This window comes from Anaerostipes sp. PC18 (assembly GCF_039789045.1).
Classification (GTDB): domain Bacteria; phylum Bacillota; class Clostridia; order Lachnospirales; family Lachnospiraceae; genus Anaerostipes; species Anaerostipes hominis.
The window spans coordinates 3373267-3422599 of the sequence record NZ_CP121164.1 but is presented as its reverse complement, the minus strand read 5'-3'; the positions used below and the strand labels follow the sequence as shown (position 1 = coordinate 3422599).

The 49333-nt window shown below is 43.2% G+C and carries 50 protein-coding genes (1 of these 50 cut by a window edge); 40 read left to right on the top strand and 10 right to left on the bottom strand.

The window, feature by feature from the left end; genetic code table 11:
• Window positions 1–429 precede the first annotated feature (429 nt).
• Genes rpmH through rsmG form a run of 8 tightly spaced genes read left to right on the top strand, consistent with a single transcriptional unit; the run spans window position 430 to window position 7013 of the window.
• Window positions 430–564: a 50S ribosomal protein L34 gene (gene rpmH / locus P8F77_RS18290; RefSeq protein ID WP_006568113.1), complete on the top strand. Its 135-nt coding sequence runs from the start codon at window positions 430–432 to the stop codon at window positions 562–564.
• A 52-nt stretch (window positions 565–616) separates the two neighbouring features.
• Window positions 617–964, top strand: coding sequence for a ribonuclease P protein component (rnpA, locus tag P8F77_RS18285; RefSeq protein WP_024729055.1), 348 nt, complete (start codon window positions 617–619; stop codon window positions 962–964).
• Window positions 961–1203, top strand: a complete 243-nt coding sequence (gene yidD / locus P8F77_RS18280; RefSeq protein ID WP_024729056.1) for a membrane protein insertion efficiency factor YidD — start codon at window positions 961–963, stop codon at window positions 1201–1203. The genes rnpA and yidD overlap by 4 nt, the downstream gene beginning before the upstream one ends.
• Window positions 1203–2195, top strand: coding sequence for a YidC/Oxa1 family membrane protein insertase (locus tag P8F77_RS18275; RefSeq protein WP_347256447.1), 993 nt, complete (start codon window positions 1203–1205; stop codon window positions 2193–2195). The genes yidD and P8F77_RS18275 overlap by 1 nt, the downstream gene beginning before the upstream one ends.
• A 1-nt stretch (window position 2196) precedes the next feature.
• Window positions 2197–2979, top strand: coding sequence for an RNA-binding cell elongation regulator Jag/EloR (gene jag / locus P8F77_RS18270; protein WP_024729058.1), 783 nt, complete (start codon window positions 2197–2199; stop codon window positions 2977–2979).
• A 55-nt stretch (window positions 2980–3034) separates the two neighbouring features.
• Window positions 3035–4408: a tRNA uridine-5-carboxymethylaminomethyl(34) synthesis GTPase MnmE gene (gene mnmE, locus P8F77_RS18265; protein WP_148459818.1), complete on the top strand. Its 1374-nt coding sequence runs from the start codon at window positions 3035–3037 to the stop codon at window positions 4406–4408.
• A 2-nt stretch (window positions 4409–4410) separates the two neighbouring features.
• Window positions 4411–6294, top strand: a complete 1884-nt coding sequence (mnmG, locus tag P8F77_RS18260; protein WP_287519379.1) for a tRNA uridine-5-carboxymethylaminomethyl(34) synthesis enzyme MnmG — start codon at window positions 4411–4413, stop codon at window positions 6292–6294.
• Between the two features lie 8 nt (window positions 6295–6302).
• Entirely contained in the window at window positions 6303–7013 is a 711-nt protein-coding gene (gene rsmG, locus P8F77_RS18255; RefSeq protein WP_024729061.1) for a 16S rRNA (guanine(527)-N(7))-methyltransferase RsmG, read from the top strand.
• Here rsmG and P8F77_RS18250 read toward each other — a convergent pair.
• Complete coding sequence (locus P8F77_RS18250) at window positions 7010–7960, bottom strand: alpha/beta fold hydrolase (protein ID WP_287519381.1); 951 nt, start codon at window positions 7958–7960, stop codon at window positions 7010–7012. The genes rsmG and P8F77_RS18250 overlap by 4 nt on opposite strands.
• A 108-nt stretch (window positions 7961–8068) precedes the next feature.
• Between P8F77_RS18250 and P8F77_RS18245 the strand changes: the two genes are divergently transcribed.
• From P8F77_RS18245 to P8F77_RS18210, 8 genes are all read left to right on the top strand, one after another.
• On the top strand, window positions 8069–8839 hold the full coding sequence (locus P8F77_RS18245; protein ID WP_287519383.1) for a hypothetical protein: 771 nt from the start codon (window positions 8069–8071) through the stop codon (window positions 8837–8839).
• A 12-nt stretch (window positions 8840–8851) separates the two neighbouring features.
• The gene (gene argS / locus P8F77_RS18240) at window positions 8852–10543 is read left to right on the top strand and encodes an arginine--tRNA ligase (protein ID WP_287331600.1); all 1692 of its coding nucleotides are present in this window, start codon (window positions 8852–8854) and stop codon (window positions 10541–10543) included.
• Window positions 10544–10700: 157 nt separating this feature from the next.
• Window positions 10701–11474, top strand: a complete 774-nt coding sequence (locus P8F77_RS18235; RefSeq protein ID WP_024729065.1) for an AAA family ATPase — start codon at window positions 10701–10703, stop codon at window positions 11472–11474.
• Window positions 11471–12364 carry a ParB/RepB/Spo0J family partition protein gene (locus P8F77_RS18230; RefSeq protein WP_024729066.1) on the top strand — a complete coding sequence of 298 codons (894 nt, stop codon included), beginning with the start codon at window positions 11471–11473 and terminating at the stop codon, window positions 12362–12364. Before P8F77_RS18235 ends, P8F77_RS18230 begins: the two co-directional genes overlap by 4 nt.
• A gap of 10 nt (window positions 12365–12374) precedes the next feature.
• Window positions 12375–12872 (top strand): DUF4446 family protein, encoded by a 498-nt coding sequence (locus P8F77_RS18225; protein ID WP_024729067.1) that lies wholly within the window; start codon window positions 12375–12377, stop codon window positions 12870–12872.
• A gap of 18 nt (window positions 12873–12890) precedes the next feature.
• Window positions 12891–14168 (top strand): serine--tRNA ligase, encoded by a 1278-nt coding sequence (gene serS / locus P8F77_RS18220; protein WP_024729068.1) that lies wholly within the window; start codon window positions 12891–12893, stop codon window positions 14166–14168.
• A 10-nt stretch (window positions 14169–14178) separates the two neighbouring features.
• On the top strand, window positions 14179–14850 hold the full coding sequence (locus P8F77_RS18215) for a response regulator transcription factor (RefSeq protein WP_024729069.1): 672 nt from the start codon (window positions 14179–14181) through the stop codon (window positions 14848–14850).
• The gene (locus P8F77_RS18210) at window positions 14847–15854 is read left to right on the top strand and encodes a sensor histidine kinase (protein ID WP_024729070.1); all 1008 of its coding nucleotides are present in this window, start codon (window positions 14847–14849) and stop codon (window positions 15852–15854) included. The genes P8F77_RS18215 and P8F77_RS18210 overlap by 4 nt, the downstream gene beginning before the upstream one ends.
• Window positions 15855–15927: 73 nt before the next feature.
• Here the strand turns inward: P8F77_RS18210 and P8F77_RS18205 are convergent, their stop codons facing one another.
• Together P8F77_RS18205 and P8F77_RS18200 are read right to left on the bottom strand one after the other, a co-directional pair.
• Window positions 15928–16140: a hypothetical protein gene (locus tag P8F77_RS18205; protein ID WP_024729071.1), complete on the bottom strand. Its 213-nt coding sequence runs from the start codon at window positions 16138–16140 to the stop codon at window positions 15928–15930.
• Window positions 16141–16222: 82 nt separating this feature from the next.
• Window positions 16223–16573 carry a cupin domain-containing protein gene (locus P8F77_RS18200; RefSeq protein ID WP_024729072.1) on the bottom strand — a complete coding sequence of 117 codons (351 nt, stop codon included), beginning with the start codon at window positions 16571–16573 and terminating at the stop codon, window positions 16223–16225.
• A gap of 175 nt (window positions 16574–16748) precedes the next feature.
• Here P8F77_RS18200 and P8F77_RS18195 point away from each other — a divergent pair, with 175 nt between their 5' ends.
• From P8F77_RS18195 to P8F77_RS18140, 12 genes are all read left to right on the top strand, one after another.
• On the top strand, window positions 16749–17516 hold the full coding sequence (locus tag P8F77_RS18195; protein WP_148459823.1) for an ABC transporter ATP-binding protein: 768 nt from the start codon (window positions 16749–16751) through the stop codon (window positions 17514–17516).
• Window positions 17506–19554: an ABC transporter permease gene (locus tag P8F77_RS18190; protein WP_270431307.1), complete on the top strand. Its 2049-nt coding sequence runs from the start codon at window positions 17506–17508 to the stop codon at window positions 19552–19554. Before P8F77_RS18195 ends, P8F77_RS18190 begins: the two co-directional genes overlap by 11 nt.
• A gap of 168 nt (window positions 19555–19722) precedes the next feature.
• Window positions 19723–20469: a DeoR/GlpR family DNA-binding transcription regulator gene (locus P8F77_RS18185; protein WP_024729075.1), complete on the top strand. Its 747-nt coding sequence runs from the start codon at window positions 19723–19725 to the stop codon at window positions 20467–20469.
• Complete coding sequence (gene pfkB, locus P8F77_RS18180) at window positions 20466–21368, top strand: 1-phosphofructokinase (RefSeq protein WP_024729076.1); 903 nt, start codon at window positions 20466–20468, stop codon at window positions 21366–21368. The genes P8F77_RS18185 and pfkB overlap by 4 nt, the downstream gene beginning before the upstream one ends.
• A gap of 65 nt (window positions 21369–21433) precedes the next feature.
• The gene (locus P8F77_RS18175; RefSeq protein ID WP_024729077.1) at window positions 21434–23392 is read left to right on the top strand and encodes a fructose-specific PTS transporter subunit EIIC; all 1959 of its coding nucleotides are present in this window, start codon (window positions 21434–21436) and stop codon (window positions 23390–23392) included.
• 219 nt (window positions 23393–23611) lie between these two features.
• Window positions 23612–25693 (top strand): BglG family transcription antiterminator, encoded by a 2082-nt coding sequence (locus P8F77_RS18170; RefSeq protein ID WP_024729078.1) that lies wholly within the window; start codon window positions 23612–23614, stop codon window positions 25691–25693.
• 6 nt (window positions 25694–25699) lie between these two features.
• Complete coding sequence (locus P8F77_RS18165) at window positions 25700–26170, top strand: PTS sugar transporter subunit IIA (RefSeq protein ID WP_287519392.1); 471 nt, start codon at window positions 25700–25702, stop codon at window positions 26168–26170.
• Window positions 26171–26197: 27 nt separating this feature from the next.
• Window positions 26198–26500, top strand: a complete 303-nt coding sequence (locus tag P8F77_RS18160) for a PTS sugar transporter subunit IIB (protein WP_024729080.1) — start codon at window positions 26198–26200, stop codon at window positions 26498–26500.
• Between the two features lie 27 nt (window positions 26501–26527).
• Window positions 26528–27955 (top strand): PTS transporter subunit IIC, encoded by a 1428-nt coding sequence (locus P8F77_RS18155; RefSeq protein ID WP_287519394.1) that lies wholly within the window; start codon window positions 26528–26530, stop codon window positions 27953–27955.
• A gap of 3 nt (window positions 27956–27958) precedes the next feature.
• Window positions 27959–29251 carry a sn-glycerol-1-phosphate dehydrogenase gene (locus tag P8F77_RS18150; RefSeq protein ID WP_287519396.1) on the top strand — a complete coding sequence of 431 codons (1293 nt, stop codon included), beginning with the start codon at window positions 27959–27961 and terminating at the stop codon, window positions 29249–29251.
• Between the two features lie 15 nt (window positions 29252–29266).
• Window positions 29267–29962 carry an L-ribulose-5-phosphate 4-epimerase gene (locus P8F77_RS18145; RefSeq protein ID WP_287519398.1) on the top strand — a complete coding sequence of 232 codons (696 nt, stop codon included), beginning with the start codon at window positions 29267–29269 and terminating at the stop codon, window positions 29960–29962.
• A 6-nt stretch (window positions 29963–29968) separates the two neighbouring features.
• Window positions 29969–30745 carry an HAD-IIA family hydrolase gene (locus P8F77_RS18140; RefSeq protein ID WP_287519400.1) on the top strand — a complete coding sequence of 259 codons (777 nt, stop codon included), beginning with the start codon at window positions 29969–29971 and terminating at the stop codon, window positions 30743–30745.
• A gap of 59 nt (window positions 30746–30804) precedes the next feature.
• Here the strand turns inward: P8F77_RS18140 and P8F77_RS18135 are convergent, their stop codons facing one another.
• The 3 genes from P8F77_RS18135 to P8F77_RS18125 all read right to left on the bottom strand — a co-directional run bounded on the left by P8F77_RS18135 (window position 30805) and on the right by P8F77_RS18125 (window position 35081).
• Window positions 30805–31347, bottom strand: coding sequence for a Uma2 family endonuclease (locus P8F77_RS18135; RefSeq protein ID WP_287519402.1), 543 nt, complete (start codon window positions 31345–31347; stop codon window positions 30805–30807).
• A 101-nt stretch (window positions 31348–31448) separates the two neighbouring features.
• A complete protein-coding gene (locus tag P8F77_RS18130; RefSeq protein WP_287519404.1) occupies window positions 31449–33344 on the bottom strand; it encodes an ABC transporter ATP-binding protein in 1896 nt (631 codons plus the stop codon).
• Between the two features lie 3 nt (window positions 33345–33347).
• The gene (locus P8F77_RS18125; RefSeq protein WP_287519406.1) at window positions 33348–35081 is read right to left on the bottom strand and encodes an ABC transporter ATP-binding protein; all 1734 of its coding nucleotides are present in this window, start codon (window positions 35079–35081) and stop codon (window positions 33348–33350) included.
• A 172-nt stretch (window positions 35082–35253) separates the two neighbouring features.
• On the opposite strand from P8F77_RS18125, the gene P8F77_RS18120 reads away from it, so the two are divergent.
• The 5 genes from P8F77_RS18120 (at window position 35254) to P8F77_RS18100 (ending at window position 39038) form a co-directional block, all read left to right on the top strand.
• The gene (locus P8F77_RS18120; RefSeq protein WP_024729088.1) at window positions 35254–35787 is read left to right on the top strand and encodes a TetR/AcrR family transcriptional regulator; all 534 of its coding nucleotides are present in this window, start codon (window positions 35254–35256) and stop codon (window positions 35785–35787) included.
• A 102-nt stretch (window positions 35788–35889) separates the two neighbouring features.
• On the top strand, window positions 35890–36435 hold the full coding sequence (locus tag P8F77_RS18115) for a 5-formyltetrahydrofolate cyclo-ligase (RefSeq protein WP_034550594.1): 546 nt from the start codon (window positions 35890–35892) through the stop codon (window positions 36433–36435).
• 4 nt (window positions 36436–36439) lie between these two features.
• Window positions 36440–37318 carry an AraC family transcriptional regulator gene (locus P8F77_RS18110; protein ID WP_095142943.1) on the top strand — a complete coding sequence of 293 codons (879 nt, stop codon included), beginning with the start codon at window positions 36440–36442 and terminating at the stop codon, window positions 37316–37318.
• Window positions 37315–37674: a hypothetical protein gene (locus P8F77_RS18105; protein ID WP_287519408.1), complete on the top strand. Its 360-nt coding sequence runs from the start codon at window positions 37315–37317 to the stop codon at window positions 37672–37674. Before P8F77_RS18110 ends, P8F77_RS18105 begins: the two co-directional genes overlap by 4 nt.
• A 122-nt stretch (window positions 37675–37796) precedes the next feature.
• Window positions 37797–39038, top strand: a complete 1242-nt coding sequence (locus tag P8F77_RS18100) for an IS256 family transposase (protein ID WP_302582943.1) — start codon at window positions 37797–37799, stop codon at window positions 39036–39038.
• A gap of 117 nt (window positions 39039–39155) precedes the next feature.
• Here P8F77_RS18100 and P8F77_RS18095 read toward each other — a convergent pair whose 3' ends face one another.
• Window positions 39156–40055, bottom strand: a complete 900-nt coding sequence (locus P8F77_RS18095; RefSeq protein ID WP_287520059.1) for a MerR family transcriptional regulator — start codon at window positions 40053–40055, stop codon at window positions 39156–39158.
• A 296-nt stretch (window positions 40056–40351) separates the two neighbouring features.
• On the opposite strand from P8F77_RS18095, the gene P8F77_RS18090 reads away from it, so the two are divergent.
• Genes P8F77_RS18090 through P8F77_RS18075 form a run of 4 tightly spaced genes read left to right on the top strand, consistent with a single transcriptional unit; the run spans window position 40352 to window position 44791 of the window.
• The gene (locus tag P8F77_RS18090; protein ID WP_024729092.1) at window positions 40352–41278 is read left to right on the top strand and encodes a TIM barrel protein; all 927 of its coding nucleotides are present in this window, start codon (window positions 40352–40354) and stop codon (window positions 41276–41278) included.
• A 20-nt stretch (window positions 41279–41298) separates the two neighbouring features.
• Complete coding sequence (locus P8F77_RS18085; protein ID WP_287520062.1) at window positions 41299–42462, top strand: Gfo/Idh/MocA family oxidoreductase; 1164 nt, start codon at window positions 41299–41301, stop codon at window positions 42460–42462.
• Window positions 42463–42474: 12 nt separating this feature from the next.
• Entirely contained in the window at window positions 42475–43395 is a 921-nt protein-coding gene (locus P8F77_RS18080) for a sugar phosphate isomerase/epimerase (protein WP_024729094.1), read from the top strand.
• 7 nt (window positions 43396–43402) lie between these two features.
• The gene (locus P8F77_RS18075) at window positions 43403–44791 is read left to right on the top strand and encodes an MFS transporter (protein WP_137330115.1); all 1389 of its coding nucleotides are present in this window, start codon (window positions 43403–43405) and stop codon (window positions 44789–44791) included.
• 47 nt (window positions 44792–44838) lie between these two features.
• On the opposite strand, the gene P8F77_RS18070 is transcribed toward P8F77_RS18075, so the two are convergent.
• A complete protein-coding gene (locus P8F77_RS18070; RefSeq protein WP_287520065.1) occupies window positions 44839–45771 on the bottom strand; it encodes an AraC family transcriptional regulator in 933 nt (310 codons plus the stop codon).
• A 127-nt stretch (window positions 45772–45898) separates the two neighbouring features.
• On the opposite strand from P8F77_RS18070, the gene P8F77_RS18065 reads away from it, so the two are divergent.
• On the top strand, window positions 45899–46789 hold the full coding sequence (locus P8F77_RS18065) for a PHP domain-containing protein (RefSeq protein ID WP_287520066.1): 891 nt from the start codon (window positions 45899–45901) through the stop codon (window positions 46787–46789).
• A 103-nt stretch (window positions 46790–46892) separates the two neighbouring features.
• Here the strand turns inward: P8F77_RS18065 and P8F77_RS18060 are convergent, their stop codons facing one another.
• Window positions 46893–47960: an undecaprenyldiphospho-muramoylpentapeptide beta-N-acetylglucosaminyltransferase gene (locus P8F77_RS18060; RefSeq protein ID WP_287520068.1), complete on the bottom strand. Its 1068-nt coding sequence runs from the start codon at window positions 47958–47960 to the stop codon at window positions 46893–46895.
• A 25-nt stretch (window positions 47961–47985) separates the two neighbouring features.
• Complete coding sequence (locus P8F77_RS18055; RefSeq protein WP_137330111.1) at window positions 47986–48231, bottom strand: TIGR03905 family TSCPD domain-containing protein; 246 nt, start codon at window positions 48229–48231, stop codon at window positions 47986–47988.
• A 142-nt stretch (window positions 48232–48373) separates the two neighbouring features.
• Between P8F77_RS18055 and P8F77_RS18050 the strand changes: the two genes are divergently transcribed.
• Together P8F77_RS18050 and P8F77_RS18045 are read left to right on the top strand one after the other, a co-directional pair.
• A complete protein-coding gene (locus P8F77_RS18050) occupies window positions 48374–49090 on the top strand; it encodes a 5'-methylthioadenosine/adenosylhomocysteine nucleosidase (RefSeq protein ID WP_024729099.1) in 717 nt (238 codons plus the stop codon).
• Window positions 49091–49154: 64 nt separating this feature from the next.
• On the top strand, window positions 49155–49333 hold the beginning of the coding sequence (locus tag P8F77_RS18045; protein ID WP_024729100.1) for a hypothetical protein. Its footprint extends 523 nt past the window's final position; only the first 179 of its 702 coding nucleotides appear in the window; it begins with the start codon at window positions 49155–49157; the stop codon falls past the right edge of the window.

The following is a 49333-nucleotide window of genomic DNA, read 5'->3' as shown; positions in this document are numbered from 1 at the left end:
TGATTTTTACGGACCTCTTTCTAAATAAGTTTAAAAAAATATACTATTACTAGTGTATAACAAAAGAATTTTTTTTTCAATGTTTCTTTCATATAATAAGTACAATCATAATACAATATATGTTGCCTGTGAAAAACTGTGGATAAATTTATTCACAAAATAAACACTAGGAAATATCAGGGGTTTCGACACATATAAACATATGATAAACAAATATTTCACATAGTTTTCCACAAGTTATCCACAAATTGTGTATAACTTTTTAGAGTCCTACAATATCTATGGATGGAATAACTTTATCGCAAAAAAACATAGAATTCTCTTGACTTATGCAGGTGACTTTGACTATAATAGGAGTGATGTTTTTTAGACAATATATGGTTTCATATATAAAATTACTATTTTTTGATTAAGGAGGTGTTTCTAGACATGAAAATGACATTTCAGCCAAAGAAAAGACAGAGATCTAAAGTTCATGGTTTCAGAAAGAGAATGAGCACTGCTAACGGAAGAAAAGTTATTAAGAGCAGAAGAGCAAAAGGAAGAAATAGATTGTCAGCATAGGTCGCAGTGATGTGACCTTTTCTTTTCTCTAAATAATAGGGAAGGAAAAGATATGAAGCATTATCATTCGTTAAGAACAACTAAGGAATTTCAGCAGGTATATAAAACCGGTAAATCAAAAGCAAACAAATATTTAGTTTTATACTGCAGGGAAAATCAGCTTAATTATAATCGTTTTGGAATCTCTGTCAGCAAGAAGGTTGGAAACAGTGTAGTGAGACACCGGGTGACCAGGCTCCTGAGAGAGAGTTACCGGCTTCGTCAGTCAGAGTTTAAGCAGGGATTTGATCTTGTGGTCATTGCCAGAAATACGGTTAAGGATGAAGGATTTCACACGGTGGAAAGTGCTTTGCTCCATCTGATGAGTCTTCATCGTTTAAAAAGAGATGAAAAACATTGAAAAAGATTTTGATTTATTTGATACAGTTTTATAGAGCACATTTGTCTAAATTAAAAGGAAAAGGAACTTGCATTTATACTCCGACCTGTTCAGAGTATGCAGTTCAAGCACTGGAAAAACACGGCGCACTGAAGGGAAGCCTTCTGGCTGTGTTTAGAATCTTGAGATGTAACCCTTTTGCAAAGGGAGGATATGATCCTGTTCCGGAAGTGAGAAAGGTGAAAGGTAAAAAGAAATGATGTATTTGGCTCAAGCAGCCCAGGCAGGCAGCGGAGGATTATTGTCTCCGATCGTCTGGGTTTTCGGCGAGATCATGAAGTGGATTTACAATGGATTATCAGCTGTTGGTATTGAGAATCTTGGATTGTGTATTATTTTGTTTACATTGATTTCGAAATTGATTATTTTTCCGCTGACAATTAAGCAGCAGAGAAGTATGAAGATCAACCAGGTGGCACAGCCCGAAATGATGAAGATCCAGAAGAAATACCGGGGTAAGAGAGATCAGGCATCTATGATGAAACAGCAGGAAGAGATGCAGAAAGTCTATGATAAATATGGGACAAGCCCTACTGGCGGATGTGCGACTACGCTGATACAGTTTCCGATCATCATGGCTCTGTATTATGTAGTACGAAATCTGGAAAGTTATATTCCTGATATTCCTAAGAGTGCATATGAATTTATTCTTGGAATCAATATCCAGAATACACCGGGATTTAAATTGAGCATTTATCTTATTATCCCGATTTTGTCCGCTTTATTCCAATATTTAAGTGCGCGTACATCTATGGCAGACATGGATTCAGATAATCCGGCGGCAGGTATGTCAAAGAATATGATGCTGATGATGCCTATTATGTCTTTATTCATGTGTATCACTCTTCCGGTGGGAATCGGTATTTACTGGACTGCCAGTGCAGTGTTCCAGTGGGTACAGCAGATTCTGATCAACAATTACTATAATCATACAAATATGCAGAAGATCATTGAGAAGAGCAGAGAGAAAGCAGCCAAGAAGAAAGCCAAGAAAAAAGGTCCTTCTATGTATGAAAAAATGATGGGAGCTGCAAGCGGCAGCACTCCGTCAGAATCATCCCAGGATAATACGATCAGCAGTATTGCCAAAAAGAAAGTCACAAAAAACGTAGAGTATAACACAGAATCCCAGGGAGGAATTGCATCTAAGGCAAACATCGTGAAGAACCGGATGGATAAAGGGGGAAAATAAAATGGCAGTAAAGCGTTTTACTGGCAAAACGGAATCTGATGCGGTTATGAATGCGGCCATGGAGCTGGGAATTCCGAGCACAGAAATTCAGTATGCAGTGATTGATAAAGGAAGCAACGGATTTTTAGGACTCTTTAAAAAACCGGTGATCATTGAATTGACGGAAAAAGAAAAACCGGCTGAGCCTGTAAAGGAAGATAAATCTGAGAAAACAGCGGAAGCGCCGGCTGCTCCAGAAAAGAAACAGAAACAGGAAAAAACCCAGGAACAGAAGAAGACTGCCTGTGAAAACCCTAAAGAAAAGGTATATAAACGTCCGGATAATATTGATCAGATCATAAACGACACAGAAGCATATCTGGATGAAGTGTTAAAGGCGATGGGACTTGTTCCTAAACTGAATCTTTATTATAATACCACCGGAAATGTGCTGAAGATTAATGTTACCGGAGAAAAGATGGGTGCTCTGATCGGAAAGCACGGACAGACTCTGGATGCACTCCAATATCTCACAAGCCTGTTTGTGAATAAAGAAAGCGAGGCTTTTATTAAAGTAAAGCTTGATACGGAGAATTACAGGGAGCGCAGACAGGAAACTTTAGAAAAGCTTGCACTCAGCATTGCAAATAAAGTTAAGAAGACAAAAAAACCGGTTCATCTGGAGCCTATGAATCCGAATGAACGCCGTATTATCCATTCTGCACTTCAGAGAGATCCTAAGATCGTGACAAAAAGTCAGGGTAAAGATCCTTACCGCAGAGTGGTTGTCATGCTGAAAAAATAATGAATTTGGGTTGCCTTTTGCGGCAGCCCTTTTTTGCCTTGCGGAGGACATTGAAATGGGAACAGATACAATTGCAGCGATCGCTACACCGCTGTCCAACAGCGGAATCGGGATTATAAGGATCAGCGGGCCGGAAGCCATAGATATTGCTTCTAAAGTATTCCGCCCAAAAAGAGAAAAAGATATAAAACAGGCAGCCACTTATACGGCTCATTACGGACATGCAGTGAAGGACGAAAAGGATATCGATGAATGTATTCTTTTGATTATGAAAGGCCCTCATTCCTATACTGCCGAAGATGTGGCGGAGATTAACTGTCACGGTGGAGTTGTTATAATGAAAAAAATACTGTCCTGTATTATTGAGGCCGGGGCGAGGCCGGCAGAACCGGGTGAATTTACGAAACGGGCATTTTTAAACGGACGAATCGATCTTTCCAGAGCAGAGGCTGTGATGGATCTGATTCACTCTAAAAATGAGTTTGCCATGGAAACATCTTTAAAGCAGTTAAAGGGAAGCCTTTCTGATAAAATCCGTTCTCTGAGAAAAGAGATTGTTCACAGTGTGGCGTTCATTGAATCCGCTTTAGATGACCCTGAGCATTACTCTGTGGATGGATTCTCTGAACAGCTGAAAATACAGGTAGAACATGCGAGAGATGATATTCAGAAGTATATTGATTCTTCCGACAACGGACGTATATTGAAAGAAGGCATTCACACGGCAATTGTCGGAAAACCCAATGCCGGGAAGTCTTCAATATTAAATGTTTTGCTGGGTGAAGAAAGAGCCATTGTTACAGATATCGCAGGGACTACAAGGGATACTCTGGAAGAGTCTATCCAGATTAACGGAATTCCGCTGAATGTCATCGATACGGCGGGAATACGGTATACAGAAGACGTTGTTGAGAAGATCGGTGTGGATAAAGCGAGAGATTCGGTGATAAAAGCGGATCTCGTCCTCTATGTTGTGGATACTTCGGTTCCCCTGACAAAAGAAGACGAAGACATTATGAAGCTTCTTACGGGAAAGCAGGTCATTGTGCTGTTAAATAAATCAGATCTGGAAACAAAAGTTTCTGAAAGTGAATTTCTTCAGAGAGGATTTCAAAATATCGTTCCGGTATCGGCAAAAAGTCTTTATGGTCTTGAAGATCTTTATGAGAGGATCAATGATCTTTTCTTTGACGGAAGGGTATCGTTTAATGACGAAGTATATATTACAAATATGAGACATAAGAAAGCGTTGTCAAATGCAAAGGACAGCCTTGACCTGGTTCTTAAAAGCATAGAGGACCGGATGCCGGAGGATTTCTTTTCGATTGATCTTATGAATGCTTATGAGGAGCTTGGATATATTATTGGGGAGTCTGTAGGTGAGGATCTGGTAAATGAAATATTTGCAGAATTTTGTATGGGTAAATAGAGATGAAAAATTTAGAAGAATTTTATGATATTGTAGTAGTGGGTGCAGGTCATGCAGGCTGTGAGGCGGCATTGGCCTCTGCGCGCCTCGGATTTAAAACAATCTGTTTTACGGTGAGCATGGACAGCATAGCTATGATGCCGTGTAATCCAAACATAGGAGGAAGTTCTAAGGGACATTTGGTAAAAGAAATAGATGCTCTTGGCGGCGAAATGGGCATTAATATAGATAAGACTTACATTCAGTCCAAAATGCTGAACCGCTCTAAGGGTCCTGCCGTTCATTCCCTCAGGGCACAGGCGGACAAAAAGATGTATTCGATGGCTATGGCACAGACTATGGGAAATACAAAAAATCTGACTGTCAGACAGGGAGAAGTGACACAAGTTCTCACACAGGACGGTAAAGTTACGGGCGTGAAGACTTACTCGGGTGCTGTTTATCATGCGAAAGCAGTGATCCTCACAACAGGTACTTATCTAAAAGCAAGGTGTATTTATGGAGATGTGAGCAATGAGACGGGACCTAACGGTCTTCAGGCCGCCAATTATCTGACGAAGTCTCTGAAGAAACTTGGAATCGAAATGCGCCGGTTTAAGACTGGAACTCCGGCCAGAATCGATAAAAACAGTATTAATTTTGATAAGATGGAAGAACAGTTCGGAGATGAAAAAATTATTCCGTTCAGTTTTACAAATACAAGAGAAGATATAGAGAGAGATCAGATCTCCTGCTGGCTTACTTATACAAACGAGGAGACACATGAGATCATCCGTGAAAATATCGGACGTTCCCCATTATTTTCAGGCGCCATTGAGGGTACGGGTCCCCGGTATTGTCCTTCTATTGAAGATAAGATTGTAAAATTCCCGGATAAGAACAGGCATCAGGTATTTATCGAACCTGAGGGTGAATATACGAATGAGATGTATGTGGGAGGAATGTCCAGTTCTCTGCCTGAAGACGTCCAGTATGCCATGTATCGCAGTGTAACGGGGCTTGAGAATGTTAAAATCATCAGAAATGCATATGCTATCGAGTATGACTGTATTAATGCCACGCAGCTGAAGCCGTCGCTGGAATTTAAGGAAATCGGGGGGCTGTTTTCGGCAGGACAGTTCAACGGAAGCTCTGGATATGAAGAGGCAGCAGCCCAGGGACTGATCGCAGGGATTAATGCTGTAAGAATGCTAAAGGAAAAGGAACCGCTGGTCCTTGACCGTTCTCAGGCTTATATCGGCGTTCTGATTGATGACCTTGTGACAAAAGAGACGAGCGAACCGTACCGGATGATGACTTCCAGGGCAGAATACAGGCTTTTACTGAGACAGGATAATGCGGATCTCCGCCTTTTAAAGATAGGATATGAAGTGGGACTTATCGGTGAGGAGAGATATCAAAAGCTGATGGAGAAAGAAGCGCTGATAGAAAAAGAAATCAAACGGCTTAACCGTGTAAATGTTGGGGCTTCAAGAGAAGTTCAGAATCTGCTTACGGGATGTCAGAGTACGGAATTAAAGTCTTCTGCCACTATGGCGGAACTGATCAGGAGACCGGAGCTCACTTATGACATGCTGGCACCCATTGATCCGAACAGGCCGGAATATCCTGAGGATGTGAGAGAACAGGTCAATATTAATATTAAATATGAAGGTTATATTAAACGCCAGCTTTCTCAGGTGAAACAGTTTAAGCGTTTAGAGAAAAAGAAAATTCCCGAGGGAATCAGGTATGAAGAAATAGGAAACTTAAGGATTGAAGCGGTACAGAAGCTGTCTAAGATTCGTCCTGCATCTATTGGACAGGCATCCAGGATTTCCGGGGTATCCCCTGCAGATATTTCGGTACTTCTTATCTTTTTGGAACAGCTCGGTCAAAGGGCTTAGGAGTGTATATGATTAGTTTAAGAGAAAAAGCAGAAGAGTTAGGCATTACATTGACAGACAGGCAGCTGGCTCAATTTGAAACATATTATGAACTGCTGACAGAGAAAAATAAGGTTATGAATCTCACCGCGATTACAGACAGAGAGGATGTTATACTGAAGCATTTTGTGGACAGTGTGGCATTGGTGAAGGCAGAGTGTGGATTCTCTTCACAAAAAGTCCTGGATGTGGGGACGGGAGCAGGGTTTCCAGGAATCCCTTTAAAGATTGCATTTCCCGAATTAAAGATTGTACTTTTGGATTCCTTGAATAAGAGAGTTAAATTTCTGGAGGGAGTGATCGATGCGCTGGAACTTCGTGATATTAGGGCAATTCATGGAAGAGCAGAGGATTTCGCCAGGAAAAAGGAATACCGTGAGCAGTTTGACCTGGTTGTATCCAGGGCAGTTGCTAATTTGAGCACGCTTTCGGAGTATTGTCTTCCATATGTGAAGGTATCCGGAATGTTCCTTCCTTATAAATCCGGCAGGATCGAAGAAGAGATGAGAGAAGGAAAGAATGCAGTACATCTCTTGGGAGGAAAAATCGAGGATGTTGTGTCATTTGTACTTCCGGGTACAGATATGGAGAGGACTATTCTTAAAATAAAAAAACAAAAGGCAGCTCCAAAGCGCTATCCGCGCAAAGCAGGGCTGCCGTCAAAAGAGCCTATCCGTTAAAAAAAGATCTTGCAGGCTTTCAGGACTTCATCCGTATTTTCCAGATGGGGCAAGAGTTTTGAGCCTTTTATAAAATGATATTCTATAGAAGGGTTCAACACCTGGTACTGTTCAATGGTGTTCTCGGCTTCCGGGGCATGGTCTCCCATGAGAAAGTAGATACTGTGGTTTAAGTTTTTTATGGATGGGATCAGATTACAGTTCAGGTAGTCCGAAATGAGGCTTGCATATAAATATTTTGTATCTGATCCACATTTGTGAGCGGATTCATGACAGATATCCACATATTTCTGCTTAATGTCCTTGGGTCTGTGGAAATATTCCCGGGCAAATTTTTTCTGGATCATGGGCCTGCTGTGCAGGATATTGTAAGTGAGTGTGCCGATGATCGGCAGTTCAATAAAATACTTGAGTACTTTCTTGCGATTCCCGGGATAACGCCCCGCCTTCGTCATATTTTCAGGATTGATCATCATGAGGCGGCTGAAGTTCCTCGGTTCTGTGTAGCATGCCAGGAAACTCAGGGATGATGAATTGCCGCTGGCGATAATATCGGTCTTCGTGCCAATTATATTTTTGATAAAATCGTTGATGAGCTGAACATAAAGGTAGCTTGTATAAGTGATCCGGGGCTTGTCGGAACGGCCGCATCCAAGGAGGTCCAAGGTATAGACGGTATGTGATTTGGAGAGTTCTTCCTTTATTTTATGAAATTCCAGTTCAGAACTGCAGTTGTTCAGGTCATGAATGAGGAGAATCGGAGAACCGGTTCCATGTTTTGTATAGTATATATTGCCAAATCTCCAGGAGTAAGTATTGCCGTATTTGGAGAACAAAGCGTCTCTCATGGAGGATAATGAGAAGACAAGTTTATTTATCAGATATACACATATTGTTGATACAGTTGTAATGGTGGCCAGATTTCGCAGTTTTTTGTAGAAACGCATACAGAGTCTCCTTTCTAATTTATTACTATTATTATATGACAAACAATGATTTGATACAATAATACTTTGCATTCCTTAAAAATTCGTTTATCATAGAGAGAAGAGGTGGTGAGATATTTGGATGAGAAGAAGATTGATAAGGATCAGCTGATGTCAGATCTGGCTGCCTATTTATCCGAAGAATATATGGAGTGTGTGGCTGAGAAAGAAAAATTTATAGAAGAAAAATATAAGCTGGAAGAAGAAAAAGAGCGGCTGATCCGGTGTGTGATGCTGGAAAAAGAAAAGAGACAGATCCGGTCTGTATTTTCTCCTTTGTCCTTAGATGAAAACCGCATGGAAGAAGTGAAGGAGCCGGATACAAGAGAAGTGGAACATGCATTAGATACACTATCCAGAAATATACGAAAAATCCAGAAAAAGTGTGACAGGCTGAAATCTTATTTAAAAGGACTGGAAGAAACTTATTTTGTGGTTTCCGGCCTGGAGGAGTTGGATAAGAGTCAGGAGGAAATTCTGTTTCTTCCTGCATTTTATGAACTTATGAACCATTTCAGAGAGGTTCATCCCGAGATTATAGTCAGCTGTGAAAGAATAGAAAAAGATTCACCGGTTATTTTTACATTTTCATTTTTGACAGGATTTCATCAGATGATGAAATTTTCTGTTCAAAAAATAGGAATCCGGTCTTTAAACATAGATACCTTTATCGAACAGGACAGAATTATGCTGCAGTTTGTCATGAAACCCAAGAAACAGGTGTCTATACAAAAATTTAAAAAAAACAGAAATATATTGGAAGACATGTTGACAAGAGAATTTGCAATTACCAGATGGCAGGAGAATTCAGTGGTATTGCAGGCAATTATAGAAGCATAAGTGAGGAGAAAAATGAAAGATAAGATAATTGATTTAATCACAGATTCTATTGAAGAATTGGACAGAGAGACAGTAAGCAGAATTTTAGAAATACCTCCCCAGGAGGATATGGGCGATTTTGCATTCCCATGCTTTCAGCTGGCTAAGATTTTCCGCAAAGCTCCGAATATGATAGCAGAAGAGGTAGCAGAAAGAATAAAGAAAACAGATTTTGTCTCTAAAGTTATGGCTATGGGTCCTTATGTAAATTTCTTTATTGACAGAACGATGTTTGTAAGTGAGATGTTGAATCAGGTTTCTGTGGATAATTACGGCAGTTCTGAGATGGGATGCGGAAAAACTATCTGTATTGACTATTCTTCTCCGAATGTGGCAAAGAATTTTCATGTCGGTCATTTGAGGACCACTTTGATAGGCAATTCTATTTACCGTATTTATAAAAAGCTTGGTTATCGGGTCGAGAGAATCAATCATTTGGGTGACTGGGGAACCCAGTTTGGAAAACTGATTGTGGCTTATAAAAAGTGGGGAAGCAAAGAGGCTGTAGAACAGAACGGTATCTCTGAACTGATGAAGATTTATGTAAAATTTCATGAAGAAGCAGAAAAAGACGATACTTTAAATGATGAGGCCCGGGCATGGTTTGTCAAAATGGAACAAGGTGATCAAGAAGCTCTTTCCATTTGGGAGTGGTTTAAAGATATTAGTTTAATCGAATACAAAAGGATCTATGAACTTTTGGATGTGGATTTTGACTCTTATGCTGGTGAAAGTTTTTATAGGGACAAGACTTCTGCCGTGGTAGATGAGTTAAAGGAAAAAGGAATGCTGAAAGAAAGCGAAGGCGCTTTTATTGTTGATTTGGAAGAGTATGATATGACTCCTTGTCTGATAATGAAAAAAGACGGAAGTTCTATTTATGCTACGAGGGATCTGGCTGCAATTTTTTACCGTAAAAAAACCTATGATTTTGAAAAATGTATTTATGTCACAGGTATGGAACAAAAACTTCACTTCGCACAGGTATTTAAAGTGGTGGAACTCATGGGATATGAGTGGGCCAAAACAGATCTAATTCATGTTCCTTATGGGTTGGTAAGTCTGGAAGGCGGAAAGCTTTCTACAAGAAGCGGAAATATTATTTACGCAGAAGATATTCTCCGTGAATCTGTATCAAAGATCAAAGAAGTCATTGATGATAAAAATCCGGATCTTCAGGACAAAGACGAAGTTGCAAAGATGGTTGGTATTGGTGCTATCATTTTTAATGATCTTTATAACCAGAGAATAAAGGATGTCACATTCAGCTGGGATAAGATTCATAGTTTTGACGGTGAGACAGGCCCTTATGTTCAATACACTTATGCACGTGCTGCCAGTGTTTTGAGAAAGACAGGGATAACGGATGTGCCTGAAGATATAGATCCTTCTTTATTGACAGACGTAGCATCAGTTTCTTTATTAAAAGAATTGATTCGTTTTCCAGAAGTCGTGAAGACAGCAGCTGAACGTCTGGAACCATCGGTTGTCGCAAGGTTCGTTATGTCGGTTGCCCAGGCATTCAATCATTTTTATCATGAAAATCAGTGCAATGTGGAAGATGAGAAACTCAAACGAGCAAGAGTTAAGTTAGTGATAATTGCAAAGAAAGCAATCAAAGATGGCCTTGATCTTCTTGGAATGAAATGTCCGGAACAGATGTAGTAAGAGTATAAAGTTGTTTGAAGCAGATATGAAATTTCATATCTGCTTTTTTGTTTCACGTGAAACATTATTGTATTTATTTTTATGTTTTACGTGAAACATATGGAAATGAAAAGTTGTAAGTGATATAATATTTTTTAAAAGGAGAATATATAATATGGGAAGAATTATCGCAATTGCTAACCAAAAGGGCGGCGTCGGAAAAACAACGACGGCGGTGAATCTTTCTGCTGCCCTGGCTGCTGCAGGAAAAAAGACACTCATCATAGATATGGACCCTCAGGGAAATACAACAACCGGTCTGGGCTTGGACAAAAACAAATTAGAACATACAGTTTATGAAGTGATTTCAGATGAAATTACATTTGATGAATGTATTTGTCCTGAAGTTTTTGAAAATTTGTCGCTGGCTCCGGCTAACCGTAATCTGGCAGGGGCAGAAATTGAACTGATGACTGTGGATCGGATGCAGTACATACTAAAAGAGAAACTTCAGCCGACTGTGGAAAACTATGAGTTTATTATCATAGACTGTCCGCCTGCCCTGGGAATGCTCACAGTTAATGCTATGACGGCTGCGGATACCGTAATTGTACCGATTCAATGTGAATTTTATGCTCTGGACGGATTGACCCAGTTAATGTATACCATTGAATTGATACAAAAGAGTCTCAATCCTGATTTGGAAATTGAGGGAGCGGTATTTACCATGTATGATGCCAGAACGAATTTATCGCTGCAAGTTGTGGAAAATGTAAAATCATATTTGAACCAAAATATTTATAAGACAATTATTCCGAGAAATGTGCGTTTGGCAGAGGCACCTAGCCATGGACTTCCAATTAATCTGTATGATCCTAAATCAGTCGGTGCAGAGAGCTATCAGATGTTGGCAGAAGAGGTAATTGCAAACGGAGGAAAAGAGGAATGACGACGAAAAAGAAAACAGGATTGGGACGGGGATTGAATACACTGATACCAAGTGCTCCCGCCAAAGATGCCGAATCAGAGAAGATTTTAAAAAAAGAGGAGCAGATAAAATCGGAGATTATGGTACCGATACTGAAAGTAGAACCAAATCCAGATCAGCCCAGGAGACAGTTCGATGAAGACTCTCTTCAGGAGCTGGCAGATTCGATCAAGCAGTATGGAATTCTTCAGCCGCTAATCGTAAAAAAACACGAAAAATTTTATGAGATTATTGCGGGAGAGAGAAGATGGAGAGCGGCCAAACTGGCGGGCTTAAAGGAAGTGCCGGTACTAATCAGAGATTATGCAGAAAATGAAATAGTAGAAATTGCACTGATCGAAAATATTCAAAGAGAAGATTTAAATCCTATCGAAGAAGCGTTGGCCTACAAAAGGCTTATGGAAGAATTCTCGCTGAAGCAGGACCAGGTGGCAGCCAAAGTTTCAAAAAGCCGTGTTGCCATCACGAATTCACTGAGACTTTTAAAGCTGGATCAGAGAGTCCAAAATTTGCTGTCGGAAGAAATGATCACTACGGGGCATGCCCGTGCGCTTCTGGCAATCGATGATCCCGATCAGCAGTATGAGACTGCGATGAAAGTTTTCGATGAAAAACTCAGTGTCAGAGAGATTGAAAAGCTTGTAAAACAAATGTCAAAGAAAAAGAAGGAAACTCCTAAAGAGGAGGATAAAATTCAGGAATATCTGTTTGCCAATATAGAAGAATCCTTGAAACAGGCACTCGGCAGTAAAGTGAATATAAAGAATCGAAATAACAAAGGAAAGATTGAGATAGAGTATTACTCAAAAGAAGAACTGGACCGTTTAGTAGATATGCTGAGAACGTTATAGGAGGAATAAAATGACAACAGGTATTACAATTTTTGGGATTGACTTATTTTATATTTTATGTGGTTTGGCCGGCGTATGTGCCCTGGCATTACTGCTGATTGTTGTTTTGTTGGTGAAGACCAGCAGCTTAAAAAAGAAGTACCGCATGTTTATGAAGGGGGAAAATGGAAAGTCCCTTGAAAAGACTTTTGTAAAACATTTTGATGAATTGGAAAGAATTGAAGAGAATCATAAAATACTTGATGAAGAAATGGGAAGACTGAAAGATAAGCTTCAATTATCATATTCCAAAATGCAGGTTTTAAAATATAATGCATTTAAAGAGATGGGCGGAGAGACGAGTTTCGCGATTGCACTTTTGGATCACAGGAACAATGGAATCGTATTGAATGCCATGAGCAACCGCTACGGAAGTTATATGTATGTAAAAGAAATTAAAGAGGGCCGTTCAGAGGTGGCGCTTTCAAAGGAAGAGCAGATTGTGTTGGAAGATTGTATGAATAAATAAATATATCAGGAGGAAGTCATGTTAGATATTAAATTTGTGAGAGAAAACCCGGAAGCAGTAAAACAGAACATTAAAAATAAGTTCCAGGACCGTAAACTGCCTCTGGTAGATGAAGTTTTAGAATTAGATGAAAAAAACAGGGAGATCAAACAGGAAGTACAGTCTCTGAGAGCCAACAGGAATAAGATTTCCAAACAGATTGGCGGATTGATGGCACAGGGAAAAAAGGAAGAAGCGGAACAGCTGAAACAGGAAGTGTCAAATCAGGCCGGCAGGATTGAGGAACTGACAGAGGAAGAAAAAGAAGTAGAAGAAAAAATCTTAAAAATCATGATGACAATTCCGAATATCATTGATCCTTCAGTGCCGATTGGAAAAGATGACAGTGAAAATGTAGAGATCGAGAAATTCGGAGAGCCGGTTGTTCCTGACTTTGAGATTCCTTATCACACGGAAATTATGGAAAAATTCAGCGGTATTGATCTCGACAGCGCAAGAAAAGTGGCAGGCCAGGGATTTTATTATTTGATGGGAGATATTGCGAGGCTTCATTCCGCAGTCATATCTTATGCCCGTGATTTTATGATCAATAGAGGGTTTACTTATTGTGTGCCGCCGTTTATGATCAGAAGCAATGTAGTGACCGGTGTCATGAGTTTTGACGAGATGGATGCCATGATGTATAAGATCGAAGGAGAAGACCTGTATCTGATTGGAACGAGCGAACACTCCATGATTGGTAAATTTATTGATACAATGATCCGGGAAGAAGAACTTCCAAAGACTCTGACAAGTTATTCTCCATGTTTCCGAAAGGAAAAAGGAGCTCATGGACTGGAAGAGAGGGGAGTTTACAGAATCCATCAGTTTGAAAAACAGGAAATGATCGTTGTATGTAAACCGGAAGAAAGTATGGACTGGTACGAAAAATTGTGGAAAAACACTGTAGATTTGTTCCGATCTCTGGATATCCCGGTCCGGACATTAGAGTGCTGTTCCGGAGATCTGGCTGATCTCAAAGTAAAATCAGTAGATGTAGAGGCATGGTCTCCGCGCCAGAAAAAATACTTTGAGGTGGGAAGCTGTTCTAATCTCGGAGATGCACAGGCACGGAGATTAAAGATCCGTGTTAATGGAGAAGACGGCAAGTACTTCGCGCATACATTGAACAACACGGTCGTTGCGCCGCCTCGGATGCTGATTGCATTTTTGGAGAATAATCTTCAGGCAGACGGCAGTGTGAAGATACCGGAGGCACTTCAGCCTTATATGGGCGGAATGAAAGTCATTCAGTAAAGGATTTTATATGGAAAAAGCAAAGATTATTTTAGTGGAAGATAATCAGAAGATCCAAAAAGAACTCTGTGAGTTTCTGGGAAGATATGATTATGAGACAAAAGCACTCAATAACTTTGAAAATATAGTGGAAGATATCTTGAAGGAAGGGGCTGACCTGGTCCTTCTGGATATCAATCTTCCTGTGTACGACGGATATTATATATGCCGTGCGGTCAGAGAAAAATCGGATGTCCCGATCATCGTCGTCACAAGCAGAGACAGCGAGATGGACGAGCTCATGAGCATGAATCTGGGAGCCGATGATTTTATTTCTAAGCCATATAATACGCAGATTCTTGTGGCCCGGATATCTTCTCTGCTCAAGCGCACAAAGCATGTGAAAGAAGACTGGCAGATCACCCATAAAGGACTTTTGATTAATTTGTCAAACAGTACGGCATGCCACGGAGAAGAGCAGATAGAACTGAGCAAAAATGAATTGAAGATACTGTCTGTACTTATGAAGCATAAAGAGGAGATCGTATCCAGAGATAATCTGATGGAAGAACTGTGGCAGTCCAATGAATTTGTGGATGACAACACACTGACGGTAAATATCAACAGGCTCAGAAAGAAACTGGATTCCATCGGGCTTGCCGATTATATTGTCACAAAGAGAGGGCAGGGGTATCTTGTATGAGCTTCAGGGCATATTTAAGAGATAAGTCATTATTTTTCGGACTTCAAATATTTTATTTGGCTTTTCTTGTATGGATGCTGAATCTGTTCCACGCCACAACCTTTGCTATTATTTACCTGCTTTGCCTGTACTTTATTCTTATGGTTCTTGCACTGGGAAATGAATATTTTAAGAAAAAACGTTTTTATGAGACGGCACTGGAAAGTATGGATTCCTTAGATAAAAAATTCATGCTGCCAGAGCTTCTTGACAGGCCCGATTTTACAGAGGGGAAAATATTTTATGACTGTCTGTCGCAGACCAATAAATCTATGAGCGATGAGGTGGCAGAGTATAAGATCTCTGCCCAGGATTACAGAGAGTATGTAGAAATGTGGATTCATGAAGTGAAGACTCCCATCGCCGCTTCCAGGCTGATGATAGAAAATAATCCGTCTGAGGTAACAAAAAATATCAGCGAAGAACTGGAGGAAGTGGAATACTATCTTGAACAGGCACTGTATTATTCCAGAAGCAACGGAGTAGAGAAGGACTATATTGTAAAACGTATGAATCTTAATTCTATGGTTCAGGAACTGATCCGCAGTAACTCAAAGATTCTGATCCAGTCAAAGGTAAAGGTAAGCCTTGAAAATCTGTATTATGATGTTTATACAGATGAAAAATGGATGTCATTTATTTTAAAGCAGGTGCTGATCAATGCAGTAAAGTACCGCAAAGATCATCCTGAAATTCAGTTTACGGCAGTGGACGAAAAGGAACAGGTACAGCTTTTTATAAAGGATAACGGTATCGGAATATCAGGGAAAGATCTTCCGAGAGTCATGGAAAAGGGTTATACAGGGACCACAGGAAGGAAGTATGCCAAATCCACGGGAATGGGATTGTATCTTTGCAAAAAGCTCTCAGATAAGCTTGGGATTGGATTTGCTGTCCGGTCAAAAGAAGGAGAAGGAACACAGATAAAAATAACATTTCCAAAAAATTCATTTGTTTATATGTAAGATACCAGGGTCAAAATACCCAACCTCTATGTAAAACAAAACCGCTGCACACGTGGATGTCAGCGGTTTTATTTTATTCAGGATCATGTTCGTCTGTATTTGGACAGTCTTCGATATTCATTACCGGCGGACGGAATGGATACAGCTGTTCATAGGATTCCATCTCCGCATCGGATACTGGTTTTGCAGGAATCAGTCCGGTGCAGTCGGTAGTAGAACAGGTAGAACACATGTCAAAAATATTTTCGTCGATCTCTTCATTGGTCAGCTCTTTTTTCTTTTTCATGACATCAACCTCCTTATTGAGATACAATTAGTATGGTTGGTCTATGAAAAAAATATCATTCAAGAAGATTTTTCTAAATTTTTTACTTGTCTAACAATATTAAGGCAATGATTTCTAAGTCTGTGTCACCGATATTTTCAATGCCGTGACCGCATCCGCTCATAGTGTATGTAGTATCCCCTTCATTAACTTCATATTCGGTACCGTTGTCATTGTACATGCCTTTTCCGGCTAAAATATGATAGGCTTCTCCTTCATTCTCGTGGACATGGTATCCGAAGGAACATCCCGGAGGGATGATGATCTTGCCGAACAGACGACTGCTGTCTTTCATCTCTTCATTTGTAAGAAAAGCAGTCTTCCGGATCGTTCCTTTGCCTCCCCGTGCATTTTCTACGCTCTCATACTTTACATCTTCATTTTTTAAATACATAGCTTTACCTCCGTTTTTCTTGGTTATAGTATCAGTATAGAGGATAGCTTTTTAAATTACAATCAAAATAGAAAGTGACAAAAGTGTAAGCTTGCTGTAAGGAAGTTCGATGGATAGAGTGCACAGACAGTGATATAGTAAGGATAACATAAAGAAAGCAAAGGAGAATTGGGATATGAAAACAGTATTGCAAGTTCAAAATATGGAAAAATATTATGGAAACAAAGGAAATGTGACAAAGGCCGTGGACGGTATCAGCTTTGACGTGGAAAAGGGTGAATATATCGGTATTATGGGAGCTTCCGGAAGCGGAAAAACCACACTTCTAAACTGTATTTCCACAATCGACCGTGTAACATCAGGACACATTTATATCGACGGAATGGATGTTACAAAACTTAAAGGAAAACATCTTTCCAAGTTCCGGAGGGAACAGCTGGGATTTATTTTTCAGGATTTCAACTTGCTGGATACACTGACTGCTTATGAAAATATAGCGCTGGCTCTGACAATTATGAAAACTCCGGCCAAAGAAATTGATGACAGGGTAAAATCAATCGCAGAAAAATTAATGATAACAAAAGAACTGTCCAAGTATCCGTATCAGCTTTCCGGAGGACAGAAGCAGAGAGTGGCAAGTGCAAGGGCTATGGTGACCGACCCGACCCTGATCCTGGCCGATGAGCCCACCGGAGCACTGGACAGCAAGTCTGCAAGAATGCTTTTAGACAGTATGGAAACTATGAACGCGGAACTTCATGCCACGATTCTCATGGTAACTCACGATGCGTTTACGGCAAGCTACTGTAAGCGGATTCTGTTTATCAAGGACGGTAAGATTTTTAATGAACTTGTGAGAGGCAGGGATTCCAGAAAAGAGTTTTTTGACCGCATCATTGAAGTGGTGACATTGCTTGGAGGTGACAGTACCAATGTATTCTAAATTAGCATTTGGAAATGTAAAAAAGAGCATGAAAGATTTTACGGTATATTTTTTGACACTGACATTCGGTGTCTGCCTGTTTTATGTATTTAACTCTATTGGCAGTCAGGAAGCGATGCTTAAAATTAATGAGTCACAGAAAAGTATCATTGAAATGCTTCAGATGGCAATCAGTTCTTTATCTGTGTTTATTGCAGTGATTCTTGGATTTCTTGTGATCTATGCCAACAGGTTTTTGATCAAAAGGCGGAAGAAAGAGCTTGGACTTTACCTGTGTCTGGGAATGGATAAACGCCAGGTTTCTAAAGTACTGATCATTGAAACGTTGTTCATTGGAGTGTTTGCACTGGCAGCAGGACTTTTGGCCGGAGTATTTTTATCTCAGGGACTGGCTGCGGTAACTGCAAAAATGTTTATGGTAGAGATGAAGGAATTTACTTTTGTATTTTCCGGAGAAGCATTTATAAAGACGATCATTTATTTTGCAGTTATTTTTCTGATTGTTATGATCTTTAATACGTTCAGTATATCCAAGGTAAAGGTCATTGAACTTTTAACAGCGAACAAAAAAAATGAAGCTTTAAAAGTTAAGAAACTGGGAGTTTCTGTTGTATTGTTTTTGATTTCTGTGGTCTGCATCGGATTTGCATATCACTGTATCCGGGAAAACGGCATGATGCAGACAGACGATCAGTTCTGGATGAGTATTATATTTGGTACGATTGGGACATTTTTGTTTTTCCTGTCTCTTTCCGGATTCTTTTTAAGAATTTTGAAAACAAACAAGAAGTTTTATTACCGGAAGCTTAATATGTTTATTTTAAGACAGATCAATTCAAAGATTACTACAACCTTCGTGTCTATGACACTGCTCTGTCTGATGCTCTTAGTGGCAATCGGTGTATTTTCTACCGGGGCCGGACTGGCAACGACAATGGGCAGAGATATGAAGAAGGCAACACCATATGATGTATCTTATGTTAAATACTTCCCGGAAGATGAAAAGAACTCTGAAGTAAAGACAGACATGAGAAAAGAGTTTGAGTCAAAAGGAATCGATATGAACAAATTTGTTGATAAATCATGTATGATTTCCACAAGGCTCTACGAAAAACTTAAATTTAAGATATTTTTAAACGGCCGTGATAAACTTGTAGATTATCCTAAAGGTGTAAAAGCATCGATGGAAAAGTCATCACCTGAAATTATAGGTTTATCAGACTACAATGAAGCAATGAGAAAGCAGGGGAAACAGACGATCAGTCTGAAGTCGGATGAATACGCAGTAAACTGTAATTTTGAAAATATGAGGAAGCTGTGGGAAGACGTATGTAAAGATAGGGTAGAGATCAAAATGGGCGGCAAAGCTCTAACTGCAAAAAGTTCTATGATCGACAGCACCTATTATTCTGCATCTGCTCTGCCAATGGACATGGGAACTTTGATCGTTCCTGACGATGTTGCAAAAAAGATCCCTGTGCATACAGTTGTGTACAACTGTCAGTTAAAAGGCGATGCAGAAGAAAATACCCATAAACTAAGTAAACTTATGGAAAGTGTGTATCCGAATAAAACAATGGAGGAAAGAAATAAAGCGCCGTATCACACAGCAATCTATAAGGTAGAGATGATCGAACAGAGCGCGGGACTGAGCACCGTGATTACCTACATTGCTATTTATATAGGAGCCGTCTTCCTGATTACATGTGCTGCCGTTCTGGCACTGCAGCAGCTCAGTGAAAATTCAGATAACGTGGAAAGGTATAATCTGCTGAGAAAGATAGGAGCGGATGAACGAATGATCAATCATGCAATGCTGGCACAGATTGTTATTTACTTCATGGTTCCGCTGAGCCTCGCTCTCGTACACTCCTATATCGGTGTGAAGGTTGCCAGCAATGTTATCTCAACATTGGGAAATGTAAATGCTTTCAACGGCATACTGGCTTCGGGAGGCGCTATCCTTGTAATTTACGGAGGATATATGCTGGCAACATATCTTGGAAGCAAGGCTGTCATCAAGGATAAAAACAGATAAATACTTTATAATCATAAAAAACAGCAGATTTTTATATATCTGCTGTTTTTTATTTCTTAAAAGGAGCTTATCATGCTGGCCTTTGAAAAATTTGAATGACTGAAAATGCATGATATTGATTGACTTTGAATGAAATGGTGCTATAATAAAAGAAAAAGAGGTGATTTCATGCTGCCAGATGAACGGTTTCGGAGGATTTTAGAGATAATACGGAAAAACCAGTCAGTCACAGTGCAGGAACTGGTAAAACAGATCGGGATATCTGAGTCAACGGTCCGAAGAGACCTGGCGGCTCTGGATAAAAAAGGTCTGCTTCATAAGGTTCACGGAGGAGCCACTTCTATTGATGCAGGATTTGGCGTAGAAGAAACAGTTGCGAAGAAATCTTTGAAAAATGTGGATGAAAAACGCCGGATCGCACAATACTGTGCAGAGATCATCAGGCCGGACGACTTTATTTATCTGGATGCCGGAACAACCACAGAGATGATGATTGATTTTCTTACAGAGAAAAAAGCCTCTTATGTCACCAATGGAATTATGCATGCAAAAAAACTCATGGACAATGGTTTTAGGGTATATTTGATCGGAGGAGAACTTCGTGCGGTAACTGAAGCGGTAGTCGGAGAAGAAGCTTTGGAAAGTCTTAGAAAGTATAACTTTACGAAAGGATTTTTTGGAATCAACGGGATTTCGAAAAAAACCGGTTTTACAACACCGGATGTAACCGAAGCATTGGTAAAAAAAACAGCTCTTAGTCATTGTCTGGATGCCTATATCTTAGCGGATGAATCTAAATTTGGCAGGATTTCGGCAGTCTGCGTGGCCGAGCTGGATCAGGCAGTCATAGTCACAGGGAAACTTAAGGAACCAAGCTTTTTAAAATATGCAGCTATCAAGGAGGTATTAGAATGATTTACACAGTAACATTTAATCCGGCAATCGATTATGTCATCAAGGTGGATGATCTCACTCTTGGGAAGGTAAATCGGACCAAAAAGGAAGATATGTACTGCGGCGGTAAAGGGATCAATGTATCAAATGTACTTGCCAATTTAGGAATCGACAGTGTGGGATTCGGATTTATTGCAGGTTTTACGGGAGATGCCATTGAGACAGGGGCAAAACAGCTGGGATTTAAGCCGGACTTTATCCGCCTCAGAGAAGGCATGACAAGGATCAACGTCAAGATCAAGTCAAATGAGGAGAGCGAAATCAATGGGCAGGGACCGGATATCCATGAAGATGAGCTGGAAATGATGTATCAGAAGCTGGATACATTAAAAGACGGAGATATTCTGGTCTTGGCCGGAAGTATTCCGAACACTCTTCCTGAAGATGTATATGAAAAGATTATGGAAAGGCTTCAGGGCAGAAAGATCCAAATTGTCGTGGATGCTACAAAAGATCTGTTATTAAACGTTCTGAAATACCATCCGTTCCTGATCAAACCGAATAATCATGAACTGGGAGAAATGTTCGGGGTAGAACTGAAGAATAATGAAGAGATCATTGAGTATGGAAAGAAGCTTCAGGAGAAGGGTGCGAGAAATGTACTGATCTCCATGGCGGGAGACGGAGCGATCCTGATCACGGAAAAGGGTGATGTGCACATCTCACCTTGTCCAAAAGGAGAAGTGAAGAACTCAGTGGGAGCAGGGGATTCCATGGTTGCAGGCTTCCTGACCGGTTATCTGAAAAACGGAGATTATGAAGAGGCCTTAAAGATGGGGATCGCAACAGGAAGCGCCAGCGCATTTTCTGAGGATCTTGCAACAAAAGAAAAGATCATGGAATTATATGAGCAATTATAATTGACTTTCTGCTGACTGATATATGACTTAATGTGTGAGGGATATTGATGAAAAGGAGTGATTACATGCGTATTACAGAATTATTGAAGACAGAAGGGATCGAACTTGGGGTTTCGGTCGACTCAAAAGAGGATGCCATAGACCGTCTGACCGGACTTATGGATAAGACAGGCAATCTATCTGACAGGGAAGAGTATAAAAAAGGGATCCTCGCAAGAGAGGAAATGAGCACCACCGGGATCGGAGGAGGAATCGCCATTCCCCATTCAAAGAACGCAGCAGTAAAAAAAGCAGGTCTTGCGGCTATGACAGTGCCGGACGGAGTTGACTACGACTCTATGGACGGGGAACCTACCAAGGTATTTTTTATGATCGCCGCCCCGGCAGAGGGAAGTGATGTACACTTGGAGGCTCTTGCAAGACTTTCAACGATTTTAATGGATCCGGCATTTCTGGACAAATTGATTAATGCCAGCACAAAGGAAGAGTTTTTAAAGTATATCGACGAGAAGGAGACGGCAAAGTTTCCTGAAGAGGCAAAAGAAGATAAGGCGGAGCCTGATGTCCGGGAAGAGAAAAAGGACGGGTTCAGGGTATTGGCGGTCACTGCCTGCCCGACAGGTATCGCACATACATTTATGGCCGCAGAAGCATTGGAAAACAAGGCCAAGGAAATGGGCATTGCCTTAAAGGCCGAGACAAACGGCTCCGGCGGGGCAAAGAATGTTCTCACAAAGGAAGAGATCGAGCACTGCGACGGTATCATCGTTGCGGCGGATAAAAATGTAGAGATGGCACGTTTTGACGGAAAACAGGTGCTTCAGACAAAGGTCGCTGACGGCATCCATAAGCCGGAAGAACTGATCCAGACCATCCTCGATGAAAAAGCCCCTGTCTACCACCACAGCGGAGCCGCTGAGGGTGATACAGCCAACGAAGAGGGAGAAGGCATCGGAAGAACCATTTATAAGCATCTGATGAACGGTGTGTCCCATATGCTTCCCTTTGTTATCGGCGGAGGTATCCTGATCGCACTGGCATTCCTATTTGATAACCAGGCCATTGATCCAAACAACTTCGGAAAGAACACGGAGCTCGCGGCGGTCTTAAAGACCATCGGTGAGCAGGCATTCGGATTCATGCTGCCTGTACTGGCCGGCTTCATCGCCATGAGCATTGCGGACCGCCCGGGATTAGCGGTAGGTTTTGTGGGCGGCGCACTGGCCAATGCCGGCTATACCTTTGGCAATGTAATGAATTTTGCAGAGGCAAAACCGGTAAGCTCAGGTTTCCTCGGTGCACTGCTGGCAGGTTTCCTGGCCGGATATATTGTTGTCCTGTTAAAGAAGATCTTTAATAAGCTTCCAAACGCTCTGGAAGGGCTTAAGCCGATCCTCCTCTATCCTGTGTGCGGGATTTTAGTGATGGGTGTTGTGATGATCGCTATCAACCCGATCATGGGAGCCATCAATACGGGCCTTAACAACTTCTTATCCTCCATGAGCGGCACAAGTTCTATTTTATTAGGGGCAGTGCTGGGCGGAATGATGTCTGTGGATATGGGCGGACCGTTTAACAAAGCGGCCTATGTGTTCGGAACAGCACAGCTTACGGTTGCAAATGCGGGACCGGAACAGTATGCGATCATGGCAGCAGTCATGGCCGGAGGTATGGTTCCTCCATTGGCCATCGCACTGTGCACCACATTCTTTAAAAACCGCTTTACAGAGAGTGAGCGCAAATCAGGTATTGTCAACTACGTCATGGGGTTGTCCTTCATCACAGAGGGAGCGATTCCATTTGCGGCTGGGGATCCGATCCATATCCTGCCTCCGTGTATCATAGGATCTGCGGCAGCAGGAGCATTGTCTATGGCATTTAAGTGTGGGCTTCCGGCACCTCACGGCGGACTGTTTGTTTTAGGCGTTGTAACAAATCGCTGGATGTATCTGGCCGCAGTAGCCATCGGGGCCGTGATCGGTATGCTGATTATGTCCGTCACAAGAAAACCACTCAACAAATAAAAGGTCCTGTATTGCGGCAATACCGCTAAAGCAGGTTTATAATTTAGAGACTGCGAAAAGAGCAAGGTATGTATAAAACCATATACCCTGCTCTTTTTGTTTCATTTTTTGTGAAAGAAAATGTACGGGTGACATTTCTTTTCACAAAAGATGAAATACCTCAAACTGTTTTTAAAAGGGTTGGAATGATATACTCAAAACATAGATGAGGTGATGAATATGAACAAGAGATCTCGGGTAATCTTATCTACTCTGATTCAGAAAAAAGAATATGGGCAGGCGGCATATATGAAAGAGCTTGCGGAGCAGTTCAAAGTATCCACAAGGACCATCAGGAATGATTTGGAGCAGATTAATGAATTTCTAAATAAGAACAAACTATCCGGCGTAAGTCTCGGAAAACAGGGAGTCATTGAGACAGGAAAAGACATGGAAAGAGCCAGGCAGTACCTTTTCCAAGATGACTTTTACTCCTATAAGCTGGAGAAACATGAAAGAAAGATGTTTATGGCAACTTTATTAATCTGTGAAAGGGACTATCGGACCCTTTCGAATCTGGCGGACTGCATGTATGTGAGCCGGTCCACAGTGGTCCAGGACCTGGACGGACTGAAGGCATTTTTTAAGAAACATAAGCTGTATGTTGTTTCCCATTCCAACAAAGGATTGATACTGGAAGGTGAGGAAAAAAATAAAAGGCTGCTGTTGTTATCCATGATAAAGAGCAACGAATCTGTCTACCGGGAGGCACCGGTCTTTGAGAGGCTCATCCGTTCTCTGAAAGAAGAGTGCCGGGTGGACATGGAAGATCTGAAGACTATGGAAAAGGTGATTAATCTGGCGGAACATTTCTCAGGAAGGTTTCTCACAGATACCTCTTTTACAAACCTGAAATACTTCCTGGTGTTAAGCCTGTACCGCATGAGACTAAAAAAGTATGCGGAGCAGGACAGCAAGAAGAACAGCAAATACGAGATGGCTGGTTACATCTTAAAACAGCTCAGTGATTTTGCAGGGATTGAGGTTATGGAGGAGGAGATTAAGTTTCTCGGCAGAATATTAAATGAGATGCGTTATATCAAAAAAACGACCAGCAACCAGGAAATCGTAAAGATGCAGGTGATCACAAGAACCTTCATTGAACATGTGTCCATTGACATCGACCTGAATTTACAGGGGGATTATATTTTCTATGAAAATCTGATCAACCATCTGGAATCCATGTTTTCATCGGCTATCCAGGATAACACGGTAAATTCAGTTGTGACAGAAGTATTGGAGCGTTATCCGAAGATTCAGGAAGCAGTGCAGAATAACGTATCTGTTTTGGAAGAATATATCGGACGGAAGCTGAATGAGGTGGAAATCTCGTACATTGTAGTGCATATCTGTGCTGCCATGGAACGGAACAAAAACTCTACGGAGCGTTATTCCGTGATCCTTGTGTGCAACGGCGGCATCGGAACATCCCAGCTTCTGCTGGCCAGGCTGAAGAAGTATTTTAATTTCGACGTGGCGGACATCATACCGGCACATGACCTGAAAAACGCAGACATAAACGAGGCGGATGTGATCCTTTCCACAGTAGCGCTGGATACCGATATGGAATACATCCAAGTGGACCCGTTGTTAAATGATGAGGACTGTATCAATGTGGGAAAAAAGCTTTCACGGCTGAAGGGAAGCCATAAAGCCATCAGCAGGCCAAAGGTAAAAGAGAAGCCGGAGGCTGTGCACATGAAGCGGATCAAGGAGATCCTTGCCGCGGATACGCCCCCGGAACAGATGGTATTTCAAATTGAAGAGGTTGTAAATGAGTTTTGCCACAAGGAAGTGAGCATGCCGCTTTTAGCTATGCTTCCCAGCGAGGCAGTCAGGTTAAATGTAAGCTGTGAAAGCTGGCAGGAAGCTGTCAGGCAGTCTGCGCAGTATCTTCTTAGAAACGGCTGCATCGAGGAGCGGTATATAAGCTCTATGATTGAGAACGTGGAAAAGAACGGCCCTTATATTCTGGTGGCGCCGGGCTTCGCCCTTCCCCATGAAGCCTTAAATGCGGGGGCTAAGAAGGTGGGTATGAGCCTGATCAGACTGGCAGAGCCGGTAGTGTTCGGCAAGCCTGAATTTGACCCGGTTGAATGGGTCTGCTGTTTAAGTGCTATCAACAAGGAAACCCACTTAAAGGCTATGTTCCATCTGGTGAACCTGTTCCATAACCAGAAGTTCAGAGATGAGATACGGGATGCAGGGAGCGGGGAAGAAGTCTATAACGCGATCAAACGATATGAATATGAAATGAGGTAATTCAACATGATTTGGGAAGATTTAAAAGAAGAACTGGTGCTCACAGGCCTGGATGCCGAAAGCTCCGGGGAAGTCTTTGAACGTCTGGGTAAGACATTGATAAAAGAAGGCTATTGTAAGGATTCCTATATTGACGCTCTGAAGGCAAGAGAAAAGGATTTTCCTACAGGAGTTAATATGGCAGGAATCGGGATCGCCATACCGCATACGGACAAAAGCCATGTGTATAAGGGCGCCGTGGCTATCGGAGTGTTAAAAAAGCCTGTGAAGTTTTATCAGATGGGCACCACAGATGAAGTTGTCATGGCAAGGCTCATCTTTATGCTCGCCGTGGACGATCCAGAGGAACATCTCGTATTTTTACAAAAAATACTGCAGGTACTGCAGGATCCAGAGACATTGAGAGGGTTGACTGAATGCAAGGCGAAACAGGACGTGATCCAAATAATTAAAGACAAAGAACAGTCACTTTCCTAAACAGGGAAAACCGAAAGGAGATATATTATGTCAGTTGTAAATATTTTATCCGTTTGCGGATCAGGAACCGTAACTTCATCCATGGTAGCAGCAAAGCTGAAAGAAAAATTAGGAGAGAGAGGATACTCTGTATCCACCACGGAGGCAAGACCTACCGAGGCTTTAAATTTAGCACAGTCAGGTAGATTTCATATCCTTGCCCATACCAGTCCGCTTCCGGACGGGGATTACGGCATCCCGACAGTCAATGCTTTCGCATGCATTACCGGTATGGGAGAGGAGGAATTTTTTGATCAGATTGTGGAGGCACTGAAGTCTGTCGGAAAGTAAAAAGAGAGTAAAACGGAGGAAATACATATGGAAGCAATTCTTACAACATTGAAAGCAATCATTGACAACTTCGGGTCGGCTATCATCGTACCATTTATTATTTTTATCATTGCATTAATATTTAAAGTAAAAGTTCAAAAAGCATTTTTATCGGCGCTCTATGCAGGAGTATCCCTGATGGGATTTACGCTGATTCTCGGAGCATTTACACCGATCATCACACCGATGGTTAAAAATATGTCCCAGGTTATGGCAGGTATCACGGGAGTCAACTTAAATACATTCGATGTGGGCTGGCAGGCAACATCAGTAGTTGCCTTTGCCACCAGTGCGGGAATGATTTATTTAGGCCTGGGTATTTTGCTGCAGACGATCCTGTTCCTTGTGAAGTGGACAAATATTTTTCAGCCGTCTGACCTTTGGAATAACTATTCCTATATTGTCTGGGGTGCCATGGTTATTTTCAAGACCCATAATTTTTTCCTCGGAATCGCATGTATGATTCTCTTGAATCTGTACAGCCTGCTCATATCCGAGCTGGTGGCAAAGCGGTGGTCCAAGTATTATAACTATCCGAATTGTACGATCATCGCCATGCACAACGTGGAACCGGCTATTTTTGCCATCTTGTTTGACCCGATCTTAAATAAACTCGGATTCAATAAATTAAAGCTGAACCCGAAATCCATAGAAAAGAAAATTGGTTTCCTCGGTGAGCCGATGACACTTGGATTTTTCCTTGGAATGTTTATCGGAATACTTGGAAGCGTAAATAAGCTCGGAACGATTGCTGGATGGGGTGATATCTTAGAAGCTGCCATTGCAACGAGTGCTGTCATGGCCCTCTTCCCTAAGATCGCCAGTATGTTTGCCCAGGCGTTTGCGCCGATCACAGAGGCCGCACGAAGATTTATGGGAAAAGCGGGAGACAGAGAATGGTACATTGCAGTCAATGACGCGGTAGGATACGGAGAACCTGCGACTCTTACAAGCGGACTTCTCCTGATCCCGATCATGATCGTGGTTTCCACCATTCTTCCGGGCAACCAGGTGCTGCCGGTCGTGGATCTGCTGGCAATTCCATACATGGTACAGGGTCTGGTAGCCGTGTATAAAGGAAATATGTCAAAGATTCTTGTGGCAGGAACCATCTGGTTCAGTTTAGGGCTTTTGATGTGTACCTACACAGCGCCGCTGTTCACACAGGTAGCCATGGCTGCAGGCTTTGCCATTCCGGCAGGAGCAGCTATGATCACCAGCTTTAACATTCTTGGAAAACCGATGCTTGGTTTCGTATTCCTCGCGTTCCTTTCCGGAAATCCGGTATTCATCGCCATCGCGGTGGCAGTTTATGCGGCAATGTTTGCAGTATTTAAATTAAAAAACAAGGAAATCGTAGCTTACTTAGACCGTCAGGCAGATAAAAATGAATCAGCAGAAGAGGCAGGGGTGTAGAGTATGAAAGTGGATGTAAAAGAATTTTTGAAACCGTGCAGCTGCGGCAGAAAACATGAGATCGTCGTGGACGATATAATCATAGAAAGCGGGGCAGTCTCAAAGCTCCCGGAAATCCTTTCAAGGGACGCATATAAGAAGTTCCAGAATATTGTCATGATCTGTGATGAAAATACTTATGAGGCAGCGGGAAAGACGGTGGAACGCCTTGTGCCGGGTCTGAAAAAGGCAGTTCTTGACCCAGCCAACCTTCACGCCAATGAACACGGCGTGGAGGCAGCCAAAAACCAGCTTGACCAGATCGGAGACGTGGATCTGATGATCGCCGTCGGATCAGGAACGATCCACGATATCACAAGATATCATGCCTATGAGAGAAAGATCCCGTTCTTCTCTGTACCTACAGCGGCCAGTGTGGACGGCTATGTGTCCACGGTGGCAGCTATGACATGGCATGGATTTAAAAAAAGCTTTACTGCCGTGTCACCGGTTGTGGTGATCGCGGACACTGATATCTTCAGCAAGGCGCCGATGCGTCTGACAGCTTCCGGGGTTGCAGATCTGCTTGGAAAATATACGGCTCTGGCAGACTGGAAGATCACACATATCCTGACCGGGGAATACATTTGTGAAGAAATATGTGAGATGGAGTACAAGGCGCTGGATGCGCTGACAAACAGTCTTTCCGGGCTGGCCAGGGGAGATGCCGGAGCCTATGAGGAGCTTATGTATGGGCTTCTGCTCTCAGGACTGGCTATGCAGATGACAGGAAACTCCCGGCCGGCCTCAGGGGCGGAGCATCATATGTCCCATCTGTGGGAGATGGAAGTGCTGAATGATTACATTGATTTTTACCACGGAGAAAAAGTGGGCGTGGGTCTGATCCTCGCTTCTAAGATCTATCACAAGGCAGCCCAGAAAATGCGCAGCGGGGCATTTACGGTAAAAGAATCCATGCCGGTGGAAGAAGAACTGATCAGAGTGAATTTTACAAAGCTCGGTATGTACGAGTCCATTATGGAGGAAAATACACCGAATCTTCTGGAAAAGGTTGATTCCCAAAAGCTTTTGGATAAAAAGAATGAGATCGCAGCTGTCATTGACGAGATTCCTTCTGCCGAGGCTCTTACGGAGATGCTCGCAAAGGTGGACGGGGTCAGATCCCTTGAGGATCTTGGTTTTGACGAGAGTTTTCAGGAAAAGACCGCAAGGCTGTCTCCTTATGTGAGAGCCAGGATTACCTTTATGAGGCTTCTCAAGTTCTATAGTTTTTATGAAGAAGTGATCAAGAATTAGGGAGGGTGAAAGGATATGCTGGAAAAATTAAAACATCAGGTTTATGAGGCAAATATGGAGCTTCCCGCAAAGGGACTGGTTACCTATACTTGGGGAAACGTAAGTGGCATCGACCGTGAAAAAGGGCTGTTTGCCATCAAGCCAAGCGGCATTGCCTATGAAGACCTGGAACCATCTGATATGGTTCTTATGAATTTAAACGGAGAGTGTGTGGAGGGAGATTATAAGCCTTCCTCCGACACACCGACCCATCTGGAACTCTATAAAGCATTTCCGCAGGTGGGAGGCATTGTCCACACCCACTCTGCTTGGGCAGCCTCCTGGGCGCAGGCAGGAAGGCCAATCCCATGTTACGGAACCACACATGCAGATTATTTTTATGGGGAGATCCCGTGTGCCAGAAGTCTGAGACCGGAAGAGATTGAAACGGAATATGAGAAAAATACAGGGCTAGTCATTGTCGAGACATTTCAGGGAATGAATCCAGCCTATGTTCCGGGAGTTCTCTGTACAAACCACGGACCGTTTGCCTGGGGAAAGGATGCAGAGGAGGCAGTACACAATGCTGTCGTGATGGAAGAGGTGGCAAAAATGGCTGCCAGGACAGAGCAGCTGAAGACAGAAGTGGGTGAGGCGCCCAAGACCATCCAGGATAAGCATTTTTTCCGGAAACACGGCCCCAATGCCTACTACGGAAACGCCGGAAAGTGAGGGGCTATGTTAGAAAATATCAAAGCTTTTGTCCTGGATATGGACGGAACGATTTATCTTGGAAATGAACTGTTTCCGTTTACGAAGGACTTTCTTTCCAGAGTGGAGGAGACAGGCAGAAAATTTTACTTCTTCACAAATAACTCTTCCAAGAGCCAGCAGGCCTATATTGAAAAGCTTTCCAATATGGGCATTGCTATCTCCAAAGAGCAGATGATGATTTCCAGCCATGTGATGATACGGTTTCTTTTGGAGAAGTATTCTGGAAAAAGTGTTTATGTTGTGGGGACACCGTCTCTGCTGAACGAATTCAGAAGCTTTGGGATACCTCTTGTGGAAGAAGATCCGGATATTGTTGTTCTAGGATTCGACACGACTCTGACCTATGAAAAGCTGTCCAGGGCCTGTCATTTTATCCGGAACGGCTGCATCTATTATGGAATCAATCCCGATTTAAACTGTCCCATGGAGGGAGGCACGTTTATCCCGGACTGCGGTTCCATGGCAAGGCTTGTGGAGGCTTCCACCGGACGATACCCGGAGTTCTTCGGAAAACCTTCAAAACATACATTAAATTATATGATTCAGGAGACTGGATACCGCCCGGATGAAATCGCCATTGTAGGCGACCGGCTGTATACAGACATAGCCGTGGCCGATCAAAGCCAAGTGACATCCATTCTTGTGTTAAGCGGTGAGAGTACCCTGAAAGATGTGGAGAATGGAGATATAAAACCAGATCTCATTGTGAAGGATTTAAGTGAGATAACGAGAGAACTGTAAAAAAGAAAAACACATTGGATGTTTTGTACGGAAATCCAATGTGTTTTTCTATTAGATTTTTATAGATTAAACTGGTGAAAATCTATGAGCAGATCCTCATATATTCCGACAGGCACGGATTCATTTAACGTATATTCATGGATATCTTCATGGAAGAGATCATGGACCGTGATTCTGTTTTTCTCAACATCAATAATCCAGTATTCCCGTACACCGGCAGTGCGGTATTTGAAAAGCTTAATACTGTAATCCATCCGTCTGCTGCTTAAGGAGACAACTTCGATGATCCAATCCGGAGCCCCATGGCAGCCTTTATCATCCAGTTTGTCTTTATCACAGATAACGGATAAATCAGGCTCCACATAATTTATATGATCATTTTCTAAAAAAACGGCAAATGGAGCAGGATATACTTCACAGGAACCATCGTGGCTGTCTATATAATTTGCAATTTTCTGATTGAGTTTACTTACAATTTTCTGATGATTTCTTGAAGGCGGAGACATATAGTAAATATGCCCGTTGATTAGTTCTGCTCTCGTACCGTCAGGAAGACCATAAATATCTTCTATTGTATAAAGTTTTTCTTTTACTAAGGGCATGGAAACACATCCTTTCATAAAGATTATGGGCAAAGCCAAAGCAAATATTCAATTTTATTATAATATGAGGATACCCTTAAAACAAGAGGATAAGGAATGATCTACTCCAGTTCAAAAGCACCGGTATACAACTGATAATATACTCCCTTTTGTGCAATGAGTTCATCATGGTCTCCGCGTTCAATGATACGTCCATGATCCAGGACCATGATAGCATCACTGTTTTTTACGGTGGACAGACGGTGTGCAATGACAAATACGGTCCGGCCCTTCATCAGATTATCCATTCCTTTCTGCACCAAAGCCTCTGTTCTAGTATCAATGGAAGAGGTAGCTTCATCCAAGATCATTGCCGGAGGATCAGCGACAGCGGCTCTTGCGATGGAGATCAGCTGCCGCTGTCCCTGTGAAAGGCTTGAGCCATTTCCCGTGAGGACAGTATCATACCCGTCCGGAAGCCTTGTGATAAAATCATCTGCATTGGCCAGTTTTGAAGCAGCAATACACTCTTCATCTGTGGCGTCCAGCTTTCCATAACGAATATTCTCCATCACCGTTCCGGTGAAAAGGTTCACATCCTGAAGCACTACACCAAGGGACCTTCTCAGATCCGGTTTGCAGATTTTATTAATGTTGATTCCGTCATAACGGATCTTTCCGTCAGGAATATCATAGAAGCGGTTGATGAGGTTTGTGATCGTAGTCTTACCCGCCCCGGTGGCTCCGACAAAAGCAATCTTCTGTCCTGGTTTTGCAAACAATGAGATGTCATGAAGGACCAGCTTCTCAGGTACATAGGAAAAATCTACTCCTTCCATCCGGATATCCCCTGTTAATTCTGTGTAGGTCAGGGTGCCCTGTTCTCTGTGGGGATGTTTCCATGCCCACATTCCTGTAGGGACAGAAGATTCCTTTAGTTCTCCGTTTTCATTTTTTGTCACATGAACAAGAGTGACATATCCGTGATCTTCTTCAATTTCTTCATCTAAAAGCTGAAAGATTCTTCCGGCTCCGGCAACTCCCATAGCGATCATAGAAATCTGCATAGAGGCCTGCCCGATAGTTTGTGACAGCTGCCTTGCCATACTTAAAAATGAAACAATAATACCGACCGTGATCGGACTTATGCCTGTCAGGCAGAAATTAGAGGCATGGAAGTAAACCAGCAGTCCGCCAACTACAGCCAACAGCACATACATGATATTTCCAATATTATTTAGGATCGGCATTAAGATATTGCCGTACTGGTTTGCCTTTTCCCCGTTGATAAATAACTGCTCATTCAGCGCAGTAAAAGTTTCCTTGCTTTCTTCTTCGTGACAAAAGACTTTTACTACCTTTTGCCCGTTCATCATCTCTTCTACAAAGCCTTCCTCTTTGGCCAGGGATTTCTGCTGAAGCATCATGTATCTGGAGCTGGCGCCTCCCAGCTGTTTGGTTACAGCAATCATGATTCCTAGAATGACCAGAACAGTAATCGTCAGCCACAGACTGTAGTAAAGCATCATGACAAACATAACGGCTACGGTCAGCATAGACTGTATCAGGGCCGGAAGGCTTTGTCCGATCAGCTGGCGGATCGCATCCGTATCATTGGTATAGGTACTCATAATATCCCCATGGGCATTGGTATCAAAATACTGGATAGGCAGCTTCTGCATATGCTTAAACATATCATCGCGCAGATTCCGCAGGGTACCCTGTGTCACAACGGCCATGATTCTGGTATACAGAAATGCACAGACAATGCCCGCCACATAAAATGCAGCCATAACACAGAGGATAGAGGTGAAGGTAACCCACACGCTGGACAAACCTCCAGTGATTCCCGGGGTGATACAATCATCAATCAGTCTCTGAAGAAAAAATGTAGATACCACTGAAGCGCAGGAACTGATTACGATACAAATCATTACAACGGTTAACTGAACCGGATAATAATGAAAAATATAGGCTATCAGCCTTCTAAAACTATGAATCTTCTTTTTTTCGTCCATCTATTACTCCTCCTTTCCGCTGTTCTGTGAAACATAGACATCATAGTATTCACCTTTCTGTTTCATGAGCTCCTGATGGCTTCCAGATTCTTTGATCCGGCCGCCCTCCATAATAAGAATTAAGTCAGCGTCTTCTATGGAAGAAACACGCTGTGCGATTATGATCTTTGTGGTATCAGGGATTTCTGTTCTCATGGCCTGCCGGATCAGGGCATCGGTCTTGGTGTCTACCGCTGAAGTAGAGTCATCCATGATCAGGATTTTCGGTTTTTTTAACAGTGCCCTGGCAATACAGAGACGTTGCTTCTGCCCGCCGGAAACGTTGGTTCCGCCCTGTTCTATGTAGGTGTCATACTGGTCCGGGAACTGGCTGATAAATTCATCTGCCTGGGCAAGCCTGCATACGTGTCTGAGTTCCTCGTCACTTGCATTCGAATCACCCCATCGAAGATTCTCCTTAATGGTTCCGGAGAATAAAATGTTCTTCTGCAGTACAACTGCCACTTCATTTCTCAACGCTTCGAGATCATATTCGCGTACATCTTTTCCGCCGACATACACGGTTCCCTCTGTGGCATCGTAAAGTCTTGAAATGAGCTGGATCAGACTTGTTTTGGAAGCGCCTGTTCCGCCCATGATCCCTATAGTAGCGCCAGACGGTATCATAAGGTCAATCTCAGATAGAGCTGCCTTTTTGCCGTGTTTGTTATATTTAAACGACACATGGTCAAACCGGATACTGCCGTCTTTCACTTCTGTAATACCATTTTCAGGAGATACCAGGCTGCTTTCGTGGGTGAGCACCTCACAGATACGATTGGCAGATTCTGCGGCCATGGAACATAAGACAAACACCATAGACAGCATCATGAGGGAGGACAGGATCTGAACGCCATAGTTGATAAGAGAAGAAAGCTGGCCCGTAGTTAATACACTTCCCTGTGTACTAATAATCATCCGGGCGCCGATCAGGCTAACCAGGAAGATGGCAAGGTAAATCCCAAACATCATGATCGGGTTATTCAGGGCGAGCAGTTTCTCCGCCTTTGTAAAATCATTGCAGACATCCTCCGACGCTTTTTGGAATTTTGCTTTCTCATAGTCTTCCCGGACAAAGGATTTTACAACTCTAATACCGGAGACGTTTTCCTGGACTGAATTATTTAATGCATCGTATTTGCGAAAAATTCGTTGAAAAACCGGAAAGGAAAACCAAGCGATTCCGAGAAGGGCCAGACCAATGACTGGGATCATGGCCAGGAAGATGAGAGACATTTTTACATTGATCGCCATGCTCATGATTACTGAAAAAATCATCATCAGCGGAGTCCTCACCGCAATACGGATGATCATCTGGTAAGCGTTTTGTACATTGGTGACATCGGTTGTAAGCCTGGTCACCAGGGAGGACGATGAGAACTTATCGATATCAGCAAAGCTAAAATCCTGTATTTTAAAATAAATATCCCTTCGCAGATTTTTTGCAAATCCGCAGGACGCTGTTGCCGCATATTTTCCGGACAGGATACCAAAAACAAGCGACATCATCGCCATGATAAATAAAGCAACTCCGTATTTTATGACCGGGTTCATGGAAGTTGCAGTCATTTCGTCAATCAGTTCTGCCATAACCAGAGGAAGGATACATTCCATGATAACTTCCAAGGTCACAAAAACCGGTGTTTTAATAGATTCTTTTCTATATTGCCTTATACTTTTTCCTAATGTTTGAATCATATAACATTTCTCCTTTACTTTTTTCTCTATACAAATTAATATAATAATCAACAATCGTCTATTATTCAATCAACGGTTCTTAAATATCGTTGATTAATCTACGGCATCGTACGATGTGTTCATTACCTTTCACAGATAGGAATACAGAACTTTTAGGAGGGATTCTGAAACCATGAAAAAACGGGAAGATTTAAGAGTTGTAAAAACAAAGGCAAATTTAAAAGGGGTCTTAAAGAAGCTTCTGAGAAAAAAGCCCATCCGCAAGATCACAGTGACGGAACTGGCCAGGGAGGCTGTGATCAATAAGGGAACGTTTTATTTGCATTATTCAGATATCTATGACTTATATGAAGAAGTGATCCTGGAGCACATAGAAGGAACTCTTGGAAACCTGGATTATTATATGGAGTTCTTTACAAACCCAAAGATGTTTGTGAAAAAGTTCTTGGAGGATTTTGATTTTGGACGTCTGGAAAAAACTTTTCCATATCTGCATGAAGACGAACATAAACTGCCGCTTCCATTGATCGTAACGAACACCCTGTCTGAAAGGTTAATGTCTACCGGACTTTTAGAGGATACAATGAAGAACAAAGTAAAGCTTACTGTTGCGATTTCCTGTATCACTGAGCCATTTATACAGATGAGAGAGGAAGCGGATTTAATCTGTGAGATCGCAGGTGAGGTGATCTCAAATATGTTTTAGTACCGGTCTGTATGGCTGGATGGAAAGATGATGGGCTTGTCCACTTTGTTTTCATATGCTATCCTTTTTGGTAAAGAAAGGTCAGACAGAGGTGTGGAGGATATGAAAGAAAAACAGTACATCCGTCAACAGATCAAACAAAAAACAGAGAAGTTATCCACAAGATATCTTCGGGATTCGGAAGAAGAGATTCAGAAACAGATCCTTATGCTGCCGGAATTTAAGAGGGCGGAGACTGTTTTCTGCTACATATCCGTGGGAAAGGAAGTATCCACAGAATTGATTTTAACAGAATGCTTCCGACAGGGAAAACGGGTGGGAGTGCCCTTGTGCACAGCTCCCGGAATCATGGAAGTAAGGCAGATCACCTGTATGGACCAGTTAGAACACGGCATCTACGGACTCATGGAGCCAAAAAGAAATACTCCCATTGTGGAGAAACGAGAGATTGACCTGGGGATTATTCCTTGTATCAGCGCAGACTTCTGTGGAAAACGTCTCGGACATGGAGCCGGGTATTATGACCGGTATCTAAGCGATACAGAATTTTTGAAGGTGGTTTTATGCAGAAAAGAGCTTCTGTGGGAGGAGATTCCTACAGACAGCTATGATGTGCCAATGGACCTTGTGGTCACGGAGAAGGGGTGAAACTTTGATTCGATTTGATATTAACCAGAATTTAAAAGAAGTTTTTGAGGACGGAAAGCTGCCAGCCATGGTATACATATCCAGACAGGAGAGCACCCCGGAGAAAATAAGCCGTCCGCTGCACAGCCATGAATCTATCTGTGAACTTTTGCTTGTATATAAGGGGACCGGAACCTATCAGGTAGGCACCAGTATTTATCCCATAGAAGAAGGCTGTATGGCTTATTATAACCAGGGAGACCTTCATGAGATCGCAACGGCTGAGAAGACCAACATCGGCCATTATTGTATCGGTATTACAAACCTTCACTTAAAGGAACTTAAGAAAAACCAGATGGTGCCGGAGGGAGGGCCCTATATCCGCCATGCAGGATCCCTGTTTCCGTTTTTAAAGATGATGTGTGATCAGATCTACATGATGGAAGAGCTGAATCCGGCAGGCCAGCTGGCATCGCAGCTTTTCTGCGCCTCCATGGTGGTCATTGCCAGCCAGCTGGATACATTTCCGCAGGCTATGGCCGCGGAGACGAGGGAGGAAGAGTTTATCTCAAGAATTCTGGATTATTTGAATGAACACTTCACGGAGGAATTAAATCTGGACAAGATCGCTGAGGACATGCACTGCTCTGCCACTTATGTCTCCCACGGCCTGAAAAAAGCCACGGGTATGACTCCCATCAATTATATTATCCGCAGGCGGATCGGCCTTGCCCAGACAATGCTGATCTCTACCGATCTCACGGCGACCCAGATCGCCACTATGGTGGGATACGACAACACCAATTACTTCAGCACACTGTTTACAAAGACCGTTGGTATGACGCCGATCCGGTACCGGAACATGTATCTGGAAAAGCTGAGGGGCAGGAGGGATCAGTCATGAGAGTGAAAAGAGCAGGAATCGTGGTAGTCTGCCTGTGTCTGATTTTAATTGCAGCCTGTCTGCCCAGGTATCTGGTCAACCAGACACCTGAGGTTGATGGAGGGATTATAAGAAACTGTAAATTTTATCTGTGGAAACAGTCTCCTATGAATTTTATCAAGCTGGATTTTAAGAAGGTCACGGTAAAGGAAGCAACAAAAGAAGATCAAGAACAGGCAGAGTCTGTTATAAAGGATACGAAAACTGTGGAAGGAGATCTGACCGTTCAAATTGGTGATACACAAGGGCACAATTTCAGAATACTTCTGATAGATTCTAATTCTAAAAAGGTAGTTGGACAGATAGCAATTAAATAATTTTAAGATTAGAATTACATGGGTTTTTTTCTTGAGATAAGAGTGTGTGAAACTTTTTCTGTAAAATAGAACTTAGAAGGTTCTTCTATGATAAAATAAAAATCATAGGAGGGCCTTTTATTATGGCAAGAGAAAAGAAACCAGTACACAAAGTACAAATGACGGAAGGGAAACGCAACATCATCCATCAGCTCCTGGAGGAATACCATATCCAAACAGCGGAAGATATTCAAGATGCCCTGAAAGATCTCCTTGGCGGAACCATCAAGGAAATGATGGAAGCGGAACTGGATGATCATCTGGGATATGCAAAATCAGAACGCTCCGACAATGAGAATTACCGGAATGGATACAAACCAAAACAGGTAAATAGCAGTTATGGTTCTATGCAGATCCCTGTGCCACAAGATCGGAAATCTACTTTCGAACCACAAGTGGTGAAAAAACGGCAGAAAGATATTTCTGATATTGACCAAAAGATCATTTCCATGTATGCAAAAGGGATGACGACCCGGCAGATATCAGAAACCATGGAGGAGATCTATGGCTTTGAAACCTCGGAAGGATTTATCTCTGATGTCACAGACAAGATCCTGCCCCAGATCGAAGACTGGCAAAACCGGCCGCTGGATGAGGTCTATCCAATCCTATATATTGATGCCATCCACTATTCTGTCCGTGACAATGGAATGATCCGTAAACTTGCCGCCTATGTCATTCTTGGGATCAATGCGGAAGGGAAGAAAGAGGTACTTACGATTCATGTTGGAGAGAATGAAAGCTCAAAATACTGGCTGTCTGTTTTGAATGAGCTGAAAAACCGGGGCGTAAAGGACATCCTTATCATCTGTGCGGATGGTCTTACAGGCATAAAGGAGGCCATTGCTGCTGCATTCCCCAAAACAGAATATCAGAGATGCATTGTCCACCAGGTGAGGAATACCTTAAAATATGTTCCAGATAAAGACAGGAAGGCGTTTGCAGCAGATTTAAAGACGATCTACCAGGCATCGGATGAAAAGAAGGCCCTTGCAGCCCTTGAACGTGTGACAGAGAAATGGACACCCAAATATCCGAATTCGATGAAACGCTGGAAGGACAACTGGGATGCTGTTTCTCCCATCTTCAAGTTTTCAGCAACCGTCAGGAAGGTGATATACACAACCAATGTCATAGAATCACTGAATTCCACCTATCGGAAGCTGAACCGCCAGAGAAGCGTATTCCCAAGTGATACGGCGCTGTTGAAAGCGCTGTATTTAGCGACATTTGAGGCTACAAAGAAATGGACGGTAACGATGCGCAACTGGGCACAAGTATATGGGGAGTTAAGCATCATGTACGAGGGACGACTTCCAGAGTAATTCAAAGACGGCCTAAAACGGGCGGATTTACCGCCTGCTGTTGACATGTTTTTTTGTAACTGTTATATATAAAGTAAGGGCGAAAAGCCTGTTTTTCAAGACTTTCGCCCTTCATTATCATAGAAGAATCTTATTTACAGACTTTTTTTCATAGTCTCTGAGATAATATTGTAATGCTTCCCCTATAAACTTTGAAGCTCCTTTACAGTACTGTTGATCCATAGCCTCGATCAGCTTTGGATTGTGGAGATATCCGTCAATCAGCTTATCATAGTAGTTCTCGCCCAGATCCATTGTAGGCTGGTCTTCTTCATCCAGCAGGTTTAACATCTGGCCGATGATATTCTGTACTTCTTCAGATTTGACATCCCTTGAAACGTCACTTGTCAGCTGCTCCATTAAGAGTTTGTTCTTTTCTACATATCCTTTTTCTTTGATCTTCTGCATCTTCTCCATATTCTCAGAGAAATGGCTTAGGCTCTCTTTCATGGCATCCGTGTATTTTTCAACACTGCCGTAATACTCCACCGCCGTTTGAGCGATGCTGGACTCATGATCCCTGGCTCTTTTTATAAATTCATCGAAGGCTTCGGTACTTCCCCAGTATTTCATAATCTCCTCTGTATTCTCTTTTTTAAACTGCTCCAATGCCTGGATATATTCACTTAAATCAAATTCTTTAAAACTCATATAGGTTTCTCCTTGTTCCAGTCTGCCAATCAGGTCTAACAGTCTGTTCAGCCTGTCTCGTTTTGCTTTTAGCAGTGTTTTTTGCCTGCTAAGAGCTTCTTTTTTATTAAAATTGGGATTTTCCATGATCCTTTTAATATCCTTCAGAGGAAATTCCAACTCCTTAAAAAGTAATATTTGCTGTAGAGTGTTTATGGATTCATCATCGTATAGTCTATAACCGGCGCCGGTGACCTTTGCGGGTTTTAATAAACCGATTTCATCATAATACTGTAAGGTCCGCACGCTGACGCCTGAAAGTACTGCAACTTCTTTTATGGTTCTCAAGACATCATCTCCAATCTGTTGTGTATCTTTGATTCTATCTTACATTATCACGTTACGTGAGAGTCAATGGTTTTTCATGTCTTTTTAAAAATCATTATATGAGTAATTTATGGGTACTTTGTTTGTGTCTTATACAAGATAGTGGAGTCCTTGTTCTCATTTCTAATATATTTCTTTGAAATGCCCCTGTTTTTGATCTCACAGCGAACAAAATAGTAAAGGCGGAGGACCTTTGTTTTCTCTAAAATAATAATTACAGAAAGCGATGCTGAACAAACAAAACAGGAGGTTTTAACATGAGTATGAATATCTGCGGAGCTCCTTGCTGCTGGGGCGTGGATGATGTAAAGAACCCTTATCTGCCGCCATGGCAGAGGGTACTTAAGGAGGCAGGCCAGGCGGGTTACCGGGCCATTGAGCTTGGACCTTACGGATATCTTCCGATTGATGTGGAGACAGTCTCTGAGGAGTTAAAAAAGAATGGATTAGCCATTGTGGCAGGGACGATCTTCGACGATCTGCTGAGTGAAGAAAACTATGAAAACGTATTGAGACAGACAGAAGAGATCTGTTCTCTGGTCACAAAGCTTCCGCCGCTTCCGGTACATGAGGGCCAGCATTTTGCTGCGCCTTATATGACCATCATGGACTGGGGTCATGATGAGAGGGATTATGCGGCCGGACATCCTGACAAAGCGCCGAGGCTTTCAGAAGAAAAATGGGCAGCGATGATGGGCCACATCAGGGGAATCTGTGAAAAAGCAAAAGAATACGGTGTGCGGCCGGTCATTCATCCTCACGCCGGAGGTTATATTGAGTTTGCAGATGAGATCGAAGCGGTGGTAAGGGACATTCCTTATGAGCTGGCAGGTCTCTGCCTGGATACAGGGCATCTTTATTACTCCGGCATGGATCCGGCAGAATGGCTGAAAAAGTATGCGGACCGCCTGGATTATGTCCACTTTAAAGATGTGGATGAAAAGGTATACCGGGAAGTTCTGGGAGAACATATCCGCTTTTTTGAGGGCTGTGGTAAAGGAGCCATGTGTCCCATAGGAAAAGGCGCACTGGACTACCCTGAGATCAAGCAGACCTTGGAGGATATCCAGTACAGCGGATATATCACCATAGAACAGGAACGTGATCCAAGAAATTCAGACACAAGCCTCCGGGACGTGAAGGCCAGTGTTACATATTTAAAAAGTGTAGGATATGAAATCTAATTCTGAAAAGGAGCAAAACTATGTATTACGGAGAAAAGAAAATTGAAAAACCGATCCGCTGGGCTATGGTAGGGGGAGGAAAGGGAAGCCAGATTGGCTATATCCACCGGTCTGCCGCAATGAGAGATTTTAATTTTGACCTGGTTGCAGGTGCCTTTGACATTGACCCGGAGAGGGGCAGAGAGTTTGGTAAGCAGCTTCATGTGGATGAGGACAGATGTTACCCAGATTATAAGACTATGTTTGCAAAGGAAGCTAAGCGCCAGGACGGGATCCACGCGGTCTCCATTGCAACTCCCAACGGAACACACTTTGAGATCACAAAGGCAGCCTTGCTTGCCGGGCTTCATGTTGTATGTGAAAAACCTCTCTGTTTTACAACCGAAGAGGCGGAGGAATTAGAGGCACTGGCCGCAAAACAAAATAAAATCGTAGGTGTTACTTACGGTTATGCGGGACATCAGGTCATCGAGGAGGCACGACAGCTGATCGCCGAAGGAAAGCTGGGAAAGATTCGTATTGTCAATATGCAGTTCTCCCATGGATTCCACAACGTGGCAGTCGAAAAAAATACAGCCTCCACAAAATGGCGGGTAGATCCAAAGGTTGCAGGACCGTCCTATGTGCTGGGTGATGTGGGAACCCATCCGCTGTACTTATCTGAAGTCATGCTTCCGGATATGAAGATCAAACGGCTGATGTGCAGCAGACAGTCCTTCGTCGAGTCCAGAAAACCTCTGGAGGACAACGCTATGACCATCATGGAATATGACAATGGTGCCGTGGGATACGTTTGGTCATGCTGTGTAAACTGCGGTTCCATGCATGGGCAGAAGATTCGTGTCATCGGTGAAAAGGCATCTATTGAGTGGTGGGATGAGCATCCGAACCAACTGACCTATGAAGTGCAGAATGAACCTGTACGTGTTCTGGAAAGAGGCATGGGATATCTGGCATCTTCTGCCCTGGAGGAAGACCGTATTGGGGCAGGGCATCCGGAAGGTTTGTTTGAGGCATGGAGTAACTTATACAGCCGCTTTGCGCAGGCCATGGACGCATGTGACAGAGGAGAGAACGTGGAGTTCTGGTATCCCAATGTACACGCAGGGGCAGAGGGCGTGCGCTGGGTAGAAAACTGTGTACAATCCGCAGATCAGGGCGCACAGTGGGTAGATTATAAGTAAGGAGCTGATGAGATGAAAATAGCATTTGACGTGGATGTGCTGGCAAAGCAGATGGATATCAACCGGATGGTGCATCAGGTGGCAGACTGGGGTTATAAATACATCGAACAGTCTCCGCATCCAAGGATCAATCCATTCTATAAACACCCGCTGTTCTCCAGGGAATGTGAGGCAGAATACAGGAAAGCACTCCGGGAAACCGGAGTGGAGATCTCCTCCTTTATCGTAGTGTACCGCTGGTCCGGACCTACAGAGGAGCAGAGACAGATGGCAGTAGCCAACTGGAAGCGGATGATTGAGATTGCCGTGGACATGGGTGTGCCGGTGATTAACACGGAACTCTCCGGGGATCCCAACCAGCAGGAGATCTGCAACGGCATGTGGTTCCATTCTATGGAAGAACTTCTGCCGATCATTGAGAGGGAAGGGCTCCGGGTGGAGATCCAGTCCCATCCGTATGACTTCTGCGAATTAAACAATGAGACTTGTGATCTGGTGAAATCCTTCCGCTCCCCGAACCTTGGATATGTGTATTCTTCCCCACATGGATTCTTCTATGACGAGGGAAAAGGGGATGTGCGCTCCATGTTACAGTACGCAGGGGAAGAACTGACCCACGTACTGTTTGCGGATACGTTCAACCAGACCATGGACTGCCGCTATATCGCCAACCCGCCGTGGTTAAACGGAAGAGGAAAAGCGGATGTGACCATCCACCAGCATTTAGCCATGGGAGAGGGAGACGTGGACTTTGACGGTATCTTTGAGACGTTAAGAGAGATGGACTTCGCAAACAGCCAGTTAAGGGAAGATGCACCGAAAGCCGGAGGAGACAACATTGCATGTGTATCCATGTTCGGATTCCCGGAAAAGATGGAGAAGCAGGCGCCGGAGGCAAGAGAACGCATTGAACGGGAACTGCTGAAAGGGTAGAGTGAGAATGGAAAAGAAGCAAGGAACGATATTAGAAAAATTATCATGGAAAACAAGATTCTCTTATGGATGCGGAGATACGGCGTGCAATGTGGTTTTTGGGATGATCAGCACGGTGCTGACGCTGTTTTACACAGATTACGTGGGAGTCTCTGCCGCAACAGTCGGAATGGTCATGCTGCTCTCCAGAGTATTTGACGGATTCTCTGACGTTATCATGGGATTTATTGTGGAACGAACCAACTCCAAATGGGGGAAATCAAGGCCGTGGATCCTGTGGATGGCGGCACCGTATGCCGTCTCAGCCGTGCTGTTATTCACAGTGCCCCACACGACAAACTTTCTGCAGTTTCTGTATATGTTTGTGACGTATAATTTTTGTACGACCATCTGTTATACGGCCATCAATCTGCCCTACGGAAGCCTATCTGCTATGATGTCCAGAAGTTCTGAGGAGCGGAGCATGCTCAGTATCGTGAGAATGGGAATGTCACCGTTCGGGCGTATTCTGGCAGTAACCTGCACCATGCCGTTAGTAAAGCTGTTCGGGGATACCCAGTCCTCATGGGTGATCGTCATGGGCATATGGGCTGTGATCGCCATGGTCCTTTTAATCATCTGTTTTGCCAACTGCCAGGAGACCGTAAAGATTGAAGCCCGTGAGAAGCAGGAAAAGATACCTGCGCTCAAGGCATTAAAGCTTTTAGTGACCAATCAGTATTTTTGGGCCGTATTGGTCCTCTGGATGATGCAGAATGTGATCTACGGTGTGACAGGGACCATTCTGCCATATTACTGCAAGTACATATTCCACAACGATACATGGATGTACAGTACACTGTATCTGACGGAAACTCTGACCATCGTGGCATCCACGTGTATCGTATGTCCTATCCTGCTGAAACACTTCGGCAAGAGGAATATGGCGCTTGCGGGGGCGGTGTTAGCGCTGGCCGGACAGCTTGTGTTCTTTGCCAATCCCTATAGTTTTCAATGGATGCTTTTGTGCTGTATCATCAGGGGTATCGGATTATCGCCGTTAAATGCTATTGTCTTTGGCATGCTGGGCGATGTGGTGGAATTCGGACAGTGGAAGCACCATATCCGCCAGGAGAGCCTGATATTTGCCGGCGGGTCGGTGGGAACAAAGATTGGTTCCGGCCTGGCCTCAGCCATCATGACGGGACTTCTCTCACTGGCAGGCTATCTGAGTTCTGCGGCAGGAGCAGTCACCCAGCCCCAGTCGGCCATTGATATGATTATAAACATTTATAAAACGGGACCGATCATTGTCTGGGTCGTAGTCATCATAACACTTGTCCTGTACAAACTGGACAAAAAATATGAAACGATCATGGAGGAACTGACAGAACGGGAACTTCAGGGTCAGCTATAAATGAACAGCAGGGAAGGAGCCTTTGAATCAGGTTTCCTCCCTGCATTTTATATTATAACAGGACGGCGGGCTTGCCCACTTTGTTCTTTATTACGGTTCCGGTATTCACGGGGCGAGCACTGGTAAGTCCTCTTAAACATCCGGGAGAAGTTGCTGGGGCTGTCGAAACCGCATCCCATGGAGATTTCCGAGATGCTTTGGTTGGTCTTGGTGAGCATAAGGGCGCCTTTTAACAGGCGGTAGCGGATCAGATACTGCATGGGCGGGATCCCCAGCGTCCGTCGAAAGCACCGTAAACATTCCCTTTCACCGATATTGGCGGACTTTGCGATGTCATATAGCTTTAATGGTTCCGCAAATCGCTCCTCAATCATATGAATCATTGTTTTGATGCGGCAGGAATCCTGGTCCGGCCTCGCCGTGGTTTCTGAGATCACAGATTCATGGCTTTGATACAGAAGAAAACAAAGGCGGGAGAGCTGTTCCCTGACTGTAAATTCATGGCCCTGTGAACCTTCAGAAAAGGCCTCGAAAGCCTTTAAGATGCACTGTGTGGATTCCGGCACAGTATCGTTTACAGGAGAAAACTGCAGGCAGTCTATGGCACAGGAGCTGATGAGCGGCTGGATATACTTTATATAGAAAACAGAGCTTTCAGAGCCGCATATGAAATCCGGATGAAATACAAGAGAATGAAGCCGGCAGGTGCCGGAGGTTTCAGCCTCATGAAGGATATTAGAATTGATCATCAGGCTGTCTCCTGCATTCATGCGCAGGGATCTGCCGGGAACCCTTATCTCTAAAGTTCCGGAGTACAGATAGATGACTTCCAGTTCTTCATGCCAGTGCCAAGGAATCCTGCTGACGCTGTCAACAGAATAGACAGAGTCATAGCCGGCACACGGGAATTCGATGGTTCCGTGGGGCCGCACTTCCCGCCTGTCCTGGTCAGTATAGATTGTACAATCCTGCAAAGGCATAGAGATTCCTCCTTTTTGTCGTTTTTTTTATATTATAGGTCCAAATTTATATTGTTTCAATCGGCAAAAGACGGTATTTATATATTAAGGTGACTGGTGTACAGATATACAGGAGGTATGGGTTTTTATGATAGATTTACATATGCATTCTTATTTCAGTGATGACGGGGAGTTTCAGCCGGAAGAATTAGTGCAAAAATGCAAGGAAAAGGGCATCCGGTATATGGCCATTGCAGACCATAACTGTGTCCGGGCCGTGGAGAAAGGAAGAAAGGCAGCCCAGAAAGAGGGGATTCATTTTATCTCAGGGATAGAGATCGACTGCACCTTTCAAGGGGTTAACCTGCATGTTCTTGGGTATGGAATAGATGAAAGGGACGCGGCTTTTCAAAAGATCGAGGACAATATATCAGAGCAGAGCGGTGAAGCATCGGTTAAGATGCTTGAGGGGACGAGAAAATTAGGCTTTGATGTGTCTGAGAAAGACATGGAAGCCCTGACGGAAACTATGTTTTGGAAAAACCGGTGGACAGGGGAGATGTTTGCGGAAGTTCTATTAAATAAACCGGAATATAAGGAACATGAACTGCTCCTGCCTTACCGTCCGGGAGGAGACAGAAGCAGCAATCCCTACGTGAATTTTTACTGGGATTATTACTCCCAGGGTAAACCCTGTCATGTGGGTATAAAGTTCCCTTCTATGGAAGAGGTAATCACTGAGATCCATGAAAGCGGGGGAAAGGCAGTGCTGGCGCATCCGGGAGTAAACTTAAAGGACCACATGGAACTCTGGAAAGAGATCGCCGTTTCCGGCATTGACGGGGTAGAAGCCTTCAGCAGCTATCACTCACCGGAGGATGCTATGTTTTTCAGCCATGAGGCCGGAAAGTATGAACTGTTCGTGACCTGCGGAAGTGATTACCACGGGAAGACCAAGCCGTCTATTTGTATCGGACAGCACGGCTGCAGCCATCCGGAAGATGAAATCCTGCCCCAGCTTGAGAGCATCGTGAAGTAGACAGTTCAACAGAAAAAATAATCAAGAATAAAAATAGTCAAGCCCTTCCTATCATTTTGAAGGGCTTGACTATTTTCTTGCATGGAATACTTAATTGATCCGTCTATTTACTTGCGAGCTCGTTGGCCAGCTTAACAATGGTTCCAATGGGATCGGAAAGTTCGCTCTGATTCATGGCGTTCACATAGCTAGCCCGGTTGTCATAAACCTCGTGCACTGCATTCAGCAGGGACTTAGAGGTGACATCCTCCTCGTTCAGTACATAGCTGTAGCCTTGCCGCTGGAATGACTGGGCGTTTAAGATCTGATCTCCCCGGCTGGCGTTTAATCCCAGCGGAATCAGGATATTCGGCTTCCTGAGGGCCAGGAGCTCACAGATGGCGTTGGCCCCTGCCCTGGAGATGATAACGTCTGCGCAGGCAAAGAGATGCTTCAGTTCCTTTTTCACATACTCAAACTGGCGGTAACCACTTTTGCCTGCAAGCATAGATTCCAGGTTATTCTTCCCGCAGATATGGATGATCTGAAAATCCTCCAACAGCTCATCAATATTTTCCCTGACCGCATTGTTTATCGCTACGGAACCAAGGCTTCCGCCGATGATAAGCAGAACAGGTTTTGAAGATGTAAAGTCGCAAAGCTTAAGGCCTTTTTCCTTAGAACCGGTAAACAACTCTTCTCTGATCGGTGAACCAGTAAGTACAGCTTTCCCTTCTGGGAGATGTTTTACGGTTTCCGGAAAATTGCAGCAAACCTTATTGGCACTTGGAATGCTTAATTTATTTGCAAGACCCGGTGTCATGTCAGATTCATGGATGATGACAGGGATCCGCAGATGCTTAGCCGCCATGACCACAGGTACGGTGACGAATCCGCCTTTGGAAAACACGACATTGGGTTTCAAATGCTTTAATGTTTTTTTAGCGTCAAAATAACCTTTCATGACCCGAAAGGGATCCGTAAAGTTCTTCACATCAAAATATCTTCTGAGCTTACCGGAGGAAATACCGTAGTAGGGAAGACCAATGTCTTCGATCAGCTTCTTTTCCATCCCATCTTTGGAGCCTATATAGCTGATTTGATATCCCTCTTTCTCCAGTGCAGGTACCAATGCCATATTCGGAGTGACATGTCCGGCAGTACCCCCTCCGGTCAATACGATTCGTTTCATAATACCTCCATCAATTAAACAGATGTTAATGAGTCTCTTTATATTCCTTTAAAGCTTTGGAAAGCTGGTCAGGACATGAGGTACCGCGGAAACCGCATTGGATGCCTGAAAGCCGTTCGATCACCTCGTCTACTGCCATTCCTTTTACAAGGGCTGCCACGCCTGTGGTATTTCCCTGGCAGCCTCCCCGGAACTGTATGTCTTTTATTATATCGTCTTCTATCTCAAATTCAATAGCGCTGCTGCAGACGCCTTTTGTTTTGTAAACCATCGTAGTTACCTCCTGATTTTTTTATTGTATACCAAATGGGTAATCCGTATTATATCACAAAAATCGGAGAATACATAGATGGGGAAGCTGTGTTATAATTTTTATCAGACGGAAATAATGACAGTAAAAAGGAGAATGATTTATGAAAATAGGAATTATCGGGGCAATGCAAGAAGAGGTGGAATCCCTGATCTCTTCTATGGAGAATGTAAAAAAGAAGACAAAAGCCTCCATGGATTTTTATGAGGGAAGGCTCTGGGGAAATGACACGGTTGTTGTTATGAGCGGCATTGGAAAAGTAAACATGGCTGTTTGCGCACAGATACTGATCGACAGCTTTGGTGTGGAAAAACTGATCAATACCGGGGTCGCAGGCGGCCTGTACAAGGATATTGAGATCGGGGATATTGTGATCTCAAGCGATGCTGTACAGCACGATATGGATGCCGTGGGATTTGGTTATCAGCTGGGAGAGATCCCGCGTATGGAGTGTTCTGTGTTCCAGGCGGATGCTGCACTGATAAAAGAGGCGGAGGAAGCCTGCAAAAAGGCCAATCCGGATATCCAATGCTTTACCGGGCGGGTTTTAAGCGGCGACCAGTTTATCTCCAGCGACGAAAAGAAACACTGGCTGATCGAAAATTTTGGCGGGTACTGTGCGGAGATGGAAGGGGCGGCCATGGCCCAGACAGCATACTTAAATGACGTACCCTTTGTGATTTTAAGAGCCATCTCCGACAAGTGCGACGACACAGCAACAGTAAATTACAGCGAATTTGAGGAAGCTGCAATAAAGCATATAATTAGACTCATTCACGGTATTTTAGACAAAGAAGCGTCAAACTTTGTAAGGCAATAATCCGTGTATTCCCCTCTTTGTGATTCTATAATATAAGAATCATAAAGGAAGAAGGAGAAATATCATGGATGTATTAAAAAACGCATTTTTTTTACCGGGACTGATTGCAGTCATGGCAGCAGGTGTCTTGTCAAAGCTTATTGTCTGGAGAAATTACCGCAGGCTTTTGAGAGATTCTTATGAGATGGACGGGAATAAGAAACAGTGGATGGGAGTGCTGAAAAAAAAGTTTGAAAGTTACTA

What these genes read in the sequence shown, in the direction of transcription:
- rpmH (WP_006568113.1), top strand. Translation starts at nt 430, where the DNA reads ATGAAAATGACATTTCAGCCAAAGAAAAGACAGAGATCTAAAGTTCAT.
- rnpA (WP_024729055.1), top strand. Translation starts at nt 617, where the DNA reads ATGAAGCATTATCATTCGTTAAGAACAACTAAGGAATTTCAGCAGGTA.
- P8F77_RS18275 (WP_347256447.1), top strand. Translation starts at nt 1,203, where the DNA reads ATGTATTTGGCTCAAGCAGCCCAGGCAGGCAGCGGAGGATTATTGTCT.
- jag (WP_024729058.1), top strand. Translation starts at nt 2,197, where the DNA reads ATGGCAGTAAAGCGTTTTACTGGCAAAACGGAATCTGATGCGGTTATG.
- mnmE (WP_148459818.1), top strand. Translation starts at nt 3,035, where the DNA reads ATGGGAACAGATACAATTGCAGCGATCGCTACACCGCTGTCCAACAGC.
- mnmG (WP_287519379.1), top strand. Translation starts at nt 4,411, where the DNA reads ATGAAAAATTTAGAAGAATTTTATGATATTGTAGTAGTGGGTGCAGGT.
- rsmG (WP_024729061.1), top strand. Translation starts at nt 6,303, where the DNA reads ATGATTAGTTTAAGAGAAAAAGCAGAAGAGTTAGGCATTACATTGACA.
- P8F77_RS18250 (WP_287519381.1), bottom strand. Translation starts at nt 7,960, where the DNA reads ATGCGTTTCTACAAAAAACTGCGAAATCTGGCCACCATTACAACTGTA.
- argS (WP_287331600.1), top strand. Translation starts at nt 8,852, where the DNA reads ATGAAAGATAAGATAATTGATTTAATCACAGATTCTATTGAAGAATTG.
- P8F77_RS18235 (WP_024729065.1), top strand. Translation starts at nt 10,701, where the DNA reads ATGGGAAGAATTATCGCAATTGCTAACCAAAAGGGCGGCGTCGGAAAA.
- P8F77_RS18230 (WP_024729066.1), top strand. Translation starts at nt 11,471, where the DNA reads ATGACGACGAAAAAGAAAACAGGATTGGGACGGGGATTGAATACACTG.
- P8F77_RS18225 (WP_024729067.1), top strand. Translation starts at nt 12,375, where the DNA reads ATGACAACAGGTATTACAATTTTTGGGATTGACTTATTTTATATTTTA.
- serS (WP_024729068.1), top strand. Translation starts at nt 12,891, where the DNA reads ATGTTAGATATTAAATTTGTGAGAGAAAACCCGGAAGCAGTAAAACAG.
- P8F77_RS18215 (WP_024729069.1), top strand. Translation starts at nt 14,179, where the DNA reads ATGGAAAAAGCAAAGATTATTTTAGTGGAAGATAATCAGAAGATCCAA.
- P8F77_RS18210 (WP_024729070.1), top strand. Translation starts at nt 14,847, where the DNA reads ATGAGCTTCAGGGCATATTTAAGAGATAAGTCATTATTTTTCGGACTT.
- P8F77_RS18205 (WP_024729071.1), bottom strand. Translation starts at nt 16,140, where the DNA reads ATGAAAAAGAAAAAAGAGCTGACCAATGAAGAGATCGACGAAAATATT.
- P8F77_RS18200 (WP_024729072.1), bottom strand. Translation starts at nt 16,573, where the DNA reads ATGTATTTAAAAAATGAAGATGTAAAGTATGAGAGCGTAGAAAATGCA.
- P8F77_RS18195 (WP_148459823.1), top strand. Translation starts at nt 16,749, where the DNA reads ATGAAAACAGTATTGCAAGTTCAAAATATGGAAAAATATTATGGAAAC.
- P8F77_RS18190 (WP_270431307.1), top strand. Translation starts at nt 17,506, where the DNA reads ATGTATTCTAAATTAGCATTTGGAAATGTAAAAAAGAGCATGAAAGAT.
- P8F77_RS18185 (WP_024729075.1), top strand. Translation starts at nt 19,723, where the DNA reads ATGCTGCCAGATGAACGGTTTCGGAGGATTTTAGAGATAATACGGAAA.
- pfkB (WP_024729076.1), top strand. Translation starts at nt 20,466, where the DNA reads ATGATTTACACAGTAACATTTAATCCGGCAATCGATTATGTCATCAAG.
- P8F77_RS18175 (WP_024729077.1), top strand. Translation starts at nt 21,434, where the DNA reads ATGCGTATTACAGAATTATTGAAGACAGAAGGGATCGAACTTGGGGTT.
- P8F77_RS18170 (WP_024729078.1), top strand. Translation starts at nt 23,612, where the DNA reads ATGAACAAGAGATCTCGGGTAATCTTATCTACTCTGATTCAGAAAAAA.
- P8F77_RS18165 (WP_287519392.1), top strand. Translation starts at nt 25,700, where the DNA reads ATGATTTGGGAAGATTTAAAAGAAGAACTGGTGCTCACAGGCCTGGAT.
- P8F77_RS18160 (WP_024729080.1), top strand. Translation starts at nt 26,198, where the DNA reads ATGTCAGTTGTAAATATTTTATCCGTTTGCGGATCAGGAACCGTAACT.
- P8F77_RS18155 (WP_287519394.1), top strand. Translation starts at nt 26,528, where the DNA reads ATGGAAGCAATTCTTACAACATTGAAAGCAATCATTGACAACTTCGGG.
- P8F77_RS18150 (WP_287519396.1), top strand. Translation starts at nt 27,959, where the DNA reads ATGAAAGTGGATGTAAAAGAATTTTTGAAACCGTGCAGCTGCGGCAGA.
- P8F77_RS18145 (WP_287519398.1), top strand. Translation starts at nt 29,267, where the DNA reads ATGCTGGAAAAATTAAAACATCAGGTTTATGAGGCAAATATGGAGCTT.
- P8F77_RS18140 (WP_287519400.1), top strand. Translation starts at nt 29,969, where the DNA reads ATGTTAGAAAATATCAAAGCTTTTGTCCTGGATATGGACGGAACGATT.
- P8F77_RS18135 (WP_287519402.1), bottom strand. Translation starts at nt 31,347, where the DNA reads ATGCCCTTAGTAAAAGAAAAACTTTATACAATAGAAGATATTTATGGT.
- P8F77_RS18130 (WP_287519404.1), bottom strand. Translation starts at nt 33,344, where the DNA reads ATGGACGAAAAAAAGAAGATTCATAGTTTTAGAAGGCTGATAGCCTAT.
- P8F77_RS18125 (WP_287519406.1), bottom strand. Translation starts at nt 35,081, where the DNA reads ATGATTCAAACATTAGGAAAAAGTATAAGGCAATATAGAAAAGAATCT.
- P8F77_RS18120 (WP_024729088.1), top strand. Translation starts at nt 35,254, where the DNA reads ATGAAAAAACGGGAAGATTTAAGAGTTGTAAAAACAAAGGCAAATTTA.
- P8F77_RS18115 (WP_034550594.1), top strand. Translation starts at nt 35,890, where the DNA reads ATGAAAGAAAAACAGTACATCCGTCAACAGATCAAACAAAAAACAGAG.
- P8F77_RS18105 (WP_287519408.1), top strand. Translation starts at nt 37,315, where the DNA reads ATGAGAGTGAAAAGAGCAGGAATCGTGGTAGTCTGCCTGTGTCTGATT.
- P8F77_RS18100 (WP_302582943.1), top strand. Translation starts at nt 37,797, where the DNA reads ATGGCAAGAGAAAAGAAACCAGTACACAAAGTACAAATGACGGAAGGG.
- P8F77_RS18090 (WP_024729092.1), top strand. Translation starts at nt 40,352, where the DNA reads ATGAGTATGAATATCTGCGGAGCTCCTTGCTGCTGGGGCGTGGATGAT.
- P8F77_RS18085 (WP_287520062.1), top strand. Translation starts at nt 41,299, where the DNA reads ATGTATTACGGAGAAAAGAAAATTGAAAAACCGATCCGCTGGGCTATG.
- P8F77_RS18080 (WP_024729094.1), top strand. Translation starts at nt 42,475, where the DNA reads ATGAAAATAGCATTTGACGTGGATGTGCTGGCAAAGCAGATGGATATC.
- P8F77_RS18075 (WP_137330115.1), top strand. Translation starts at nt 43,403, where the DNA reads ATGGAAAAGAAGCAAGGAACGATATTAGAAAAATTATCATGGAAAACA.
- P8F77_RS18070 (WP_287520065.1), bottom strand. Translation starts at nt 45,771, where the DNA reads ATGCCTTTGCAGGATTGTACAATCTATACTGACCAGGACAGGCGGGAA.
- P8F77_RS18065 (WP_287520066.1), top strand. Translation starts at nt 45,899, where the DNA reads ATGATAGATTTACATATGCATTCTTATTTCAGTGATGACGGGGAGTTT.
- P8F77_RS18060 (WP_287520068.1), bottom strand. Translation starts at nt 47,960, where the DNA reads ATGAAACGAATCGTATTGACCGGAGGGGGTACTGCCGGACATGTCACT.
- P8F77_RS18055 (WP_137330111.1), bottom strand. Translation starts at nt 48,231, where the DNA reads ATGGTTTACAAAACAAAAGGCGTCTGCAGCAGCGCTATTGAATTTGAG.
- P8F77_RS18050 (WP_024729099.1), top strand. Translation starts at nt 48,374, where the DNA reads ATGAAAATAGGAATTATCGGGGCAATGCAAGAAGAGGTGGAATCCCTG.